Source organism: Aestuariivita sp. (assembly GCF_021404545.1).
GTDB lineage: Bacteria > Pseudomonadota > Alphaproteobacteria > Rhodobacterales > Rhodobacteraceae > Aestuariivita.
Genome location: NZ_JAAWWD010000045.1, coordinates 1 through 54,647 on the forward strand (window position 1 = coordinate 1; position 54,647 = coordinate 54,647).

The following is a 54,647-nucleotide window of genomic DNA, read 5'->3' on the forward strand; positions in this document are numbered from 1 at the left end:
TCGTACTACGTCTCCGTGTGCTTCGCTCCTCTATTTTGTCGGCAGCTGCCGGGTTTTATTAGGACCATGCGTTCTGCTTTGTTAGACCTGTGAACCGCGCCGGGTTTGCCGGAGGCTGATTGATCTTAGTTACGCGGCCATGTTTGCTCTTTCCAGGGCCGCGTAGACGTTTGCCTCGGCTTTTGCTGGCGGGATGTTTCCGATGGGTTCCAGCAGTCGGCGGTTGTTGAACCAGTCGACCCATTCCAATGTGGCGCCTTCCAGGGCGTCAAAGCTGCGCCATGGTCCATGACGATGAATGACCTCTGCCTTGAACAGTCCGTTGATCGTCTCGGCCAGAGCGGTGTCGTAACCGTCCCCCACGCTGCCAACGGACGGTTCGATCCCTGCTTTGGCCAGGCGCTCGGTGTAGCGAATGGACAGATAGTGCGATCCGCGGTCGGACTGGTGGGTCAGGCCGGAACCGGGTCGGCGTTGATGCACGGCCTGTTCCAGAGCGTCGAGGACAAACCCGGCGGCTGACGCGCCAGCCAACGATGCGGCGCGCAAAGACATCGATGACGGAGGCCACATACACAAAACCCTGCCAGGTTGTGACATATGTGAAATCGCTGACCCAAAGTATGTTTGGTACAGGCGCGTGGAATTGGCGGTTCATCTTGTCCAGCGGGCATGGCCGGGACTTGTCCGGGATCGTTGTCTTTGGCTTTTTGCCGCGCACAACCATGGCCCGGCAGGCGATTTGCAAGGCAAATCTGCCGAGAGGGGCCTTCAAGGCCCAAATCCTTCATCATCCGTGCGACAGTGCATCTGGCCACATCGAAACCTGCCCGCCGCATCTGGTGCCAAACCTTGCGAACGCCATAGACGCTGAGGTTCTGCTCAAAGACACGCTCGATCTCGGGCTTCAGTTCTTCGTCACGCTTGGCGCGATCCGAGAGGCGCGAAGGGTCAGCGCGCTTTGCCAAATGACCATAGAACGTGCCCTCTCGGCAGAATTGCTGCGCAATTCGCCTGCCGGGTAATAGATGGGGCAATCGGCAAAACACCCTTCTCGTGCATTGCTGCGCAATACCCTGTCAGGCAGTGGGACAGATTGGCTCGCCCCCATGATCACCCCGGTGATCTTCCCCTCTCATCGAAACTGCGTTTCGACTGCCGGGCAGTGTATGAACCGGATCATCGTTTGAAGCGGCCGTCGAGCTCCGTCCCGCTGCGCGGCAGTCGCCGCTTGCGGCGATGAGAGCGGGGTCAAAATATGCGGACGCTTTGCGCAGGATCTCATTGGCCTGCTTCAACTCGCGCACTTCGCGTGCCAGGGCCTTCAGCTTCTCGGCTTGTTCGGTGGTGATGCCGCCGCGCTCACGCCGATCCACTTCGACCTTCTTGACCCCTTCCTTTAGCGTCTGCGCCGCGCAGACAATATTCGATGAAATCGATACAATCGCCCCTCTCGGCAGATTGCTTCGCAATCGCCTGCCGGGCAGTGGACCAACGGCTCTCATGCGGCCCCACGCCATCCAATACCATCCGCACAGCACGTTCGGGCACTTCTGGTGAATACTTGTTCGTTGTCTGTGTCATGATGCTCCATCTTGCTCATGAGTTGGAGCCACCGGCAAACAAGGGGCGGTTCCGTCATGACAACGCCGTCGCACAGAGCGTCTTCAACCTGCTTAAACGTGAACCCATTCGCCGCCTCACCTACAAAACCCATGAGCAAGCCAGGCAGGACATCTTCGACCACATCGAAATGGTCTATAATCCGAAACGCAAACATGTCAGAAACGCTATGCTGTCGCCTGCCGACTTCGAGCACAGGCAGCGTAATCTGAACCAAGAAGGTATCTAGGAAACTAGGGATAATTCAGAGCGCCCGCTCCAGCCCTACCGGTGCCCTTGGTTGCTATCTGCTCAATAGATGTAACGGATTTGGTCGGTCCAGTAACGCTCCACCCGCTTCAGCGCGCTTGTGATGTCTTCGATACCAGCGATGTCCAACACACCTTTATCCTCCAGACCCGTGGCATGTCGGGAAAAAAGGGTCTCGACCACTTCGCGGATTTCCCGACCCTTTTCGGTCAGGCGGACCCGAACCGACCGGCGGTCAATCTCGCAGCGCTGGTGGTGCATATAGCCCATTTCGACCAGCTTCTTCAGGTTGTAGCTGACATTGCTGCCTTGATAATAGCCGCGGCTCTTCAACTCGCCCGCGGTGACCTCGTTATCCCCGATATTGAACAACAACAGTGCCTGTACCGCGTTGATCTCCAAAACACCGACACGTTCAAACTCGTCCTTGATCACGTCCAGCAACAGCCTGTGCAATCGCTCAACCAACGCCAGGGACTCCAGATAACTCGCCATGAAATCGCGTTGAATAGCCAATCCGGGCTGCGCGCTCATTTTCATTAGGCTCTCCGACTTTTTCTGCTCCCCGGGCAGAATGATCAAAAAAACCGAATATAAGGTTAAGCGGATTTATTTTTATTTTTGAAAGGTTTGCGCGATATCAGCGACCAAATGGCCATATTCCTCGGGCACATCTGCCTGCCCTGTCACCCATTGATAAAGATCCTGGTCGTTTTCCTGCAAAAGCCGGTCGTAAAGGGCAAGCTCCGCCTCATCCATCCCATCAAGCATGCGTTCGGCATAAGCCGACAGAATAAGGTCCATCTCTTTGATCCCGCGACGCATCGAGCGCATCTTCAGGCGTTTGATCTGCGCCTCTGGCGTCTCACTCATTCCGCAACGTCTCCGGCAAGCTTGGCCAGACGCGCCTCCAACGCACCCGCCCGGCTCTCGGCCGCGGCCAGTTCGGCCCGCAGATTGCGCAGATCGGACAGCACTCCCTTGAGGTCGGGGACACCCGCCGCATCGCCAGGCGGCGCCACATCGCCCTCGCCCTCTCCGGTCAGGAGCCAGATGATCGAGACATTCAAGACCCCCGCCATCATCGACAGCTTGTTGGCACGTGGTTCGGATCGATCCTCCTCCCAGGACACCACCGTGTCCTTTCGCACCCCCAGCTTGCGGGCGAGTTCTGGCTGGCTGATCCTGGCGGCCTCCCGTGCCCCGGCCACGCGATCCCCAAAGGTGGCTGTATCGGGTCCATACCAATCGGTTGCGCTGTCGGGCATCGGATGTCTCTCCAGGGAATGGTGATGTCGCTTGAACGGGTGTGATGGGCACCCTATGACATGTGCTGGGAACATACAAATCCGGGGACGACATGACCTTTCTCTCTGCGACACTGGATCGGGTGAAGCCGTCACCGACAATCGCCGTCACCAACAAGGCGCGCGAGCTCAAGGCCCAAGGGCGCGACGTGATCGGCCTGGGCGCCGGAGAGCCGGATTTCGACACGCCCCAGAACATAAAGGATGCGGCCGTCGCAGCGATCGCGGCAGGCCGGACGAAATACACTGCCGTCGATGGCATCCCAGAGCTGAAAGAGGCGATCTGCGCCAAGTTCAAGCGCGATAACGGCCTGGATTATGTCCCATCTCAGGTGAGCGTCGGTACGGGCGGCAAACAAATCCTCTACAATGCGTTGATGGCAACGCTGAACCCTGGCGACGAGGTGGTGATCCCCGCACCCTATTGGGTCAGCTATCCCGATATGGTCAAACTGGCCGGAGGGGAGCCGGTGATCGCCGAGGCATCATTGGAGAACGCCTTCAAACTCACGCCAACCGAACTCGAAGCGGCAATCACTCCGCGCACCAAATGGCTGATTTTCAACTCACCCTCCAATCCCACCGGCGCCGGATACTCCCGCGATACGCTCAAAGAACTGACAGATGTTCTGATGCGCCACCCCCATGTCTGGGTGATGACAGATGACATGTATGAACATCTGGCCTATGATGGGTTCACATTCTGCACCCCGGTCGAGGTCGAGCCTGCGCTCTATGGCCGCACGCTGACAGTCAACGGCGTCTCCAAGGCCTATGCGATGACCGGCTGGCGGATCGGCTATGCGGCAGGCCCCGAGGGTCTGATCGCCGCCATGCGCAAGATACAGTCGCAATCGACATCCAACCCCTGTTCGATCAGCCAATGGGCAGCGGTCGAGGCGCTGAACGGGCCACAGGAATTTCTGGCCGCCAATAACGAGGTCTTCAAAAGGCGCCGCGATCTGGTGATCGACGCGCTTTCCCAGATCGACGGGGTCACATGCCCGGTGCCGGAAGGGGCCTTCTACGTCTACCCCTCGATCAAAGGGCTACTCGGCAAGACGACGCCCGCAGGCACGGTGATTGACAATGACGAGGTCTTTGCGACCGCTCTCCTGGAAGAGGCGGAAGTCGCAGTGGTCTTCGGCGCGGCCTTTGGCCTGTCGCCCAATTTCCGGATCAGCTATGCAACCTCGGATGCGGCCTTGACCGAGGCCTGCCGCAGGATCCAGAATTTCTGCGCGGCACTGAGTTAGAAGATGTCAGGCGATCTCCCAGACTATTTCTTTCGGGTCCGCGAAAACGGCGCGATGGTGTTCCGTGTCGATAACGGAAACCGTCAGCGGCGCATAGAGATGGACCAAATCGCAGTCGTCAATATCCGCAATGGCGAGATTAGGCCGCATGGCGACCGCACGCTTTCAGATCGGGATCTAGATAGGATCAAGGCCTGGATGCAAGAGCGGATCGAGCTTCTGGCCCATCGCGATATCGATGATATCCTGCGGGCGATCGATTACATGAACCAAACCGCGCAGTGGGTACAATCCAGGGCAACAGACGAGCAGCTTGATGCTGTCACAGACGATCTTCTGCTGGCCATGCACGATCTGCGATCGGTCCTGGTCCGCAAGAAAGCCGATCGGCTGATGAAGGCCAAGGGGGCCGATTGACCCGCTCACATTCCGATTGCGTTTTGCGAGGCTCTGCCTCGCGCTCCGGGAATATTTAGAGCCAGAAGAAGCAAAAGGTGCTGTTCTGGGCTTCTTCTGGCTCTAAATATTCTCGGGGGAGCGCGCAGCGCGGGGGCAGAGCCCCATAAGCCTTACGCCAGCTGACCCGCGTCAAGGGTTGAGATGGATGTCCCCCAAAACCGGATCATCAGCAGGACACCCGCGCAGGCAAGTCCCAGGACCAGACCCAACCAGATCCCGATGCCCTCCAGCCCCATTGGAAATCCCAGGATGTAACTGGCCGGGATACCCACGACCCAATAACTCAGCGCTGCGATCACCATCGGTTTGCCGGTATCCTGCATCCCGCGCAACAGACCCAGCGCGATGACCTGCGCGCCATCGACCAGTTGAAAGAGCGCCGCCATCGCCAGCAGACCGACACCAATGGCGATGATCTCGGCCCGAGCCGGGTCATCGGGTTCCACAAAGACCGAGATGAGCGGCTCGGGCAGGCTCAGAAACACCGTCACCGTCAGCAACGCCGCCACCAGCGACAGCCCGATCACCGAGAGCGCGCCGCGCGACATGTGCAACCGGTCGCGCAGTGCATAGGCTTGGCTGGCGCGGATCGTGGCTGCGTTGGCGAGGCCCAGATGCAGCATGAACGTCGCACTGGCCAGTTGCACCGCGACCCCGTGTGCTGCGAGTTCAATCGTGCCCAGCCAGCCCATCATCAACGCCGAGGCGGCAAAGAGGCTCACCTCGCTCAGTAGCGTCAGCCCGATGGGCAGACCCAGCCAGAACACCTTGCGGAACATCTCCCAATCCGGCCGCCAGAGCCGCTGGAAGAGCGCATGTTGCGGCAGCACCAGCACCGCGTAGATCATCATGCCGCCCATCGCCACGATCTGGGTGATGACCGATGCAATGGCGGCCCCGCCCAGCCCCAGCTCGGGCGCACCCCAATTGCCAAAGATCAGCGCGTAGTTGAAGATGCCATTCACGATAGCCGCCAGAACGGTCATCCAGAGCACCGCCTGGGTCTTGGCCAGCGCGGCGAGATAGGATTTCAGAACCATCATCACGAGGGCCGGAAAAATACCCCAGCCCGCAATGCGCAAGTACTCTGCGGCATCTGACGCGACCGAGGTCTGCTGACCCAGCATCAGAAGAATCGGTTCGGACCACCACAAGAGGGGGATCGTTACCGCTGCAAAAAGCACCGACAGCCACAGACCCATCCGCGTGGCGCGGCGCAGGTTCGTTTGATCGCCTTCCGCCTCGAACGCGGCGACCATCGGCATCACTGCCCAGGCAAAGCCCGATCCCATCAGGAAGAGGACAAAGAAATAGGTTCCCGCAAGTGTCACGGCGGCCAGTGCCTCCACCCCGTACCAGCCCAACATGACGGTGTCGGTAAGCCCGATCGCAAACTGTGCCAAATGCCCGCCAACCAGCGGCAGGCCCAGCATCAGAACGGCGCGCATATGCGCAGTATATGTCATCGACGCGGCACTCATGGCCCCAGCCGTAGGCCGATTGCCGTTTCCCCGCAAGAGGTCAGATGAGCGAGACCGTCAGTTGCAAAGCCACCATGGCGATCACGAGACCCGCCATCACTTCGAGCACCGCCGTTGCGCGCAGCGCGCCGGTTCCCTGCCAGCGCGCCAAGGCGCCCTCGCGCAGCGTCACGGCCGCCAGCGCAACACCTATCGTCACGCAGGCCGTGCCCAGCGCCATCGCAAACGCGCCCAATATACCCGCCACCGGGATACCCATCTGCCAGGTCAGGATCAGAACGAAAATCGCCCCTGTACATGGCCGAACCGCAACGGCGCCGATCACAACCAGCGCGTCACGCAACGAGCGGACAGAGGCCGCCTCCTCGACCGTGGGGCCATGCTTGTGCCCGCAGCCTTCGCAGGTACCATCGGGGCCCTGCACATGGACATGATCGGTGGTCTGGCGGGCACGCCAAAACCGGCGCGCTCCGCGCATTGCAAGCCACGCGCCAACTGCCGCGATCAGGGCAAAGGAGAGCGGGGCCAACACCTCTTCGGCGGCACCCACCAGTTGCTCACGCCCCCAGTCCAGAAGACCGAGCGCGGCATAGACCAGCGCCACCGCCGTGACCGCTTGCGCAAGCGACGAGGCAAGCGCCAATACCGACAGGCGCAGAACCGGAACACGCCGCGCCACGCCGTACCCGCCAATCACCAGCTTGCCATGACCAGGCCCCGCCGCGTGAAAGAGGCCATAGGCAAAGCACAAGCCAAGAAGGCTCGCAATTGCGCCCGGCTCGCCCCCCCGCAGCGCACGCAGGGCCGCGGCCATTGCAGATTGCGCGTCTCGCTGGCCTGCAGCGGCCATCCGGGCGACCTGATCTGATCCGCCAAAGCCCCAAAGCCAAACCGCCAGGCCGACAATGCCCGCCGACGCGGTCCAGATCAGCCATCGCATCGGATCACCACCGTGTCAGCGAATGCCGCGCCCACTTCGGGGAAGCTTTCCTCGGCGTCCGCCGCGGGCATGGCATAGAGCATCTCTTCGACCAGGGTGTAGGCGGCGTCGAGATCGGCAGGGGTGACTTCGGCCCGGCACCCCTCTCCTGCGGTGACGCCACGCGTCAGATCATAAGCGGTATAGAAAGTCGGATCATAGGCGCGCAGGATCAGCCCATCGGCCTCGGTGGGGTTCACCAACGGGCGGTAATGGGTCGAGACGATCCGCGCGTCCTCGACTGTTACGCCGCGCCCTTCCGGGGCGCCCAGCGCAATCGGAACGCCAGCGGCTTCGAGATGAAGATCCCCTTCAAAGCCTTCGACCCAGTTCAAATCAAACCCATTGAGAAAGCCCAGCTCGGCCGAGTTCAGCCGGCCGTCATAGTCGTTATCGAGACCCATATCCTCGAATGTGAGCATCGAATAGAGCGCGTCATAGGCCCAGCTGACCTCGACGCCGGCCAGTTGGCCCTGGTCATCCAATACCAGCTTGATCCCGGTATCGACAAAGACATGAGGGTGGGCCGCACCCGCCACCGGCCACAGCATCAGACAGGTCAGACCCGCCATTGATCCGGTTCGCGCACGCCCCCACATGCCCCGAATGTAGAAACCTCGCCGCCCCGCGACAAGAGCGTCGGCCTATCGCCGCCGATCCTGCTGAACTCCAGTGCCGATCCATAGGGCGCCGCCGCATCTGGGGCGGGTCTGGCATCGGCTCGACCTTGGCACACCATAAACATCGTGCGAGCGATACCGACCCTCTAGGAGCGCAACGATGACATCAGGACCGGGTGAGCGTTGTCGATCACATGATGGGCCTGGCCCACAATCAGCGGGTCGGGCTCTCCTACCACGCCGGTGTCTTTGTCTGGATAAGGCAGCGACGCCAGAAAATGGCGCATCGAGTTCAGGCGCGCGCGCTTCTTGTCATTGGATTTCACCACCGTCCAGGGCGCATCGGCAGTGTCGGTGTAAAAGAACATCGCCTCCTTGGCCTCGGTGTATTCCTCCCATTTATCCAGGCTGGCCATATCGATCGGCGACAGTTTCCATCGCTTGAGCGGGTCCGTTTCGCGAGCGGCGAAGCGGCGTTTCTGTTCAGCCTGCGTGACCGAGAACCAGTATTTGTAAAGCCGGATGCCCGACCGGGTGAGCATGCGTTCAAAGTCCGGCGTCTGGCGCATGAACTCCAGATATTCCGTCGGCGCGCAAAAGGACATCACACGCTCGACCCCGGCACGATTGTACCAACTGCGATCATAGAGAACCATCTCGCCGGATGTCGGCAGATGCTCGACATAGCGCTGGAAGTACCACTGGCCGCGCTCCTCATCCGTGGGCTTGTTCAGCGCCACAACCCGCGCGGTTCGGGGGTTGAGATGTTCGGTAAACCGTTTGATCGTGCCGCCCTTGCCGGCCGCATCGCGCCCTTCAAAAAGCAGAACGAATTTCTGCCCTGTCTCCTGCGCCCAAAGCTGCACTTTCAGCAACTCGGCCTGAAGCTTGGCCTTTTCCGCCTCATACTGGCGGCGCCCCATTTTGCGACGATAGGGGTATCGACCGCTTTCAAAAGCGCGCCGTACCTGCTCAGGTGTCGGTGCTGTGCCGTTGGGGGATGGCTTGGCGGCGGTGGTTTGTGGTCCGCTACTCATCTGGCTCTCCTTGCTGGGTGAGTGTCGCCTGACAGATTTATGTTAAATAGTCCTTGATCCGTATCAAACCGTCCGCAGGGAGTCGGCTTGCAAACCGACGTGCGGCAGGCCACGGTCCCGCCATGCGCGAGATTTGGCACAATACCTCTCATGGTCCCGTCTTTGCCCGTCACTGGGGCGCGGCGGATGCACCCGTATTACTGATGTTGCACGGCTTTCCCGAGTTTGGCGGCGCGTGGGAGGCGCTGGCCCTTCGGCTTGCCGACCGATTTCACTGCATCGCCCCCGATCAACGCGGCTATGGGCGCACGGGTGGGCCGGATGATGTGCGGGCCTACACTGCGTCGGCCCTGACCCGGGACATGGCCGAACTGGTGACCGGGCTGGGCAGTGGCCCCGTCACCGTTCTGGGCCATGACTGGGGGGCGGCGGTGGCTTATGGGCTGGCCATGTGGCACGCGCCGCTGGTGGCACGGCTGATCATCGCCAACGGAGTGCATCCCGTGCCTTTTCAACGCGCCCTGGCGGCGGGCGGCGCGCAAGCAGAGGCCTCGCAATACATCCTCTGGCTGCGCCAGGACGGGTCGGAGGACGCCCTGGCGGAAAACGATTTTGCCAAGCTGAAACAGCTATTTTCGGCACATATGGATATGAGCTGGCTCACCGGAGACACGTTGGAGGCGTATCACACCGAATGGGCGCGCCCGGGCCGGATGAAGACGATGGTGCATTGGTATCGCGCCTCACCGCTGATTGTGGCCGAACCGGGTGTGCCGCACACCGACCTGCCCGACTTCCCGCTAGACCGGTTGCAGGTCAGGCAGCCACATCTGCTGATCTGGGGTGAGAACGACACTGCCCTTTTGCCGGAGGCGACCGACGGGCTTGAGGATTTTGCGCCGGATCTGACACGCGTGACATTGGCCGGCGCCGATCATTGGCTGGCGCATCAGAAACCGGATCGCCTGGCGCAGATCATTGCGGAATGGTGTGCTGACCGTAGGGTGGGGAATACCTGACTATCGCCAGAGCGGCGACAGGTCGAGACTGAGGGCATTTAGGAAAGGGATTTCCAATGCCCCGTTTTGCAATTGCCATTTGTACGCTGGCCATCGCACTGGCCATATTTGCCGCGGTCTGAGCCGCTGTTGCGAGCGATAGCCCGCTTACGGCCACACCCTGGCGCTCCAGTGTCGCGGGTACGACCGTAGGCGGGTCGACCCTCTTGAAACGCAAATTCTCCAGGACCGCGTCGGCGTGACAGTGAGGCCTGAGGGGCGGTCTTCCTGGATGCTTTGCCCGCAGCACTCGGCAAGTCTCTCGCGCGGCCACAGGCCCGTCTGATTCGTCACGGCATCAGCCGGACCCGTCCCCCCACCAAGAAAGGGAGCGGATCACGCGTATTCGGTCACCTCGCCCGCCACATTGTCGATCACCATGAACATGTCGAAATAGCGGATCCGCGGCTCCACGCCGGTCCGCTCCCGAAAGCGCGCCACCCAGGCCGCGTCATGGGCCACCTCTGCCGCTGCGCGGCTGGGCCAGACATAGACGCCCATCACCGTTGGCCCATCGGTAATGAAATGCTTGCGGATCAGGTCAGGGTTCGCCCGCCAGTGATCCACCGTGCCGCGCGCATCGTCCAATAGATCGGCATCCGTGAACCCGTTGGGCCGGTCGAATTCCACAAGTTCCATGATCATTGGTGCGCTCCTATTCCTTGATCACCACGCGGGTGTCCTCTTTGCCGACTTCCAGCAGCCGCTCAAACAGCACTTCGGCGTTCTCTGGCGCGAGACGGATGCACCCCGCAGAGGCCGGTTCGCCCAGCCGATCCACCTGTGTTGTGCCATGGATAGCGTAATTGCCGGAAAAGAAGATCGAATGCGGCATCGGCGCCCCGTCATAGAGGGTCGAGAAATGGCGCCGTTTCAGCAGATACGGAGTATAGACCCCGACCGGCGTGCATTTGCCCGATCGCGCGGTCGACACGGGCCACTTAAAAAGCGGACCTTGCGTGTCGCGCACGATCATCTGTTGCTCCGACAAATCGACCTCGATCCACAGCGATTGCGCCGCCGCTGTCGCGGCCCATACCGTCAAAGCTATGCTCACAACCCATCTCACGCCGGTCCCGCCTCCGCTTACACCAGACACAGTCTAGCGCCCAATCCGGCACGCAGGAAAGGGGATGTCGGCCATTGCCCATGGCCCGACCCTGCGCCTAACCTGTGCGCATGACGTTTGTCGCAGAAAACCAGCTCTTGTTACTGATGGCCTTCTTTTTCGGAGGATGCATCGGCACCGCGTTCATCTATCGCCACCCTGCGGGCAGTCGCGCGTGGAAACTCGCCGATCTGTTGTGGGTCGTGCTGGGCGGGTTCGGTGCGATTGCCGCGGTCGTCGCCGGAGTCTACACGTCCGACAGCTCACGCCTGAACCGGCAGATCGATGTCGCCTATGCCGCAACGGCCGCCTTTGACCGCGACGCGGCCCGGTTCCGCCTGCGGTATTGCGAGAACGGCACCGGCCCCGCAACCGCCACGTTGTGCGACCGTGCCGAGTTCCTGTCCGCCTCGACCGCCAGCAATGCCGAGTTGCCGCTCTTTATCTCGATAACCGAGGCAGCGGCCCCGCTCAAGGGCCTGAACTTTGTCCTTGGCCCGCGTGAGACCGGCCTGGATCTGGCCAAGATGCGCGATGAGGCCGACGCCTTTGACCCAGGACAGTTCCTGGCCTTCACCGCGCTGGACGACGTAACACAGGCTGCAATCGAGACCCTGCGCCGGACACGGCCCGATGTCGCTGCGGACTATCAAGTGCTGGCCACCTCTTATGAGGCGCTGATCGGCCAGGTCGCGCGGATCAAGGATGAATGGGAGTTTCTTCAGTCCAATGCCGGGATCTTGCTGTTGCAGATCGCGGCCCTGTGCATGGTGGCCTTTGCCGCCCCCTTTCGTCTGGGCAAGTCACTGGCCGATATGCGCGAACGCTTGCCAGCAGGCCGTCGCTGAGGCAGGCTCGGGCCATGACACCACAAGACATTCAAACGCTGCTCGATGAGAATTTCGCCCCTTGGATCAAGGCGTTGAAAATCGAGGTTCTCGAAACGACACCCGATGCCACCACCTTCCGCATGCCGCTGGGCGATCATATCGCGCGGGTGGGCGGGATTGTTTGCGGCCAGGCGCTGGCCTCGCTCGCCGATACCGCGATGGTGCTGGCGGCCATCGCCAAAGCCGGTGAGCTGAAGCTCTATGCCACCACCAATCTCGATACCCAGTTCCTGCGCCCCGGCGCAGGCGACGCTGTGCTGTGCCGCGCGACGGTGGTGCGGGCGGGCAAGGCACTGGTCTTTACCCACGCGGAGATGACCGAGCAGGAGAGCGGCAAGCCTATCGCCACGGCGACCGCGACGCTTTATGCACCCTGATCCGCCGCGTTATGCGACTAGGGACAACGAAGTCTTGCTTTTGCGGCCCACCCCGGGCCCAATCGGACCATGAGAGCACGCGGACCCCTTCTGATACCCCTGATCTTGATCGTGGCCCTGATCGCAGGCTGTGGGCGGCCTTTAACCACGACCGAACGGGCATTCGCCCAAAAAATCCACGGACCCGCAGTCGATCTGGACAGGGTGCGTCTGGTCAGGGGCGCGCTGGTCGGGTCGGTGAGTTTTCGCAGGCCAGCTCGCCCGCGCGTGACCTGCCGCGAACGAATCCTGCCGCCGCCACGCACCGAGATCATCACCACTCGGCCAGCGGCGGTCGTGCTGTTCAACCGGATCCATTTCACCAATGACTGGTATCTGGATGATTACATGCCGCGGTATCCTGATCGGCTCCACCTGATCGAAGCGATGCTGCTGGCCCATGAAATGACCCATGTCTGGCAATGGCAAAACCGCGCGGTCACCGGCTATCATCCGCTGCGCGCCGCCGCCGAGCATCGCACAAGCGCCGATCCCTATCTGTTCGACCCTTCGGTCGAGCATGCGTTTCTCAGTTACGGGTTCGAGCAACAGGGCGCGATCGTTGAGGAATATGTCTGTTGCCGCGCCCTGGCCCCGGACGCCGCGCGCACCGAACGGTTGCACAAGATGCTGAGCGCGGCCTTTCCGGTCAGCCGTTTGCCGCAAAGCCGCGCTCATGACGTGGTGCTGCCCTGGAAAGACGCGGAACTGGAGGGGATCTGCAACTGAGGCAGGGGCAGATCCACGCACCGTCTGCCGGATGTCCCCGACGCGCCCCGTGATCCCGCAGCGCACCCTCAGACCGCGTCGCTCAGGTCTGTACATCTTCCAGATAGGCCAAGAGCGCGGCCAGGGGGCGGGGTGTCGGTGTCAGTGTGCCCTCGATATCGACCGGCACCGTCTCGCCCGTCAACACCGCACCGAACTCAGGCATGACCCGACCCACATGGGTGCCTTTGGCATAGCCGTCGATTTGCGACAAAACCTCCGCACGCGGAAACGTGCCGTCGTTACGCGATGCCAGCATGGTCAGGTCCGGCGCAATCTGGCCGCCGATCAGCGGTTCGTCGCCCATCGCCCGGTGTCCATGGCAAGCCGCGCAGTTATTTGCGTAAAGCTTGGCCCCTTCGGAGGGTTGTGGCATCTCAGCCTGCATCGCGCAGGCCCCCAGCCCCAGTACACCGGCCAAAAGCCCAAGGGCCAGAGTGGGCGCCGACAAGGCAGAGCCAGTCATTGCGCCTGCACCTGCTTGAGATAGGCGACCAGATCGGCAATCGGCTCACTGGTCAGAATCGGCTGCCCGGTTCCGGCCTTCAATGCCACATCGGGCCCCTGTTGGAAAAACGGGCCATAAACCGGCATCGGGCTGCCATGGCTGACCAGCGGATCGCGCCCATCGATGCGCATGACCACCCGTACCGTGGGAAAGGCGCCGTCATTGCGCGCGCTGAGAACCGTCAGATCTGGCGGCGGCACCAGGAGAACACCGGCCATCGGGCCGACGCCATCGGCTTCGGCCCCGTGACAGGCGGCGCAGTGGTGGCGGAAATACTCCTCGCCGCGCAAGATATCTCCCCCAAATGCGGGGCTGATCCCAGCGACAAGAATGGCCGCGGCCAATCCGATTGATGATTTCTTTTTTACCATGTTCTCCTCGTCCTCCACATTTCAACCGATTTGACCGCCAGACTATTACGATGCTTGCAAGGTCTCAACATACCGCGCAAGCGAAAGCAGCGCCTGTGGCGTTGGTATCGTGCTTCCATCCGGAGCCTGCCACAGGATTGTCGGACCTGTGAGGACCGCCTCGAATCCAGGCATCAGCCGCTGGGTGTCCTGACCGTGATATCCGTGGATGGTGGCCATAACATGAACCCAGGGAAATTCCCCACCATTGCGCGCCGAAAGCCCCGTAAGATCTGCGGCGGCCACCGGCAAATCGGCGGCCAAAGGCCCAGCGCCGGTGCCGCTCAGACCATGGCAGGCGACGCAATTGTCACGGTAGAGCTTGGCGCCGGAGGCGGGTTGATCCGGTGCGCAGGCCGTCAGACCCACCAGCGCCACCCAGGGAATATGCATGCCAAACCTGCGCATGGTCCGACCCTTTCTATTTTCGCTCATGTCGGTTCAACGCTTGCCGAGGGGGCCGCCTCTGACCATGATCCACATCAAGCGCGTGGCATAGAAAAAGGGATAACCGATGGCTCATTACGCACTGATCATGTTGGTTGCCGGGATGGGCATCCCCGTTCTTGCCGCCCTGAACGCCGCACTGGGGCAGTTTCTGGGCTCGCCCTCGTCCGCGGCGGCGATCCTTTTTCTGGTCGCTTTCGTAATCGGGCTGACGGCGATGCTGATCACCGGGCCTGCGCCGGTCCTGTTGGCGGGATCCGCGCCCAAACACCTTTTTCTTGGCGGGTGCCTGGTGGCGTTTTACGTGCTGTCGATCACCTATATTGCACCGCATTTCGGGGTCGGGAACGCGGTGTTTTTCGTGCTGGTCGGCCAGTTGATCAGTGCTGCTATCATCGACCATTTCGGGCTGTTCGGCGCCCATAGCACGCCGCTGTCGTTGACGCGGGGCGCGGGGTTGGGCCTGATGGCGCTGGGTGTCTGGGTGACCCAGCAGGCCTGAGCGGGTCAGATTATGAAATAATCTGGTCCAGAAAATGTGTCATTTTCTGCGCCGCTGACTGGCGGTCTGGCCATCAATATATGCCGCACTAGATTTGTATCGTGACACCAGCCAGAAGGATCCGCCAGATGTCAGATGCCCCAATCATCGCACAAAAAGCCCCCTATCCGGTCGATGTGACCGAAGGAAAAAACTATTTCTGGTGCGCCTGCGGGAAATCCGCGAACCAGCCGTTTTGCGATGGCAGCCATTCGGATACCGGCATCACTCCGGTCAAGTACACCGCCACGGATGATCGCACCGTCTACTTCTGTGGCTGCAAGGCAACGGACAATTCCCCGCTGTGTGACGGATCCCACACCGCGCTTTAGGGTCGGCCTGGACCATCGCTCCGACAAACGCCATGAGCCACAGATCGCCAGTCTGACGAATGGGCGCTCTCGGTGCGCCTCATTCCATGGATCGAAGCCGCGAAAGCGACCTGGATCGACCCCACATGTTCGACATCCGTAAAGGACGGTCAGGACCGCAACAGGATCCAGCGCTTGGCATGATGGAACCTGTTCCTCCGGCGCGCCAATACCCCTCCGGTCCATCGGATAAAGTCGCCTGGTGACCGTTCTGCGGCCCAGCTCTCGGTCTCGGGTCAGTGTCCTGAGGGGCAAAAACGCGTGTCTGCTTCCGGATCGGGAACGCTTTTCAAGACACCCTGCCCTCAGCGCCAGCACCAAGGACCGCGCGCAGCCCGCAGTCAGTCCGACAAGACCGGCTGGGAATCGTGCCGCCCTGTGCAGAGGTCCGCGAACTGCACAAGCCCCGCCCCATAGGTCTCATCGGGCCCCGCATCGCCCAGATCCAGCGCGCGGGCACGCAAAGCGGCCTTGATCTCAGCAACCGTAAGGTCGGGCTCTGCCGTGATAAGCAGCGCGGCGGCAGCGGTCGCGAACGGGGTTGCAAAGGACGTGCCGGTCTTGCTGCGAACGCCTCGGATCGAGGCGGCGGTCCAGACGTCCACCCCGGGTGCGGCAAGGTCGATATGGGGGCCGCGCCCGGCCCGCCGATAAGCCCGGCCCAAGCCGTCCACAGCCGTGACGGTCAGGACCGGTGTGTATCCGCCTGGAAAGACCGGATCGGCGCGTGGGCCGTCGTTTCCCGCCGCCGACACGATCAGGATCCGTTCGTCGCGCAAGGCGAGGACCATGCGCTCAAGCAGAACGTTGGGCGGACCCGCGAGGCTCATATTGATCACGGCGACATCTTCGGCGGCGAGCAGATCCATCGCCTGCACCAACCTGAACACGTCGCTGCGTTCATCCCGGCCCGCGCGATAGAACGCGTCGATCGCAATAAGTTCCGCGTCCGGCAAAAGACCTTGGGCCCGCCCGGCCCGGGACCCGATCAGAATGGCCGCAACCGCAGTGCCGTGCTGCCTGCCGGATGTCTCGCGCGCACCCGGTCCCAACGGCAACATTGACAGCCGACCATCGGCAAAAGCCTCGTGATCCGGGTTTATGCCAGTATCAATCAAGCCGATCCGCGCTGATGGCCGACCGCACAGGGTCGCCGGAACCGCGGATGGGTTCCAATCGACCAGTTCAAACGCGGCGCAGTGCAGCCCTTCACAAGCGGCAGGCTCCCCCTGCCCCGCTCGGTAGTAATGGTTGAAATCGGCCGACTGGCCGCTTGGCAGCGCCTGGATCTCGGCAAGCGCATCAACCAGCGATGTGCCTGATGGAACCTCCAGCCGTTCCACCCGACTGCCGGTCAGAGAGATCGGCGCGCTCTCAACCACGGTATAGCCGCGCACAACCAACGTGGCGAGATCCTCCTGTGAAAGATTGAGAACAACGATCTCGTTCGTGGCCCTGTCAGGCAAGGTCTGGGCGACAGGGCGCGGTCTGATCGGTTGTGGCTGCGGTTGCGGAGCGGGACGGAACAGACGGTTCAGGAAGCCCTCCCCCCCGCCGATGCCGGGCGCGGCCCGTCCACCATCCGATCTGCCGTCGTCATCGCCATCGCTGCTGTCGCCATCGCCATCGCTGCTGTCGCCATCACTGTCGCTGTCACCATCGTCCCCATCGCCATCACCGTCGCCACCATCCCCGTCGCCATCCCCATCATCGGCCCATGCGGCGCCGATAAATCGCCCATCCGGTGTGACCGCTGGCAGAACTGTCGCCAGGCAGGCAACCAGCAGAAGGCGCAAGAGGGGTTTGGCAGTCTGGTACGGCATTTCGGTCCTCCGGATCGGCTTAAGTCTGGTTTGGCCCCGCTGGGCCGTGACGGCATGTTGCACTCCTGAATGGCGGTGCATTAATAACAACGGTGTGACGCGGGAATTATTCCATCCCCGGCGAAACGAGGAAAGGGTAACGATGTCAGACCCGTTTGCAGATGACATCATCGCGTTTCTGCCAAATCTGAGGCGTTTTGCCCTGTCCTTGTGCCGATCTGCCGATATCGCTGACGATCTGGTGCAGATCACCGTCGAGCGCGCCTTTGCATCGCGCGCGCAGTTCGATCCGGACACGCGCCTGGATGCATGGCTGCTCCGGATACTGCGCAATGCCTGGATCGACATGACCCGGCGCGACAAGACACGCGGCACTCAAATCAATATCGACGATGTTCCCGAAGCCAGCGTCGTGGACGGCTCGCGGGTTGCCGAGACTGCGATCATGCTCAAGGCTGCGCAATCGGCGATCGCAACGCTGCCCGAAAATCAACGGGACGTCATCTTGCTGATCTGTGTCGAAGAGCTGAGCTATAAGGAAGCGGCAGAGGTTCTGGGGACCCCCATCGGGACTGTCATGAGCCGCCTTGCGCGCGCGCGCATCGCGCTTGCAGAAAAACTGGGAATAAACCGCGAGGCAGCGCGTTCTTCTGACAGTCGAGGAGGCATCTGACATGCAAACCCCCGAATTCACGGATGAAGAGCTGATGGCCTATGCGGATGGAGAGCTGGACCAGGCGCGCGCCAACGCATTGGATCTTGCGCTGGTCGACGATGCCGGTCTGGCGGACCGTTTGGCGGTGTTTGTCGACACACGCGCGATCTCGAGAGAGGCCTTAGAGCCCGCCCTGCACCAGCCCGTGCCCGCGCATCTGGTACAGCGGGTGCGCGATTTGGCGGCAGCGGATCCAACCGAGAGTGAAACCGATGACGAAACCGTGGTCGCGTTTGCACCCCGCCGCCGCGCAGAGGCGCAAGCACCGATCTGGCGGTTGCCACTGGCGGCCGGGCTCGCTCTGGCCGCGGGCGTCACGGCAGGCCTCTATCTGGCGCCGCAGAGCGGCGGCGGGTCCGGCAGCATCGAAATTGCGACCCTTGTCGATCCTGCGCTGATTGATGCGCTCAACACCCTGCCGTCCGGGGAGGCCACCATGCTGGGCACAGGCGCACGGATCGAACCGGTCGCGACTTTTCTGGACGGGGCGCAAACGCTCTGCCGGGAGTTCGAATTCGACAGGACGGACGGGATCACCGTGATCTCGGTTGCCTGCCAGAATGCAGGCCAATGGGATGTTCAACTGGCAATCGCGGCCAGTTCGCCAGATGGCGCGGGTTACGTGCCCGCATCATCGCTGGAGGCGCTGAACGCCTATCTGACCGCCAGTGACGCCGGGCTGCCCTTGAGCCTGGAGGCCGAAGCACAGGCGCTTGAACAACTGCGCTGAACTTGCTCAAATACTGCCGCTCAAACCAGCATCCCATCTGATAGAGACGGGATTTTTACACTTTAAAGCAAAGCCTTGCGCCGTTCATGAACTGTTCATTCGACATTGCGCGGCCGTTCATTCCCAAGACAGGTTACTGACAGCACATGCCTCTAGATTGATCCTCAGACACACGAACCCAAGAGGATAACCGACATGACCTTTCACACCTTTGACTTTGATCTGACACTGATGCGGCTGAACGCAAAATGGGCCTTTACCACGCGCCGCGTCGATCACGATGACGTGGCCGGTCTGGACCCGGCTGTCGCTCAGGCCGTGCCCGGGGACCTGGTGCTGTGCGAAATCACACAGATCGGGCAGCACAAGAAGATCCAACTGGCCAGCGGCCGTGCCTCCACCAGCTATTTGGGGGATCGGGTCGTGCTGTGCGTCGGTGACCGCTATGCTCCCGATCAGTTTGAGGGCGCCGCGCGGATCACCGCGCAGGGCGCAGATCTGTTGGCGGGCGGCGGTGTTGTTGGCACGATGGAACACGCCCATGATCGCATGATCGAACCGACGCAACTGCGCCCCATCGGGCTGTTGATCGATACCGACGGTGCTGTCATCAACATCGCGCGCTATGGGCTGCCTGCGGCCGACATCCCCGACGATGTCACGGTGATCGGGGTGTTCGGTGCCTCGATGAATGCGGGCAAGACCACGGCGGCGGTCAGCCTGGCGCATGGCCTATCACGTGCTGGGTTCAGCGTTGCGGGCATCAAGGCGACCGGCACCGGCGCGTTCGGCGACTTCAATGCCTTTGAGGATGCAGGTGTCTGTGCCATGGATTTCACCGATGCAGGCATGCCGACCACATACCGCATGCCGATGGACCGGATCGAGCGGGGATTCGAGACGCTGGTGGGGACAGCCGCCGCAAACGGGGCCGACATCGTCGTTGTCGAGATCGCCGACGGTGTGTTTCAGACCGAAACCCGCGAGATCCTGAAAGCCTCCACCATTCGGGAGCGTCTGGACGCCATTCTCTTTGCAACGCCCGACGCACTGGGCGCGGTTGGCGGCGCACGTGTGCTGGGCGACTATGGGCTCAAACCCTTTGCAATGTCGGGTCGGTTGACCCAATCTCCGCTGGCGGCGGCCGAGGCGAAACAGGCAACGGGCATCCCTCAGCTTTCGCGCGAAGAGCTGTGCACACCCTCGGCTGTGCTGGCCGTCACACAAGGTCTCTTACGGGAAAACCGCACGCGCCCTGTCGCAGAAACACACTTGGTTGGGCAAATGACGGCGGCATGAGCCACGCCTGCCCCTCCCCAAAAAGGGCTGCTGTTGATGCGGCCCTTTACCTACGCCTGGGATCACCTGTGCGGATGTCAGAACCGGGTTTCCCCCGACCCAGCCATTGGAGATGAAACGATGAGAATCGCCAATCTACTGCGCAGTCTGGCCATCATCATGTTGCTGATTGCGCTCAGCGGGACCGCTTTGGCCTTTTGGACCGCACAACGCGCGGCCTTCTTTAACGAGCGGATCAACCTGGCGCACAAGTCCTATGAGATGCATCTGCAACTGAGCAGCAACACCTATCAGCTGTTCAAGCAATATGGCGACGCGATGCTGATCGGCGACCGCGATCAGGGGATGGGCGAGGCAGAACTGATCCGGCTGATCCGTCAGAATATTCAGGACGCCCGCATCTTGATCGGCCGCGAGATTGACCTGGTCGGAGATCACGAATTCGCGGAGTTGGAACTGTTGTCCCGGATCGAAATCAAGATCGAGGATCTGATCGCGCGCTTTGAGCTGGTCCGCGCGGACACGGCGGTCGAACAGTTCGGGCGCAACTGGACGGGCCTGTCGGTCATGCTGGACGATGATATCGACCGTGATTTCCATTCCATGATCCAGGCCGCCCTGGCCGGCGAGCTGGCCGAAGTGGAACAAACCCGCGCGGCGGCGAGCGAACATCTCAGACTGGCCAATCGAAGTGCATTTGTTCTGGTCCTTCTGGCGTTTGGCGCCACGGCGTTTGCCATGTGGATTTACCGCCGGGATATCGCTTGGCCGATCGACCGGCTGATGCGTGGGGTTAACGCATTGGCCGATGGCCGGTTTGAGGAGCGTATGGCCTTTGAGGGTCGCAACGAGATCGCCGAGATCGGCGGCGTGATGGACAGCATGGCGGCAATGGTCGAGGCGCGTACCAAATCCCTGACCACCCAGAACACGGAGTTGGAGGAGGCGGTTCAGGCCCGAACGGCCGAATTGGAAAGCCTGCTTGAAAAATCCCGCCTGGCCGAGGATGCGCGCCGTCAGATGCTGGCCGATGTCAGCCACGAATTGCGCACGCCGCTGACCATCATCCAAGGCGAAAGCGACGTGGCGCTGCGCGGCGCGGACAAGACACCCGAAGAATATCGCGAAGCGCTGCGACGCACGCGCGAGACCGCCAAACACACCAACCTGCTGGTGAATGATCTGCTCTTCATTTCCCGCCAGGAATCCGGCCAGACCCGGCTCAAGCTGGAGCGTACCGACCTGACCCAATTGCTGCGCGACACAATCGCCGTCTTCGATCCCGACATTCCGATCCTCAGCGACCTGGACGCAGGGGAGCTTTCCCTCGATGTGGCGCGGATCCGGCAATGCATTGCTGCGATGATCCAGAATGCGCGTCGCTATGGCGGGCCGGAGATTTCCGTGCGGCTCATCCGCACGACCACCGGTGTACGGATCAGCGTGGAAGATAACGGCCCCGGCCTGCCCGATGACGAGAAGGAAAAAGCATTCGATCGGTATTTTCGCGGATCCAACGCATCCGACAGGTATCAGGATGGTGCGGGGCTTGGCCTGCCGGTGGTGCGTTCGATTGCGCGCGCGCATGGCGGCGATGCGGTCTTGCAGGATCGCGAAGGTGGCGGGCTGGTAAGTATCATGGAGCTGCCTGTTTCACCCCCGTTGCGTTTGGTCGCTCAGACCTGAAGAGACGGTCCATAAATCCCGGTTTCCTGATATAACATTGGAATAATCAACGTCTTGCGCCGTTTGCCTTAGTGAAGGGCGCAGGTTGCGCCCACTGAGCAACGAAGAGGCGCAAGGGTTATGAATATCCTCTTGATCGAAGACGAATTGCGGGTTGCAGATTTCGTGCGGCGCGGCCTCAAAGCCGAAGGCTGGGTCGTAGAACATGCCGACGACGGCGAGACCGGGCTTGAGATCATGCAGGATCGCGGATTTGACGTCGTGATCCTGGACCTGATGCTGCCAGGTCTCAGCGGCCAGCATGTATGCCAGAAAATGCGCGCGCGCTCAAACCCAACACCGGTTCTGATGCTCACCGCGCTCGACAGCACGGATGAGCGGGTCGCAGGGTTGCGGCTGGGCGCGGATGATTACCTGCCCAAGCCCTTTGACTTTGACGAGTTGATTGCCCGGGTTCAGGCGCTGCATCGCCGCAGCACCGGATATGCCTGTTGCCAAAGCGATGGCAAGCTGCGGCATCAGGGTCTGATCTATGACAGTGCCGCGATGGTTCTGACCGTGGATGGCCGTATCGTCGAGCTGTCCGCCAAGGAACGCGAGTTGATCGCACTCTTGATGGCGAGCGAGAACAAGGCGCTGAGCCGCGAGCGGATCCTGAATTCGGTCTGGGGCACACATGAAGACCCGATGACCAATGTCGTGGATGTCTATATCGGGCGACTGCGCAAGAAACTGGGACCTTATGGCAAGCGGATCACGACCGTGCGCGGTGCCGGCTATCGCTTTGGCTAGGGTCGAGGCGCTTCTCATCGGAGTGCCGAGGCGCCAAACCACAGACTTCAATCACAGGAGTGGTGTATGCGCGGCGTGGAGGTTGCACATCCTGCACGTGTCGAACCGTTGAGAGGGTGGGGATTTGACATCCTTTGGAGGCAGCGGGTTTTCCGGCTGACCCGCAGCGCGCAGTGCATCGCACCGCTGCATTGTTCCGACAAGGATCTCCGAAAACATGAAATAGCGAAGCCATTCCAATGGCACCGTTCGGTGTCGGACAACGTGCCGCCCAATCCGGTGGCGCCAGATTATACGGCCTCAACCTGAGCGGCGAGGTGCGTCGAAACCCGCTCAAACGTCACCTGGCGGTTTCCAGCCCCACCAGCAAACTGTCGGGCGTGCCTGTTTGCGTGATGCGCCCATCCTGGACCAGCCACAACCGGTCCATCATCATGGCGATCCGCATGTTATGGGTGATCAACAAGGTTGTGGCCTCGCACCCCGTCACCAACGCCCGGACCAATTCCGGCCCATCCTGATCCAGCGCATCATCGGGCTCGTCCAGCAACAGCAAGCGCGGCTTGGAGAGTGCCGCCCGCGTCAGCAGAACGCGGCGTATTTCTCCCGCCGAGAGGTTGCGCCCTCCTTCTGCGACGCGCCCGTCCAGCCCGCCCAGACGATCGATCACGCGGTCCAGACCAAAGGCCGTGGCCCGGGCAAGGATGGCGGCGTCTTCTGGCGGCGATTGCACCCCCATGATCAGCGCGCGGCGCAGCGACCCTTTGAGAATCGGCGACCGGGTGCCGATCAGCGCGATTGTCTCGCGCCGCTCACGCGTGGTCAGACCGGTGGGCGCGATATCACCCAGCAGTACCCGGCCTTTCTCGGGCCGCTCCAACCCGGCGGCGAGGCTCAATAGTGTGGACTTGCCCGCACCGTTCGGTCCGATGATACCGATCTTCTGACCAGGAAGCGCGGCCACATCGATTTCGTTCAGCGTCCCGGCAAAGACAGTCGAGAATGCAAGCGCAGGCGGGGCGTCCAGCACTGCGGCATCGGTGGGGCGCGCATTGTCGAGCTTGGGCACCTCCAGCAATTTGGCGCATTTCTCCCGGGCGGTGCGCCAGGCGCGATGACGATCCCAGACACCCGCAAGATTGCGCATCGGCTGGATCATCAACCCAACGGCAGCCAGGGCGCCCGCTGCCTCTGCTGCGGGCAATCCGTTGTGCAGCGCGACCCAGAAAACAGCTGCCGCCGCTATGCCCGAAACACCTTCGGGGATTGCACGCAAAAGCGCAGCCCCCCGCGCCCGCTCCAGTGCTGCATCAATCAGCTTGTCGGTCTTTTCGCGCAGCTTGCGCGTCTCTGTCTGGATCCGACCCAACAGACGCAGTTCGGGCGCATGCGGGATGCGTTCACTCATATCCGCCGCCAGTTGGGCCCGGCAGGACCGCAGGCGCCGATGCACCGGCCCAAGGCGCGGGCCGAGCAGCGCCAAAAGTCCCAGACCCAGCGCAATCGGAACACTCGCCGCCCAGCCAATCGCCGGGTTCATGAAGAAAAGAACGCAGGTTGCGACCGGCAGGACGATCAGGGCCGAGATCATGCGGGCCACGCCCATGCTGACCCATCCGCGCACCGCCGTCAGATCGCCGACAAAGCGCAGCGCAAGCGAGCCGTTGCGACGCGACGACAGATCGCGGGCCGAGACGCGCGCCATATGTTTGAAAAGCCGGATGCGCAGTGAGGCCGCATAGTGCTGGCCCACCTTTTCGGCCACGATCCGCTCGAAAAACTGAAAGATCCCGATGGCCAGACCGGCCCCGGCAACCAGCGTCAGCGCGATCAGCGGTAACGCGGCGGAGGCATCCCGAAAGGCCGCGAACACATCGCGCGTCGCAAAGGCCGCGACACCGGCCGCACTCGCCTGCCCCAAGGCCAGGGCCACCAGCAGCGACAGGGTCCGCAGTCGCCCTTCGCCTGTGATTCTGGGTAACGTACTCATGATGACACATCCATTTCGTGTGGAATCCGCCAGGCCCGCGCCACGCGGCAGGCCTGCTTTTGCTGCGCGGAGCACGTATCCCGGCAGATCGGTGCGTGCGCCATGCGAGGCAAGTCCGGGATAACGATTCGGTCCAGCCCGCCGCTGAGAACGCAGTTTTCAAAATCGTGACCGCAGTCCTTGAGCACATGTAGCCGTACGTCTGACACGACCCCCATCGCTGCGGCAGCCGCGCGCAGCGCAGCGCTCCATCGCCGCGCCCGGTCAAGACGGTGCAGACCCTGCTGCGCGTTGATCTCAAGGCCGCTGCGGGTGTTCTTGTCGACCACGCAATCGCGCTCGCCCACGCAGACATTGATCGAAAGCGCCAGAAACCGGCTCAGATTGGCGATCAGCCGCTCGGCCCAGATATCCACATGCCCCGGGCGCGGAGACAGCCCGTAGGGATATGGCGCCCCATCAAGAAATGTGTACCAACCCGGAGACGCAATGGTCAGATCCTCCACCCGGTCCGGATGCAGCATCGCAAAGCGGTGGGCAAACTGCGCGCCGCCCGAGAAGCCGAAGAGGTCAAAGGTTTGAGACCGCACCACCCCCTCACCGTGCAGGACCGACACCAGATCGAGCAGCGCCAGATCGGCACGGCCCCGCACACACGCCTGTTGATATCCGGCCCAACCGGTCTCGTCGAAAATCGGGGCGATGACGGGCCGCCCTAAGGCCGCCGCCCGTCTGGCGAAAAGGCGGGCCTGAAGGGTGGCCCCGCGCCGTATCCCATGCACCGCGACCAACGGCGCCGCGCCGGGCGCGATATGTTCGGGGAGCGCCAGCCAGCACGCCAACCCACATGGTCCCTTGGCGGGCCGATGGACAAGATCGAAGGCCCGCCGACGCGGGCGAGTGATCTCTGAACGGACGCACATGGGGACGCTCCCTTTGGTCTGGTGGATCAGGCGGCTTGGGTGGTGCCGAGGATGCCCTCGGCCATGTGGCCGGGCAGCATGTCAAAGATCATGTGGATCCGGTCCTGATCGCCATCGTTATTGGCTTCGTGCAGCTGATTGTTGTCGAACCACCAAAGCTCGCCCTGTTGCATGCGGACCTCTTCGTCACCGGCCTTCATCCACGAGCCATGGGTCGAGGTCAGCACAAAGTGATAGCGGTCGCGCACTTTATAGTATTCGCCGCGGTCGATATGCGGATAGACGCGCTTGCCCGCAGGCAGACAGACGATCTTGGCGCGGCCCAGGACGCTGCCTTGCTCGCGGGCGAACGCTTCCAGAAACGCACAGGCCAACGGATAGTTCTGCGATCCGGTGGTCCAGCGGCTTTCATGCACATCACGCCGTGCGCGCCCGTTGATTGCCGATTTGCGCAAGCCGCGCAATGGAATGGCCTTGGCCTCGCGCTGGACCGGGATCTTGTCCTGACGGCCCGTAGAGCCGTCCCAGGCATTCTTGACACTTGCGATTTCGGTCAGGAACGGTGTCGGATCACAATCCGCTTTCAGACGCTTGAAGTACTTCATGGCTTTCTCCTCTCTGGACAGTGCAAACAATGTTCAATGCATCCAGGCGGGTATCCGATTTGACGGATCCGTGACGCATCGGCTATGTCATCCAAGAGAGGGCATCTGCGCCTCTTCTTCAACCAAAGTATTGATTTTTAACGATAGTTTCAGGCGCCCTTAACGGCGCGTTCATGCGATATTCATCTGGTCGTCAGGACATCGGTTGACGCCATGCATCGCCCATGGATCGACCCGCGACTGCGACCTGCCGCAACCCGGAGCACAAGGGGCCGCGCCGCCGACCGGCGTGTGACACGCAGGCAGCTGGAGGGCCACAAGATGCCTTGGCTTGTCCACATTGCCCGCGTGGGTCACGCCGCCAAACGACCTGTCCACCCTGGTGGCACACCGCTTCTGCATATGGGGGTAAAGGTGCTGCCCTGAAAGCTGCGTCAGATCATCAATGGCATCGACTGGATAGAAACCCGTTGAACGATGTCAGACAAAGCAATCCATGGCCAGGTTCTGACGGCGCAGAGTGTCACGCAGCCGCTCAAGGCCCCGTTCCCGCAACTGGCGCACGCGTTCCTTCGAGACACCGAATCGATCACCCAACACGTCCAGCGTCGAGGGTGGATCGGAGAGCTGTGTTGCCACAACGATTTCCCGTTCCCGGTCAGGCAGATCCCGCAAGGCATCCAGCAACACCTTGCGCAGCTTTCCCGTGTCCAGCGCCGAGACGCCCTCGTCTTCTCCGACGCTGGCGGGATCGGCCAAAAGCGACATGCGCTCTTCGCCCTCCTCGCCCAGAATCGACACGTTGAGCGAGCTGTCCGCATTCGCACCTGCCACCTGCATGCGCAGCTCGCGGAGCCGCTCTTTGCTGATCGACAGCGCTTGGGCGATATGGTCGTCTGCCTCGGATCTGGTAAGGTTGTGGCGCGTCGCCACCTCGGCCTCGATCCGTGCCAGGTTGTTGGCAACCTTGCGAAACTCCGCCGTCCTCGGGCGCCGGACAACAGACAGGTTGGCGAATTTGAAATCCTGGATCTCGGCGCGCACCCACCAGACGGCATAGGTCGAAAACCGGAACCCGCGGTCAGGATCAAAGCGATCCGCCGCTTTCATCAAGCCGATATTCGCTTGCTGTACCAGATCCGGATCGGGTTCGCGCTGTCCCGGTGCGGCGCGTTTGGCCATGGAGGCTGCCATCGGGGCAAAGGCCGCGACCAGGTTGTCACGTGCATGTTGGTCGCCGTGCTGCTGCCAAGCCAACACCAGCGCCAATTCCTCGGCTGCGTTCAGCATCACGTGGCTTGGGGTGCGGGTTTGGTGGGTTCCCCAGTTCCGGATCGGCTTGTTCATATCGACACGACTCTTTTTAGTTTCGTTTCAAAACTAAACCGACGGACCCACCCTTGTCAAAGTAATTTCGATTCGATACTTTCTGCCCATGATCGCTTTACCTATCCCCGCCGACCGTATCGCTGAATTGCTGATCCATGTGGGCCGTGCGTCCCGAACCGATGACGCACGAACCAACCTGACTGCGGCGCAATGGACCTGCCTGCGGTTCTTTTCGCGGTCCAATAGCAGCACGCGCACCCCGTCGGCCTTTGCCAGCTTTCATGCGACGACGCGGGGAACGGCATCGCAGATCATCAAGACGCTCGAGCAACGCGGCATGATCGCACGGCGTAAGTCGCCCACCGATGGACGCAGCGTCTATCTTGATCTGACCGATGCGGGGCGGGCCACGTTGGAGCAAGACCCCCTCAGCGATCTGATCGCCGTGCTCGACGCGCTGGGAGCTGCCGAACAGGACGCGTTCCTGTCCACATTGTCGCGGCTCGCATCATCGCTTGCCGACCGGCGCGGGGCTCCGACCTTTGGCAGTTGCCGCGACTGCACACATTTCACTTCGGTAGGCCAGAACAGCTACTGCGCCTGTATGGCGGCCGAGCTGGAACCCGATGAGATTGACAAACTGTGCGCCAGCCACAATAGCCCGAGCAAGGCAGCGGAATAGCGCAACCAAGAAGGAGACGGCAATGACACAGCAGGACGCGCAGGCGGGCGCTGACACCCCCCGCATGATCGCAGTCAGCAGCGGGAAAGGCGGCGTGGGCAAATCCACGGTGACCGCGAATGTCGCCGTTGCCCTTGCGCAAACTGGTTTGCGTGTCGGCATTGTCGATGCAGATATCTATGGCCCTTCGATCCCGGGTATGTTGGGCATCGCCTCGGATGGCCCCCCTCCGGTTTCGCCCGATGGCAAGGTGATCCCGTCCGAAGCGTTCGGCGTCAAAGTGATTTCCATGGCGATGCTGTCGAACGACGACAAGCCCGCGATCCTGCGGGGACCGATGGTCACGAAATACCTTCAGATGTTCGTCCGGCAGGTCGATTGGGGGCAACTCGATCTGTTGCTGCTGGATCTGCCCCCCGGAACCGGTGACATTCAGCTGACACTCGCGCAGGCCTTTCCACTAAGCGGGGCAGTCGTCGTCAGCACGCCACAGGATGTCAGCCTGAAGATCGCGCGCCGGGGGTTGCGGATGATGGAACAGGTGAACGTTCCCATCCTCGGGGTTATCGAAAACATGAGCGGGTTCACTTGCCCGTCCTGCAACACCGTCACCCACATTTTTCACCAGGGTGGCGGAGAACGGATTGCAGAGGAACTGGGCATTGCCTTTCTGGGCCGCGTTCCGCTGGATCCGGCGGTGGTCGATACCGGTGACGCGGGCACTCCGCTGGTGGCCGCGGCGCCCGACAGTCAGGCGGCAGCGGCGTACCGCGATGTCGCCGCATCGCTGATCCGGGATGCCGCACAGGTCGGTGGCATTGGGATCCCCTTTGCCTGGACGCTGACCGAAGGAACAGGAAAACCCGCCCCCGCCGCAGCGCAGCCCGGCGGCGCACCGGATCGCCTGGTTGCCCTTGATTACGGCGACACGGGCCTGTTGCTGAACTGGTCCGACGGTCTTGAGCAACGGCTGGGCCCGCGTGACCTGCGCCTGGCCTGCCCCTGTGCGCAGTGCCGCGAAGAAATGACCGGCAAAGCGTTGTTGATCCCCGATACCGTGCCGCTGGATATTGGCATCACACGTATCTGGAGCGTTGGGAACTACGCCTTGGGCCTGGCTTTCACCGACGGCCACGCGAGCGGGATTTTTACCTTTGAGTCGCTGCGCGAGATGACCGGCGCAGAGCTTGAAGATGTCTGACCCCGCGCCGCGCCGCATCCGGGCGCAGTCATCGCCGAGCGATGAAAACGTGTTGGGCTTTGTGCTCGATACCCCGCTACAGGTTGGGGCGGTCACAAAGTTCGACGCGCCTGACGGGGGAGCGCCCCTGACCAGCGCCCTGTTTGCGATCGACGGTGTGACCCGGATCGAAATCGCGGGCGCAACGATCTGGGTGCGCAAGACCGCCCAGAGCGATTGGGCCAGGCTCAAACCCGCCATTGCGGCCACGATCCGGCAAGTTCTGGATGCAACCGACAAACCGCTCGGAGCAACCGAGCCCGGATTTGACACTTCCCCTGACGCCAAACTCCTGCGCGCTGTCGAGGCCTTGCTTGAGCAACAGGTGAACCCGTCCGTTGCGGCCCATGGTGGGCATATTGCGGCTGAGCGTGTCACCGACGGCGCCGTCTATCTGCGCATGTCGGGCGGCTGTCAGGGCTGTGCCGCCTCCTCAGCGACGCTGCGCGAGGGGGTGGAGCGGATGCTGCGCGCCGCGCTTCCCGAAATCCGCGAGATTGTCGATGTCACCGATCATGAGGCCGGCAGCAATCCGTTCTATGCGCGCGCTGGCGGCGCCTCGCCCACGCTGGAGCGCCCGGTGCCTGCGGGTGTGATTGATTGGCAGGATGGGCAGATCATCGTCGATCCGGGCTATCTTGCGCCCCGGCTGGGGTTGACGGCGGATGTCCTGCGCGCGGGATTGCGCAACGGCGATGTGGTGGGTGTTACCGAAGCCGGGACCGGCGAGGATAACGGCAAGATGCGCATTGTTTTGCGCAGCCCCACGCGCGCCTGGGCCGCCGAACTGCACGCTGACGGCACTGCGCGAGAGATCCCGCCGCCCCGGCAAACCGAAACGGCCACCAAACAGGAAAGGGCGCTGGCAGACAGGGTGCGTGCGCATCTTCAGGCGCTGGACCCGGACGCCCCGCCCGTGACGTATGGCGCACTGGCGCGCGCGCTGGGTCTTTGGGCACCCGGTTCGGTTCGCAAAATCACCCGTGCGCTCGAAACCACGATGCAGCAAGACGCGCGCGCGAACCGGCCTTTCATCGCCGTGCGCGCCATCAGCCGATCGGGAACCGGTCTGCCGGGGGACGGGTTCTTCGAGCTTGCCCGCGCCCTGTCGCGCGGCCCACAGGAAGGTGAGAGCGATCGGATGTTTTTTGACAGGGAGACCCTACGCCTCGCCCAGCCCTCTCCGGAGGTTGGTGCAGACATGCCGAACCCTTCGATCGTCGCGGCAGAGGAGCTCCGCTGATCCAGCAAACCGGCTTTCCGGCCGACGTGCGCTGCCTGGAGCGGCCTCGGATCTCGACGCCCGCAGGGAGGGCCCTGTCTAGGGAATTCCGATCGTCTTTTGATCAGCTGAAGATATCGGCGCCGCCGCCGCGCACCAGGCATAGGCACAAACATGCCCGGCGGGACGCGTCGCGCCGCCCATCCCGAATCCGCTTCGGCCAACCGGGTCTGGGCCGTGGGTCTCGACCCGCCCCTTCATCGCGCTGGCCTCGCGCCCGCGACCCAGCCAGTGATGCGGGCCGTCCGTGCCATCCCATCCAATTCCGGCACAGGGTATTGTCGCTTTGCCGAGCTCTTGAGGACACCACCGAGCGCTGAGGGTCTTCGAGATGCGTCGCCCGATGCGGATCGTCATACTCACAGTGCAGCATCGGACATCGCAGCCGTCATCAAAGCACGGGTTGGGACAGAGTTGGAACCGGATGGACACGCCAATGATGCCGCCGGATCTGCGGGACAAGGCAGCAAGAAACGACAAACCGGTGGCTCAGCGCCTCGGGCTGTTTGCGGCTGACGCCGGTCTAACGCGCCGCTCGCTGCAAGAAATCGACCAGGGCCTGACGGTCCGATGCGCTGGGGATCCGCTGTTCGGGCATGCGGCTTCCGGGGGTATAGGCCGTTGGGCCAAACTCAAAAAGCTCTGCGACAGTCTCGGGCGTCCACACGATGTCCATCCCGCGCAGCGCGTCGGAGTAATCAAACCCTTCGGCCGTGCCGATCTTTCGCCCGAACACGCGGTAGAGCGTTGGCCCCGCGCGTTGTTCATCGTCTGGCGTGAGGGAATGACACACGGCACAGGCGCGGAACACCTCGGCTCCGCGCGGGTTGTTGAGGGTCGGGTGTGGCAGACCAGCGCCGCTGCCCAGTGCCGTACCATCGACCGTCCAGCGCCGGATCCATCCGTCATTTCCGCCTGTGAGAACTTCGTCCCCGCTCAGAACCAAGGCCCAGACCGCGCCCTGACCAGTGCTGAAATTCGCGCGTATCTCAAGCGTTTCTGGATCCAGCAGCCAGATCTGACCGGTCAGATCAGACACCGCAATAAGGTCATGATCCGCCGCGATGCCGAGAAGCGGCCGCGTCGTCAGCTCGACCTCTGTTGTCGGTGCCCCCGGCACGACGCGGCGCAAGAACCCATCCGCCCCCGCGATGAAAAGGGCCTGGCCATTCGTGGCCAGATCCGCAGGCGGGGCCGCAAGATCGACGACTGGGCCGGGCGTGCCATCCGCCCGCCACAGGCGCAGGCGCAGGTCCGCACCGACACTGGCCAGACCATCGCCAAAGGCCACCAGCCCGGTGATCTGCCCGTCATGACCGTCGAGATATCGACGCTCCGATGTTCCGTCCCAGAGGGCAATCTGCCCATCCCACGAGGCCGAGGCCAGCCCCCCGCGCCATGGCGCGAAATCGGCCACCGGCAGGTCATGCCATTTCTCAAAACTGAGCGGATTGACACCCGCACCCCAGATCGCCACATGGCCATCCTGCCCGCCGGATGCAAAACGGCCATCCGGAAGCGGCAAAACGGCTGTCACCGCCCCTGCATGCGCGCGGGTGACCTGTCGGGCCACGGTGCCCTCCCAGACGATCGCGCGAGTATCAAACGACCCGGAATAGATCGTCACGCCCTGCATTGCCAACGCGCGCACAGGCCCGCCATGGCCGCGCAGATCCTGCGCCACGGCTGTGGCGGCAATCAAAGCAACCGTGACGGACAGGGCAAGCCCCCGGATCATCGCGCTCATCGCGCGTAACGCCGAAGCGCCGGATCAGTAGTTGATCAGATTGTCGCCCGGTTTGTCGACACGTGCGCCTTCGGTGGTAAAGGCGGTATGCGCATCGGTCTGGAAGTTTCCGTTCAGCACGAAACCGGCCCCGATCGCGATAACGATCCCGATGGCCAGCGATGCGACGAATGCTTTCATGGGTTAGACTCCTAGTTGCGTTTTCTGTATATGATCCGGTTCTGCCCGAAGCGCGGACCAAAGCGCGCGGGCCATTCCGGTGTAGATCGTGCCAAGCCGACCCTCGGGGTCGCGCGCGACAATCGGCTGGCCGCTGTCGGAGGCGGCCCGCAGCTCCATCGTCAGCGGAATGGCCCCCAGATAGGGAACGCCCAGTCGCTGCGCCTCGGCCGCCGCACCTCCACTACCGAAGATCTCATGCTGTGCGCCGCAATCGGGGCAAATGAAATGGGCCATGTTCTCGATCACGCCAAGGATGGGTACGTCCACCTTGCGGAACATTGCAATACCGCGCCGCGCATCGATCAAAGCCAGGTCCTGGGGTGTCGATACGATGACAGCGCCAGACAGATCTGTGCCCTGCGCGATGGCGAGCTGCGCGTCCCCGGTTCCGGGCGGCATGTCGATGATCAGCACGTCGAGCGTGCCCCAGTCCACCTCGGCCAGCATCTGCGTAATGGCCGACATCACCATCGGACCACGCCAGACCATTGCCGTTTCGGCATCGACCATCAGCCCCATCGACATCGCAAAAAGACCGTGCGACTGCATCGGTTTCAGGCGCCTGTCTGATCCCACGCGCGGGCGACCATGCAGCCCCAGCAATGTCGGCAGCGAGGGCCCGTGAATATCGGCATCGAGAATGCCGACCTTCAGACCGAGCGCGCGCAGGCCCAACGCCAGATTGACCGATGTGGTGGATTTTCCAACCCCGCCCTTGCCGGATGCGACGGCTACCACATGAGTGACCCCGGCCAGCACAGGCGGTGGCGCGGGTTTTTTGTCCTGGATTTTCAGGTTCGGAGGCGAGGTCGAGGATTTTTCGGCAGTCAGGACGACAATCGCCCCGTCACATCCCGGAACGGCGCGCAGCGCGGCCTCCGCAGCGGCTCGGGTTTCAGCATAGGCTGCCGCTTCGTCCGGGGTAATGGAAATCGCCAGACTGATGCGGCCTCCGGCCTCAATCGGTCCGGACACGCGTGCCGACCCCAGCACCGGCGTGCCGTCGGGCAAGACCAGCCCGTCGAGCGCAGCGCGTGCCGCTGAAAGCCGGTCAGTGTCGTCCATCGGTCACGGATCTCAAATCTTGTGTTGCAGGTGCCGGATGCCCGGTCACCGGGGTAAGTATGGCCAGCACGGGTCTCCCCGGCCGGCCACGCTTGGGGTTTTCCGGCTCACTCTGCCGGGTGCGCTTTGGCGGATCCAGCCGATTTACCACCGGAGGATTGTACCTCATCGACCCAGAGTGAGTGGTGTTCCTTGGCCCAGTTCAGGTCAACCTCACCCGAGCCCATCGCATCGAATGCACCTTCCATACCGACCGAACCGATATAGATATGCGCCACGACGATGGCGGTCAGTATCGCGGCGACGACGCCATGGATCACCTGATACAGCTGCCAGCCCGCTTCGCCCCCGGCCAATCCGGGAAAGAGCAGCATCACACCGGTAAAGGACAGCGCCGCGCCCCCGCCGATAACGGACCAGAAGATCACCTTCTGCCCGGCATTGAACTTCTTCGCGGGAGGATGGACATCCTTAGAGAACAGACCGCCGCCCTGCTTGATCCAGACAAGGTCAAGCTTGTTGGGGATATTGTGCGCCACCCAAGAGACAAAGGCCAGAACCAGGCCCAGCATGAAGGCAAAGCCCATATAGTTATGCGCCAGCTTGCCCCAGGCCGACAGCGTGCCAAACACGTTCTCGCCAAAAAGCGGCAGGATGATCGAACGCCCGAAAATCAGGTTCAGACCGGTCAGCGCCAGTACGATAAAGGACCCGGCCATCAACCAGTGGGCAAACCGTTCAAAGGAGTTGAACCGGAGGATCCGCTGTGTTGACGGACCTGCATCAATGCGGATCTTGCCGCGCACCATGTAAAACAGCAGCAACACGGCAACGATCCCGACGACCGACAGGATGGTGACGATACGGACGGGACCGCCCAGGGTTGCGGCCCAATCCTTGTTACCCGGTTTGATCACCCCGGTCGACAGGCCGTCTGGGATGGTCACGCGGCCTTGGACCTGGGCGTCGCCGCTCAGCGCCTGCATCAGCGACTCTTCGGTCACCGATTCCGCCGTCGGGTTGATCTGCTGGGCCTCGGCGATCTGCGGCAGCGCAAAGGCCGCGAAGAGGCCAAGGCACAGCACCGCGAGGGCCCGTGATGTTATGGATGTCAGTGTCATCTTCATTTCCTTCCCCGTCAGACGTTGACGGTTTCGCCGTAGGCGCTGCGCCAGCCCCAGGCACCCGAGCCATAGCCCCGGGTCACCACGCGCTCGCGATAGATGTCGGCAATGATATCGCCATCACCGGCCAGCAAGGCTTTGGTCGAACACATCTCGGCACAAAGCGGCAGCTTGCCCTCGGCCAGACGGTTGGATCCGTATTTGACATACTCCGCTTCGGTCATGTCAGCCTCAGGACCACCGGCGCAGTAGGTGCATTTGTCCATCTTGCCACGGGTGCCGAAATTGCCGACCTTGGGATATTGCGGCGCGCCGAACGGGCACGCGTAAAAGCAATAGCCGCAGCCGATGCAGGTGTCCTTGGAGTGCAGCACGACCGCGTCGTCGGTCGTATAAAAGCAATCCACCGGGCACACCGCCGCGCAGGGCGCGTCGGTGCAGTGCATGCAAGCCATCGACACCGACCGCTCTCCGGGCAGACCGTCATTGATGGTCACCACCCGGCGGCGGTTGATGCCCCAGGGCACTTCGTGCTCGTTCTTGCACGCCGTGACACAGGCGTTGCATTCGATGCAGCGATCCGCGTCGCAAAGAAATTTCATTCTCGCCATTGTTGATTTTCCTCTCTTACGCCGCGGAAATCTGGCAAAGGGTCACTTTGCCTTCATGCATGCCGGTCACCGGATCATAGCCGTAGGTGGTCACCGTGTTGACGCTTTCACCCAACACGATCGGGTCTGTCCCTTCGGGATAGTTGCCCCGCTGGTCCTCGCCTTGGTACCAGCCTGCAAAGTGGAAGGGCATAAAGGCCACACCCGATGCGACACGCTCGGTCACCAGAGCCTTGACGCGGGCCTTGCTGTCCATTTCCGGACCGCGCACCCAAACCCAGCCGCCATCGGCGATGCCGCGCGCCTCGGCATCCGCCGGGTTGATCTCGACGAACATGTCCTGCTGAAGCTCGGCAAGCCACGGGTTCGACCGCGTCTCTTCGCCGCCGCCCTCGTATTCCACAAGACGCCCGGATGTGAGCACGATGGGGAAGTCGGACGCGATGTTCCGATCCACAGCAGAGGCCTGCATCGTGTGACCGATATTGGGCACACGGAACTGACGACCGTCTTCGCGGGTCGGATAGTCGGCGACCAGATCGGGACGCGGGCTGTAGATCGGCTCGCGGTGTACCGGGATCGGGTCGGGCAGGTTCCAGGCAACCGCCCGGGCCTTACCGTTGCCGAAGGGCACACAACCATGCGAGATCGCGACCCGCTGGATGCCACCCGAGAGATCAAGCGACCAGCTCACCTTGGCCATGGCTTCTGGATCGTTGTTACCGATCCGCTGAATGGTGGCCAATTCCTCTGCCGTCAGTTCGCTGTCCCAGCCCAGGCTTTGCAGCACGCCATAGGTGAACTGCGGATAGCCGTCGCGGATGTCGGAATCCACCGGGAAGCTGCCCTCGGCCAGAAGCGTCTGGCCCTCCCGCTCCAGTCCAAAGCGGGGGCGGAACGCGCTGCCGCCGTCTTTGACCGGGATGTTGGGATTATAGAGGATATGGGTGCCCGGGTGGCGCAGTTCGGGCGTGCCCCAGCAGGGCCATGGCAGACCGTAATAGTCGCCTTCGATCTCCTCGGGCGCGCCATCAAGCGTGCGCAGCGTCACCAGGTCGAACTTGTCCTGATGCTTCATATGCGCTTTCAGGCGCTCCGGAGACTGACCGGTATAGCCGGTGGACCAGCCGCCCCGGTTGATCTCTTCCAGGATCGATTCCGCCGTCGGCTCCATGCCGAACTTGCCCTCGACCATGTCGTAATTCTTGAACATCTCCTCGGCAAAACCCAAACGCTCGGCCAGGCGATAGATCACGGCATAGTCGTTGTCGCTCTCGAAGATCGGCTCGACGACCTTCTCGCCCCACTGAACCGACCGGTTCGAGGCTGTCCGGCTGCCATCGCATTCGAACTGGGTCGAGATCGGCAACAGATAGGTGTTGTCTGTCCGGTCATGCAGCGCGGCAAAGGTGGTGGGATGAGGGTCCGCGACAACCAACAGATCCAGCGCGTTCATACCCTCAAGCGCGCCGCCCATCCGAGGTACGGTGTTCCCGCCGTGACCAAAGACGATCATTGCCTTGATGTTGTCGATCTGGTCGACATCCTCTGCATCCAGCGTGGCCGCATCGAACCAGCGGGTCGACGGGATGCCCGGAACGCTCATGTTCTCCTTGGCGGTCCGCGCATCACGGCCACCTTTGGCAGGCACCGCGTCAAACCGCGCCTGGAGCGACTCGTAGGGCACCTCCCACACACGCGACCAGTGACGCCAGCCACCTTCGGACAGGCCGTAATAGCAAGGCAGAGATCCGATATCGAGGCCGAAATCCGTAGCACCCTGCACGTTGCAGTGGCCGCGGAAGATGTTCGCGCCGTTGCCGATATCGCCCACGTTGCCCGTGGCCAACAGCAGGTTGCAATAGGTCCGCACATTGGCCGTACCGACCGTGTGCTGTGTGCCGCCCATGCACCAGATAAAGGTCGACGGCTTCTGCGTGGCAAAGGTTTGCGCCACGCGCTTGAGCGTCTCGCCCGGAATACCGCTGATCCGCTCCACCTCTTCTGGGGGATAGGCTTTGACGGCTTCACGGATCTGATCCATGCCCCAGACGCGCTGGTCGATGAAATCGGCATCTTCCCAGCCGTTTTCAAAGATGTGCCACATGATGCCCCAGATCACCGCGATATCGGTGCCCGGACGCATGCGGATGTAATCGGTGGCGTGCGCCGCTGTCCGCGTAAAGCGCGGGTCGAGCACGATGACATTGGCGCGGTTGGTTTCCTTGCCGGTCAGAATATGCTGAAGCGACACCGGATGCGCCTCGGCCGCGTTCGAGCCCATGAAGACAATGGTCTTGGAATTGCGGATGTCATTATAGGAGTTCGTCATCGCGCCATAGCCCCAGGTGTTGGCAACACCTGCAACCGTGGTGGAGTGACAGATTCGCGCCTGGTGGTCGACGTTATTGGTGCCCCAGAAGGCCGCAAACTTGCGGAAGAGATACGCACCCTCGTTCGAGAACTTGGCCGAACCCAGAAGGTAAGCCGCGTCCGCGCCGCTTTTCTCGCGCACGTCCAGCATCTTGGCGCCGACCTCGTCGATCGCCTGCTCCCACGAGATACGAACCCACTGGCCGTTCTCTTTCTTCATCGGGTATTTCAGGCGACGGTCGCCATGCACCAGCTCCCGCACGGATGCGCCCTTGGCGCAATGGGTGCCGCGGTTGATCGGGCTATCCCATGCGGGTTCCTGACCGACCCAGACACCGTCCTGGACCTCGGCCTTGACCGTACAGCCGACCGAACAGTGGGTGCATATGTTAGTTTTGACCTCGATGGGCTTGCTGTGATCGGTGGGGCCAGCCTCGGCGCGGCGCATGGTGCCTGCACCAAGCGTGCCAACGGCGGCCAGGCCACCAACGGCCAGGCCCGAAGTGCGGAGAAACGACCGCCGGTCAACGGGGCGGGCCGCAACATTCTGAGCCAAGGCCTGAAGGCCGCCACGTGCGGCTGTGGAAGATCTGCGTTTGACAAGCATGGATCAGTCCTTCTTGTAGTAGCGGTTGGTACGATAGAACGCGAGGACATGCTCGGTTTCCTGATACCGCACCTTGGTGCGCTCATCCCCGACTTCCTCGGCAAAGGCCGGACGCGCGGACCCTGCCGCAACTGCGCCCACCGACGCGCCCGCCAGCGCACCGAAAAAGCCGCGGCGGCCTATCCCATTGGGTTTGTTTGCTTTGTCGCTCATCGCTTCCTCCTTGTTCGGTTTGGTGCCAGGGCGAATGGGCACCAAGATCTTTGGTTCTCAGGCTGGGCCAGCCGGGGCGACAGCCCCGCCGACCTCTTTGCGCGCCAACTCGAAGGCGCGGGTTTCGATATCGGTGAATGTGCGGCCGATCTCGGCCACCGCACGATAGAAATTCGCACTGGGTGAGACGGCGAGGTCGTCGAAGAACTGCGTCACCCAAGGCTGGAGGTGACGGGCGTAAAAGCCCGCCTCTCCCGCGGCGCCACATCCCAGCGGGGCGGCATCGAAGGTTCCTTGGGCAAGACCTGCCATGATCTCCGAAAAGCTGGCGATGTGGTCTTCCGGCTCATACCGTCCGGCTTCACGCTCTACGCCCATCAGGGCCAAATCGCGGCGCAGATCGGCCAGCGGTCGCTCGTTTAAAAATCCGGTGAGATAGAAGGAAGCGTACGGCAAGAGTTCGCCCCGGCCCACGCCGACGAAAAGCTCGAAAAACTCTTGCTCGACATCCTTTGCGTCGCTGTCGCGGGCGGTTCGGGCCAACACCTCATAGGCTTGGCCAAGGGCGGTTTCATCACCTTCAAGCTGCCCGAGGGCGTCGAGCATCTGCGCATCAGGCGCATGAGACAGAACCCGCGCAAGAAAGCTCCACTGCTGGGCCCTCAATGCGTTTTGTTCGTCTATCGCTGGCTCAGTCGCAACCGTGCTGGCGCTCTTCAAAGGACCTTACCTCCCCGTAGGTCAACTCTTACCGCAAATCGGATGGCGATCACAATCAGACAATCCGGAACTGCGACAATTCTTTAAGTATCCAAAATGCACATGTTTTAATCTGAACGCGAGGGTTAAATGCATTCTGGATACACTTTTTTAATCAGGTAGCGCTCCTCCATGCCGCTTTGACGGCAAAACCGGATCATCCTGAATACGCGCCTGGGCGCGCGCCTCTCTGGATTCGTCATCCTGTCGCGCGGAGGCGCCCGTGACCTCACCCGTGATCTCAACACTGCGGCGGGTCGGTGAGGGTGCCGGGGGCGGATCGTCTGGCACCGCATCCGCATCGGCAATGACACCGTCTTGCTGCGCATTGGTTCGCTCGGCAGAGGCGTCTGGATCGGGATCAGGGGGCTCGCCATCATCAGCCAACACCGCGTCGGCGCTCTCTGTATCGGGGCGTTTTTTGTTGGTCAGGTTGTCGACCATCTTGGAAACGTTGTCGCGGTTCACGATCTCCCCGGCCCCGGGCACGCCTTCGGGCGCATTCCAGTCCCAGGCATAGTCCACGGCCGGGTCATCGTGATCCCGGATCAAGCTGTTGGACAGCCACATCTTGCGCATCGCGGCATTGCGCAACCCTTCGGGCACGCCACGTTTCATGTATGCCTGGAGATCCGTCTTGTCGGTGATCTCATCCACGGGCGGCAGGGCGGCGACATAAGCCTCGTCAACCTCAGGCTCCAGAGCGGCAAGCGCCTCGGCCTCCTGCGCGGCCCGCTCCGCAGCCTCGGCTTCGGCGGCCTTTGCCTCGGCCTCTTCGCGCAGGGATGCGCGCTTGCGCCGGGACCACGCGCTGAAGAACCCTTCGCCGTCGCCGCGCTGCCCGTTACCGGCCATGCTAACCCCGCCCGCCGGGTCCGCGCCCGGAGCGGCCGCGGGTGTTTACCCATTTCTCGTCCGCCTGCAAAATCCGCGGCGCGCGCGGGTCCTCGGCTGATGTGGCCGGAACCCGCTTGCGTTTGTGAAACACCTGTTCGACGTGATGCGCGGTGATGAAGGCCTCCATCCGGGCCGCAAGCTGAGGCGGCAAAGGCACCGCCTCGACAATGCGCTCGGGGTCGCTGGCCAGCGCTTCGCCCTCATAGGGATCGACGGTGATCACCCGCACCACCCCGTCATCCACCGCCACCCAGATCGACGGTTGGCGGGCCTGAAGATTGTCGATGTAATGCCCGGTTTCGTTGGAGTGCAGCACGAGCGCGTGATCGCCCATATAGACCGTCTCGATCCCGTCGCGCTCCGACATCGGGGTGCCTTGAGCAATCTGCGGCAGGTCGGCCATCGCAGCAACAGGCCGCAACACGCGCGCGGCCCAGCGGTTTGTCGGCGGATAAGACGACCCCACCACGCCCAGCCGCACTACTTCCTTGGGCATCAGTGCCTCCCCACCGGTTCCGCCACGGGCAAGGCGGTGCCCGGGTGTGTCAACGGCAGTCCCATCACAAGGTTCTGCGGCTTGCATCGAATCACGTTGTCGTCGCCCATCCCCAGCAACAGATACACCGGGTGGCCCTGCGCACCAGGCTCCACCCCCTCGTCGCTGGCAAACTCCAGCGCGAAAATCCCCACAAGGCTGCCCTTTGGAACCGCCCCGTTCCAGAGCGCATTGCCAATCTCGGTGCCCACCGGGTCTAGGCCCACGAACCAGCGCAGATCGACATCGGGCGCTTCGGTCATCGCCGTCAGGGTCACCTTGCGACCCAGCAGATGGGCGATGAAGGCTTCGATCACCTGCCCCAGCGCTGCGCGCGCCTTTGGATCCCCGCCAAAGGGCAGCACCATCGAATGGGCATCCGACCGGCTCCAATAGGTCCAGCCATTGCTGTCGCCCAGCACATCGAGCGCCTCAACCCCGCCGCCCAGCATCGCCGCAAGGGGGGATGCGTCCTTTTCCGCCTCGATCTCGGCCACCAGCTCTTCATCGGCCAGCATCATGCTGCCATCGTTGAGATAGGCACGTTGGGTCCGGAAAAACAGCTCGGCCGCACGCAGGACACGGGTATCCTCGCACCCGTCCAGAGCGTTGCGCAGGATAAGCTGCACAAGCTGATTGTAAAACAGAACCGGCAGGACCGCGCCCTCACGCACCAACGCGAGATAGCCCGCCTCGATACTGCCTTCAGCCAGTAGCGTGTCGCGCAGACGCATGAGAAATCCCCAGTTTTCGCGCGCGTCGGCATCTTCCATGGCCGCAACCTCGGCCTCCGAAACCGTGGTCTGCGGCGCAGCCAACAGCTTTTCATGCAGCGCGCGTTCCGCCGCGCAGGCCTCGGGCGGCGGAACGATTTCGGGGCGGGCCAGCCAGGCCAGGATCAATTCATCCGTTGCCTGCATCCTGCCGCGATCATCCAACCGCGTCAGATGATGGCCGGACGCAACCCAGAACTCCCTCATGGCGTCTCCTCCCGCTGGCCCAATGCGGCCAGGTCAATCTCCATCCCACCCTCGTCCTCGTCGGTTTCGACGAAATGGAACGCCTTGTCATGGCCTTGCAGATAGCCTGCGGACAAGGCCGTCTCGTCGCGCGGTTTGAGCGTGCGGAACTGTTCGCGCATCCCGTCCTCGTCCATCTTCCGATGAAGCGCGATCAGCGTGCCTTCGTCATGACCCCGGCACAGCTCCTCGGTCAGCGCGATCTCTTCCTCGGCCGCGGGCAATGCCAGATCCAGGCTGGGCGCGCCCAGATGGGTCACAAGCTGGTGGGCCAGCGCCATCACCGCCTGGTCACGGTCGGAGCCGCGCGCCTCGGTCACCACCACAAGGGTCGACCATCCGAAACTGGCGATGCCCAGAAACCCGGATCGAAACGCGATCTGTTCCTTGCGGGCCATCGTATCCAGCGGCCGTCCGGCAAAGACGAATGTACCGGGCACCGACCATTCGCCGGGTTCTGCGGCAGGTGCAAAAATAACCCCGTCGGATTGATCCAGCCGGATGGTGCGCAAAAGCCGCGTCACAGACGCGGACCCTCAGCATCGCGCCAGTCGGCGTTTTCCAGACCTTGGGCAATAGGCTCGCTCTGCCCTCCCCGGATCAGTTCCCCCGCCTCGCCAATCGCACCGTCGTCGTTCAAGCGCCCGGCATACATGGCCGCAACGGAGGCAAAACCGCCATGGGTCCAGCGGTCGAAATTCAGCATCAGATGCGCCGCAAAGCTTTCCAGAATGGCCGCCGGATCCTCGAAATCCTCTTCGGCCAGCGAAACAGAGCCGGGATAGGCGCCCGACTGATCCAGATGGTTGCGGTCGGCAATCAGCTCGACCCCAAGCACCATCCACGCAGGCTCCTCCGCCTCGCCGGTCTGGGGGGCCACGGCCAGCCGCATGCCGCCAAGGCGGCCCGCATCCAGCACCAGCTCGGTCGGCCAGCCAAAGCGCACATCGCGTTCGGGCGGGCAATGCGCAGCAACCGCATCGGCCAGGGCGACCATCCCGATCAGCACGGCTTTGCGCGCCTCGGCCAGTGGCATGCCGGGCTCAAGCACCACGGCAAAATCGAACCGGCCCGGCGCCTCCCCGGAGCTGCTGTGATGCCAAACCAGCGTGCCGGCACCGTCCTCTGGCGCGCGTTTTCGTGCCTCGGCAAAAGCATCGCCCTTAGGCAGCCAATGCGCCGTATAGGGCGGTGGGAGAACAAGTCTACGGGGTGGTGGAGTGTTGTCCAACACGATAAGGGTCCTTGCATAGGCGGGTGATCTGAGGGAGTTTTACCGGATCTTTCCGGGACCTCAAGTCCCGTCCCCCAAAAGCCATCCAAAGGGAGTGACCAAGTTTCATGGCCAATAGCGACCGCAACCGGACCGTCCTGACCTGCACCTGCGAGGGGACCATGGCCCTGGACGAGGCCGCCCTGGACCGGGCCGGATGCGGCGGCGACCCATCGGCGCAACAACTGTGCCGGGCCAACCTGGACCGGTTCCGCACCGCCCTGTCCGACGGCCTGCCAGTCACCGTTACCTGCACGCAAGAAGCGCCGCTTTTCCGTGAGATCGGCGAGGCCGAAGCTCCGGACGTGCCTTTGACATTCGCCAATATCCGCGAAACCGCCGGGTGGACGGTCGAAGGGCAGGACAGCGCGCCCAAGATGGCCGCCCTGATCGCGGCGGCAGAGGTCGCTCCCGGGGGATTTTCCTATACCACGATGGAAAGTCAGGGCATCGCGCTGGTTATGGGCCGGGACGAGGTCGCGCTGAGCGCTGCCGCCGATCTGGCGGAAAGCCTGGACATTACCGTTCTGCTGACCCCGGGGGCCGAGGTCATGCCGCCACGCCAGACGGTGTATCCTGTGCTGCAAGGCCAGATCCGCAAGGCCGAAGGACATCTGGGCGCCTTCAGCCTGACCGTGGACAGCTATGCCGCGCCCGCACCGTCCTCGCGCCAGATGTTGCAGTTCGACGGCGCCCGCGACGGGGCGGTGTCCAAGGCCGATCTGGTGATCGACCTGACCGGCGGCACACCGCTGTTTTCCGCCGATACGCTGCGTCCGGGCTATTTCCGCGCCGATCCACGCGATCCGGTTGCCGTTGCCCGGCTGATCACCAAGGCTTCGCAGATGGTGGGCACCTTCGACAAGCCGATCTTCATCGACTTCACCGCCGATATCTGTGCCCATTCCCGCAATGCGATCACCGGCTGCACGCGCTGCCTGCCTCTGTGCCCGACCGGAGCGATCAAACCGAATGGCGACAGTGTGGTGATCGACCCCAACATCTGCGCAGGCTGTGGTCAATGCGCCGCCATCTGCCCGACCGGTGCGGCCTCGTACGCGCTGCCGGATGTGGCCACACTGGCCCACCAGCTGCGCGCGGGGCTGCGAGCCTGGCACGACGCGGGCGCGACCTTGGCGCCGGTGGTTCTGTTCCACGATGGTGATCACGGAGAGCCGCTGATAGATGCCTCCGCCCGGTTCGGCACAGGCCTGCCAGCGCATGTCATCCCCTTTGCCGTCAACGAGCTCTCACAGGTCGGACCAGAGGCAATGGCCGCCGCCCTGGCCTATGGCGCGGGGGCCGTGGCCCTTTTGGGGCGCAGCCGTCCCTTGCACGATCTGTCGGGGCTTGAAGGCAGCCTCACCCTTGTCAACGAGGTGGCCTCCGCCAGCGGCCACGGCCCCGCAACACTGATCGAAGCGGACGATCCCGATGCGCTGGAGGCAGCGCTGGCCAACCTGCCGCGCGGTCCGCGCCGCGCCAGCCCCGCGACATTCCTGCCACCGGATGACAAACGTGGCCTTCTGGTCATGGCCTTTGCCGAAATGAACCGCGCCGCTCCGCAACCGGCCCGGAGGATCCCGCTGACCGCGGGTGCGCCCTTCGGCGCGGTGGTTCTGGATACAGATGCCTGCACGCTCTGCATGGCCTGCACCGGCGCCTGCCCGGCGAACGCGCTGCTCGACAACCCCGAGGCGCCGATGCTGCGTTTTACCGAAACCGCCTGCGTACAATGCGGATTGTGCGAAGCGACCTGCCCCGAAGACGCGATCACACTCACCCCCCAGATCGACTTTGACGCCTGGGACACGCCACGGCGCATCCTGAACGAGGAAGAGCCCTTCTGCTGTACCGCCTGCGGCAAACCCTTTGCCACGGCCACAGGGATCGAGCGTATCCAGAAACGGCTTGCCGATCACTGGATGTTCGTTGGCGAGGATGGAGAGAAGCGGCTGAAAGTGCTGGAAATGTGCGAGGATTGCCGTGTCGAAGCGGTCGTCAACGAGGGCTTTGATCCGCACGCCGAAAACACCCGGCGCGTGCGCACCATCGAAGATCACATAGCCGCCGAAGATCGCGGCAAACTCAACTGACCCCGTCAAAGCGCAGGCGCATCGAGAGCGATCCGCGCCTCTGCCGAGCTTTGTGAACTCGCGCGGAGCAGACCGTCGGAAAACCCGGTCAATGGCGGTTGGATTGATCCAAGTGCCGGTGTTCAGAGGCCCCCCTTTCCCAGGCCGCCACCGGTCTGGCGATCGGAACTGACCGTGACAAGCAGCTCAGGTGACCCCAAAAATGACACGTCAAAGATGGGCTCCGGGCCAAATCAAGGACGCGACCGAATGGGTTTCACAACCATATGACCCCCTGCCCGACGGCATCTTGGGTCCTCTGGCGGATCGGCGCGATTGCAGCGGCCCGCGCGCCTTGAAACACCCCTCTGCACCCCTCCTGCCAGGATGTCGGACCAAAGCCATTCAGCCAGCGCGGGGACCGGTTATCGCGTCAATGTGAGCGAGGTCTGACACTGAGGCCATTGTTTGCAGGCTCGCGCGCTTTACACATCGCCACTCAAGGATCATTCAGAAACCACTCAGGAAGGTTGGCCATGCGGATCACCAAGCAACAGGGCGACAACGGGCTCAGACCCCCTGCCTCGCTTTCGACCCCAAACCGAACGCTGGCGATTGCAGACGCACCTGCCATGCGGGTTGATCAACCCGGCATTGGGGATCTGACATGATCGCCGTAATCTTTGAGGTCGAACCGGCAGAGGGGCGCAAGGCGGAGTATCTCGACATTGCGGCAGAGATGCGCCCGATGCTGGATCAGGTGGAGGGGTTTATCTCGGTCGAGCGGTTTCAGAGCCTGACGGATCCCAAAAAGATCCTGTCACTGTCGTTTTTCGAGGACGAGGACGCGATCGCACGGTGGCGAAACCTTGCGGCGCATCGCGGAGCACAGGCTCAGGGCCGGGATGGAGTTTTCGCAGGCTACAGGTTGCGTATCGCAGGCGTCATCCGCGATTATGGCATGTTCGACCGCGTACAAGCGCCTTCGGACAGCCGAGAGGCGCATAAGTGATCTCTGCGACAGATCATCACTGTCCCCGAGCTGCGCGCACAGCGCCCTGACGGCAATCCTGATCTGATCATGTTGCGGTGGCGGCGCGTCCTTGCGGCGCGATGCGTCACCGAGGTGGTCCGGACCGCGCCAATGCCCTCTTGAACCCGGCCTTTGGGATCGCTACCCCTGCCCTATGCGGATCATCCGGGATTATCAGTTCACCAAAGCCCAGGATCGCGGCGCCAGCGCCGCGATTGGCAATTTCGACGGTGTGCATCTGGGCCATCAGTCCGTCATTGATCTGGCGCGCAGAGCCGCACCGGATGCGCCCCTGGGCGTGCTGACATTCGAGCCGCATCCGCGTGAGTACTTCGCACCTGACAGTTCCCCTTTCCGCCTGATGAGCCCGGATGCGCGCGCCTCGCGACTGGCCAAAATGGGCGTCAAGCGCCTCTATGAGCTGAATTTCAACGCCGCGCTGGCCTCGCTCAGCCCCGAGGAGTTCGTGCGCAACGTGATCTGCGACGGGCTCGGTTTGGCCCATGTGGTTGTCGGCGCGGATTTCTGTTTCGGAAAGGGCCGGGCGGGCACAGCGAATGATCTGGTGCACTTTGGTGCCGAGTTGGGGTTTGGCGTGACCATCGCCACACTGTTGGAACGGGCCGAAGCAACCGTCTCCTCCACAGCGATCCGCACCGCGCTCAGCGAGGCACGGCCGCGCGATGCCGCGGCGATGCTGGGCCACTGGCATCGGATCGAAGGCCAGGTGATCGGAGGAGAGCAACGCGGCCGCGAATTGGGATATCCCACCGCCAACATGTCGATCGACGGGCTGCACCCACCTGCGTTCGGCGTTTATGCCGTACTGGTCGATGTGCTGGACGGGCCCCATGCGGGCAGCTATCACGGGGCCGCCTCCATGGGCGTGCGGCCAATGTTCGGAGAGAACAGGCCCAATCTGGAGACGTTTCTCTTCGATTTCTCCGGCGATCTTTATGGGGCCACCCTGTCAGTTGGTCTGGTCGATTTCCTGAGACCGGAGGAACGCTTTGACAGCCTCGATGCGCTGATCGCGCAGATGGATGCCGATTGCACGCGCGCGCGCGTGATTTTGGGCGCGCTATGACCGACCCGATCGAGCGCGACGGGCTGGCCCCCCGGTTCTGGGAGCGCAAGCCCTTTGATAAGATGACCCCGCGCGAGTGGGAGGCGCTCTGTGACGGATGCGGCAAATGCTGCCTCAACAAGCTTGAGGACGAGGACAGCGGTGAGGTGGCGTTGACAAACGTGGCCTGCCGCCTCTTTGACGACACGACCTGCCGCTGCGCCCAATATCCGATCCGCCATCAGTTCGTGCCCGACTGCATTGTGCTGCGCCCGGGCAAAATCGCCGAGAACCTCTATTGGATGCCCGAAACCTGCGCCTATCGACTGGTGTATGAAGGCAAGCGGCTGTTCGACTGGCATCCGCTGATCTCTGGCACAGCCGAGAGCGTGCACAGCGCCGGCGTATCGATGCGCAACGCGACAGTGCCAGAGTTCGACGTGCCTGAAGACGACTGGGAAGACCATATAATCGAGGAGCCCATCTGAGATGTTCTTCGCGTCCGACAATTCCGGCCCGACCCACCCGGAGGTTCTGGCAGGCCTGGCCGAAGCCAACAAAGGCTATGCAATGGCCTATGGCGCGGATGCGCTGATGGAGGAGGTTCGCACAAGAATTCGCGGAGTTTTCGAGGCCCCTGATGCGGCTGTCTTTCTGGTCGCCACCGGCACTGCCGCGAACTCCCTGGCGCTGGCGACGCTGTCCCGGCCCTTCCAGACCATTTTCTGTTCTCCCGTGGCTCATATCCACGAGGACGAGTGCAACGCCCCGGAATTCTACACCGGCGGCGCCAAGCTGACGCTGGTCGCCGACGGTGACAAGATGACGCCTGCGGCGCTTGAGGCCACCATCGCGGGCGAACAGACCCGCGGCGTGCATGGCCCGCAACGCGGCCCGGTCTCGATCACCCAGGTCACCGAGCGCGGATCGGTCTATTCCTTGCCCGAGCTCAAGGCGCTTTGCGATGTGGCCAAGAGCTTCGATCTTCCGGTCCATCTGGACGGAGCGCGGTTTGCCAATGCGATGGTCGCGCTAGAGTGCACCGCAGCCGAGATGACCTGGAAACAGGGCGTGGACGCGGTCAGCTTTGGCGGCACCAAGAACGGGCTGATGGGAGTGGAGGCCGTGATCTTCTTCGACCCTGCCCACGCGTGGGAGTTCGAGCTGCGGCGCAAACGTGGCGCGCATCTTTTCTCCAAGCACCGCTATCTCTCGGCCCAGATGGCGGCCTATCTGCGCGACGATCTCTGGCTGCGCGCGGCCCGGGCGGCAAATGCCAATGCGGCGCGGCTTGCAGAAGGGTTGCGCGCCAAGGGTGCCGACTTTCTCCATGAACCGCAGGCCAACATGATCTTTGCCGCCTTTCCCCGGGCAAAACACCGAGACCTCTTTGAGAAGGGCGCCGCGTATCATCTGTGGGGAGGGACCATTGAGGGAGATCCGGACGAAATGCTGGCCTGCCGATTGGTCTGCGACTGGTCGATCACGGCCGATCAAATCGACCAGTTCCTGGACCTCATCTGATCTGCCGTCCCGGAATGGATCCGCTCGCCCGTGCTGATGGCGGTTGCGCGTCTGAGCGAAGCTGAGCGGACCGCCGTCACCCATTTATTGCAGCAGCCCACTGATCGCAGGGCAACCCTGACGCATTGAGGTTTCAAGCAGACAGGGGAATCGGGGCCACCATTTCCGCTCAGATCGGCGCCATGGCAAAGCACCCGCGCAACAGCGGGGTCATCTGCGCCGGATGCGTGATCGGCAGCATATGCCCTGCGCCCTCGACCACATGGCTTTCGCCGCGCGGCAAGCGGCGCGCCAACCCGTCATTGATTACGCCGATCACCGGATGCGTCTTGGACCCGCGCACAAGCCGCGCGGGTGCGGTGATCGCATCCAACCCGCCAGGCAGCAAGAGCCCTGCCCGATCCTGATAAATCGCCGATCTGCACGCAGGAACCACATGAATGGCACGGGTCATTGCCGCCCGGGTCGTCTCGGGCAGATCCGGCCAGCGTGGCCCATCGCTCCACATCCTGTTGAAAAGCCGCGCGGCCAAGGCGAAATCGCCGCTTTCATACGCGTCGGAAAACGGTTTGGCGTCGGCATCGTGGGCCGTCACGGCGTCGGGATCGTCCTGTTTCGCGACCGCGAAGAATACCGGTTCAATCAGCGTCAATGAGCGCACCAGGTCCGGCCGTTCGGCGGCCAGGCGCAAGGCAACGGTTGCGCCAAAGGAATGGCCCAGAAGATCCATCGGCCTGTCAAGAAGACGATGCGCCGCCGCCGCGCAGAGATCCTGATAATCGCCCGCATCGGGCGCCCAATCCGCGCTCCGGCCATGGCTGGGCATGTCAAAGGCGTGGAGCGTAACCTCCTGCGCCATCTCGCGCGCAATGCCCCGCCAGGCACCGGAATGGGCAAGCGTACAGTGAACCGCCAAGACATCGCGCGGCCCTGCCCCCAGATGTGTGTAATGGATATGGCAAGAGGTCAGATCTTTCACCCAGAATCAGCCTTTCATGTTCGTAAGATGCGCGTCGAGGTCGTCAAGCCGGTCCTGGCCCCAAAAACGCTGATCGTCCTCGGTGATATAGAACGGCGCGCCGAAAACACCACGCTCAACCGCCTCTTCGAGGTTTGCGGCATAAGTCTCGGCACCCTGCAACAGTCCGCTATCGGCCAGCGCGGGATCAAACCCGTTGGCCGACAGGCACGCCCGGATGACCTCGTCCTGGGCGATATCCTGTTCTTCGGCCCAGCAGGCACGGGTCAGCGCGGCCACCAGCGCCCCCAGATCCCCGCCGCCCGCGTTCTGTGCGGCGATGAACGCATAAGACGACGGCGCGGGGTTGGTCGGCCAATGCGCGGGGGTGAGATTGAGCGGCATTCCGAGCTTGGCAGATTGGCGCATCAACTCCTGGGCGCGGTACGCCTGACGTGCGGGATGGCGATCCTTGGGTGGCGTACCCCCGGTACGCGCAAAGAGCGCCAGAACATCCAGAGGCTTGTATCGGATTGTGGCCCCGTGGCGCGCCGCGATCTCTTCCAGGCGGGTCCCCGCGAGATAGGTGTAGGGCGAGACTGTCGCAAAAAAGTAATCGATTTGGGTCATCGTGAGGCCTCTTCTGGGCAGGAACTTTGCGCGACGGTACTGCCGTGTTAAGCGGTGTCAACGTTACGAATCTGTCACATGGCTCCGCCGCCACCTGGGAACTCACCACATGCCACAACTGAATGAACCCAAGCTGATCGCTGGGAATGCAAACCGTCCATTGTCCGAAGCGATCGCACGCCGCATGAGCATGCATCGCGGTGTGAACGTAGGTCTGGTGGACGCGCGGGTCGAGCGGTTCAACGATGGCGAGATCTTTGTCGAAGTGTTCGAGAATGTGCGCGGCGAGGATATGTTCATCATCCAGCCCACGTCCAACCCGGCCAATGACAACCTGATGGAGCTGGTGATCATGTGTGACGCGCTGCGTCGGTCATCGGCCTCGCGCATCACTGCTGTGATCCCCTATTTCGGCTATGCACGGCAGGATCGCCGGACCAAGGCGCGCACGCCCATCACGGCAAAGCTTGTGGCCAACATGATGGTCAGCGCGGGGGTCGAGCGGGTGCTGACGATGGATCTGCATGCCGCACAGATCCAGGGGTTTTTCGATATTCCGGTGGACAACCTCTATGCGTCACCGGTCTTTGCACTGGATGTAGCCAACATGTTCCGCGACCGGATGAACCAACTCATGGTCGTTTCCCCGGATGTGGGGGGCGTGGCACGGGCACGTGAGCTGGCCAAACGGATCAATGCGCCGCTGTCGATCGTGGACAAGCGCCGCGAAAAGCCCGGTGAAGTGGCCGAAATGACGGTGATCGGCGAAGTGAAGGACAAGATCTGCCTGATCGTCGATGACATGTGCGACACGGCTGGCACGCTCTGCAAGGCGGCCGAGGTCCTGTTGGAGAATGGCGCGACCGAGGTGCATTCCTATATCAGCCATGGGGTCATGAGCGGCCCGGCGGTCGAGCGGGTGACCAATTCGGTGATGAAATCACTGGTGATCACGGACACGATCCAGCCGACCGAGGCTATTTTGGCCGCTCCAAATATTCGTGTGGTCCCCACCGCTCCGATTTTTGCACAGGCGATTCTGAACATCTGGCATGGCACGAGCGTCTCGTCGCTCTTTGAAGCCGAAACGCTCACACCGATCTACGAAAACCTTTACATCCCGAACTGATGGCGCGGATGGGCAGGCCAACCGCCCTGGCACGCATCGCGCGCAGTATGGGGATGTCGCAGGCGGTCTGGCGGCGCCATGCCAACCCCTGGTCGGTCTGGACACGGTTCACCTGCCTGCCGCTTCTGGTTCTGGCAATCTGGTCGCGCGATCTGCTGGGCTGGGCCGCGTTGATCCCGGTCGTCCTTTCCCTCCTTTGGATCTGGGCCAATCCGCGCGTCTTTCCCGAACCGGCGTCGCTGGACAGCTGGGGCGCGCGCGCCGTTTTGGGTGAACGCATCCATATCTACCGCCCAGACGATGTCGCTCCGCATCACATTTTGGCGCTCAAATGGCTGACCTGGGCGCCGCTCATCGGGGTGATCCCGCTCATTTGGGGGGTTTGGACGCTGGACCCCTTCGCCACGATCACCGGCGTGGTCCTGACCGCCCTGCCCAAGATGTGGTTCTGTGACCGCATGGTCTGGATCGCGCAGGACTGGCAAGCAGCGGGCCATCACTGGGCAGAGCTCGACGATACCGGCTAAGAGCCTCTCGGGCCGCGCGGATAGGAACGGCGGCGGCGCAGCCGCCCCTTTCCACGTCAGCAGAGCTCCCAGTCCTCGTCATCGGGCAGCTCCCCGATCGCCATCCAGGCCACGCGGATACGGGCGACCTGGCTGTCCTCCCAGGTGCGGAACAGGATCTCAAACCCGCCCTCGGTGATCTTACGGGTGCTGACATCGGCCCGGATTGACGGACCCGTGGCGATATCGAGAAGCGACATCGCCGCGTGGACCACAGGGGGCTTGCGGTATCTTTGGGAAAACTGTACCGGAACCAGCCGCTGGCGCGCACCGCGACCGGTCCACATTGCGCCGCCGTTCTCATAATCCGAAAACAGGACCAGATCCCCCTGATCCACCCCAATCAAATGACTGGCCACACGTTTCATAATCTGCTCATTCTGCCTTTTTTCAAAGCTATGGCATGTAACTTGGGCAAAATTCGGGGCAGAGGAAAGCCGATATGTGGTTTTCTTCTCAGGTGAGCGCGTTAGGCAGGGCCTGCGGTCCCTCCTCCTCCGCGCGCAGGGGCCAAGCACTGATCAAGGAGGCGGCGATGTGCGCAATGCAGTACCACCCGGCCCAGCAGGGCGATGCCCCCAGGTTGGCCGAACTGCGGGTTGCCGCGATGCGGCCCAGCCTGGAGGCCATCGGCCGGTTCGATGCCCATCGCGCAAGGCAACGCTTTCTGGACGGGTTTGATCCGTCAGAGACCTTTTTGATCATGCAGGATGACAACCTGGCGGGCTTTTTCGTGCTGCGGCTCAGGTGCGATCACCTGCGGTTGGAGCACCTCTATCTTGACCGCACATATCAAGGTCTGGGGCTCGGACGCGCCGTGATACGGCAGGCGCAATCCCAGGCAACTGATGCAGGATTGCCGTTACGCGTGACCGCGTTGCGTGACAGCCCGGCAAATGCCTTTTACCTCTCCTGCGGTTTCGCTGTAACGCTCCAAGAGACGTTCGATATTCACTATCACTGGCTCGTCCAAACGACAGACGGCCCCGTCTAGCGGGGCCGTCTGTATACACATATCCGGTCGGTGGATCACAGGGACATATGAGTCCCCAACGCCTCCATATCGGCCAGAAGCTTGACCGCATCATCAACAAGCCCGTGCGGCTGATCAGAGGATTTGGCCGCCTCAACCGCATCTCGGGCCTCGGTCACCATCGCGTCCAGATCGGCGCGGGTCATCTCACCCACGGGCACGGCCTTTTCGGCAAGGACGGAAATGCTGTCGGTGCCAATCTCGGCAAAGCCGCCAAAGACCACATACTCGCTTGTGGCGCCAGGGGCTTCGACCTTCAAAAGGCCCGGCCTCAGCGTGGTGATCAACGGGGCATGATCGGGCATCGCCGTCATGTCGCCGTCCGCACCCGGGATCTGGACCGCTGTCACCGCGAGCGAAGCGAGTCTCCGCTCGGGGCTGACAAGGTCGAACTGGATTGTATCTGCCATTAGGCTTGCTCCTTAGGCCGCGTCGGCGGCCATCCGTTCGGCTTTGGCGATCACCTCGTCGATGCCGCCAACCATATAGAAAGCGCCTTCGGGCAGGTGGTCGTATTCACCGGCCACAACCGCCTTGAACGATTTGATCGTCTCTTCGAGCGGAACCTGTACACCGTCCACGCCGGTAAACACCTTGGCCACGTCGAAGGGTTGGCTGAGGAAGCGTTGGATTTTCCGGGCCCGGGCCACGGTCAGCTTGTCCTCTTCGCTCAGCTCGTCCATGCCAAGAATGGCGATGATGTCCTGAAGCGACTTGTAGCGTTGCAGGATCCCCTGAACGTCACGCGCCACCTGGTAGTGTTCCTCGCCCAGAACCTGCGGATCCATCATCCGCGATGTGGAATCGAGCGGGTCCACCGCCGGATAGATCCCCAGCTCCGAAATCGCGCGGCTGAGAACGGTTGTCGCATCGAGGTGCGCAAACGAGGTCGCAGGCGCGGGGTCGGTCAAGTCATCCGCAGGCACGTAAACCGCCTGCACCGAGGTGATGGACCCGGCCTTGGTCGAGGTGATGCGTTCCTGCATCTGGCCCATATCGGTGGCCAGCGTCGGCTGATAGCCCACGGCAGACGGGATCCGTCCCAAAAGGGCGGACACTTCGGAACCGGCCTGGGTAAAGCGGAAGATGTTGTCCACAAAGAACAGAACATCGGTCCCGGACTGATCGCGGAACTGCTCGGCCAGGGTCAGACCGGTCAGCGCAACCCGCATCCGCGCCCCGGGAGGTTCGTTCATCTGGCCGTAAACCAGCGCCACTTTGGATTCTTCGAGGTTCTCGGGGTTGATCACGCCGCCTTCGATCATCTCGTAATACAGGTCGTTGCCTTCGCGGGTCCGCTCACCCACACCGGCGAACACCGAAAAGCCCGAATGCACCTTGGCGATGTTGTTGATCAGTTCCTGAATAAGAACCGTCTTACCCACACCGGCACCGCCGAACAGGCCGATTTTACCGCCCTTGGCATAAGGTGCGAGCAGGTCCACAACCTTGATACCGGTCACCAGCACTTCAGACGTTGTGGCCTGTTCGGCGAATTCAGGCGCGTCCTGGTGGATCGCACGAGTGCCCTCGGCGGCCACGGGACCTTTTTCGTCGATGGGCT

At 62.4% G+C, this 54,647-nt stretch carries 60 protein-coding genes and 2 pseudogenes (1 of these 62 running past the window's edge); 25 read left to right on the forward strand and 37 right to left on the reverse strand.

Features of this window, described 5'->3' with window-relative positions; genetic code table 11:
• Positions 1–129: 129 nt before the first annotated feature.
• Positions 130–980: pseudogene (locus HEP69_RS15725) on the reverse strand (IS3 family transposase); the annotation flags it as partial.
• Positions 981–1,079: 99 nt separating this feature from the next.
• Entirely contained in the window at positions 1,080–1,505 is a 426-nt protein-coding gene (locus HEP69_RS15730; protein ID WP_290559476.1) for a hypothetical protein, read from the reverse strand.
• Between the two features lie 134 nt (positions 1,506–1,639).
• Here HEP69_RS15730 and HEP69_RS15735 point away from each other — a divergent pair.
• Positions 1,640–1,852, forward strand: a pseudogene (locus tag HEP69_RS15735) (IS3 family transposase); the annotation flags it as partial.
• Positions 1,853–1,914: 62 nt separating this feature from the next.
• On the opposite strand, the gene HEP69_RS15740 reads toward HEP69_RS15735, so the two are convergent.
• The 3 genes from HEP69_RS15740 to HEP69_RS15750 all read right to left on the reverse strand — a co-directional run bounded on the left by HEP69_RS15740 (position 1,915) and on the right by HEP69_RS15750 (position 3,140).
• On the reverse strand, positions 1,915–2,412 hold the full coding sequence (locus HEP69_RS15740) for a winged helix DNA-binding protein (protein ID WP_290559477.1): 498 nt from the start codon (positions 2,410–2,412) through the stop codon (positions 1,915–1,917).
• A 75-nt stretch (positions 2,413–2,487) separates the two neighbouring features.
• Positions 2,488–2,745 carry a succinate dehydrogenase assembly factor 2 gene (locus HEP69_RS15745; protein ID WP_290559478.1) on the reverse strand — a complete coding sequence of 86 codons (258 nt, stop codon included), beginning with the start codon at positions 2,743–2,745 and terminating at the stop codon, positions 2,488–2,490.
• Complete coding sequence (locus HEP69_RS15750; RefSeq protein ID WP_290559479.1) at positions 2,742–3,140, reverse strand: helix-turn-helix transcriptional regulator; 399 nt, start codon at positions 3,138–3,140, stop codon at positions 2,742–2,744. Before HEP69_RS15750 ends, HEP69_RS15745 begins: the two co-directional genes overlap by 4 nt.
• Before the next feature lie 92 nt (positions 3,141–3,232).
• On the opposite strand from HEP69_RS15750, the gene HEP69_RS15755 reads away from it, so the two are divergent.
• Positions 3,233–4,435, forward strand: a complete 1,203-nt coding sequence (locus HEP69_RS15755; RefSeq protein WP_290559480.1) for a pyridoxal phosphate-dependent aminotransferase — start codon at positions 3,233–3,235, stop codon at positions 4,433–4,435.
• A gap of 3 nt (positions 4,436–4,438) precedes the next feature.
• Positions 4,439–4,852, forward strand: a complete 414-nt coding sequence (locus HEP69_RS15760; RefSeq protein WP_290559481.1) for a hypothetical protein — start codon at positions 4,439–4,441, stop codon at positions 4,850–4,852.
• Positions 4,853–5,004: 152 nt separating this feature from the next.
• On the opposite strand, the gene HEP69_RS15765 is transcribed toward HEP69_RS15760, so the two are convergent.
• The 4 genes from HEP69_RS15765 to ppk2 form a co-directional block, all read right to left on the reverse strand.
• Positions 5,005–6,360, reverse strand: a complete 1,356-nt coding sequence (locus HEP69_RS15765) for an MATE family efflux transporter (RefSeq protein ID WP_290559482.1) — start codon at positions 6,358–6,360, stop codon at positions 5,005–5,007.
• Between the two features lie 55 nt (positions 6,361–6,415).
• On the reverse strand, positions 6,416–7,315 hold the full coding sequence (locus HEP69_RS15770) for a hypothetical protein (RefSeq protein ID WP_290559483.1): 900 nt from the start codon (positions 7,313–7,315) through the stop codon (positions 6,416–6,418).
• Entirely contained in the window at positions 7,303–7,926 is a 624-nt protein-coding gene (locus HEP69_RS15775) for a DUF1007 family protein (RefSeq protein WP_290559484.1), read from the reverse strand. Before HEP69_RS15775 ends, HEP69_RS15770 begins: the two co-directional genes overlap by 13 nt.
• Positions 7,927–8,120: 194 nt before the next feature.
• On the reverse strand, positions 8,121–9,011 hold the full coding sequence (gene ppk2 / locus HEP69_RS15780; RefSeq protein ID WP_290559485.1) for a polyphosphate kinase 2: 891 nt from the start codon (positions 9,009–9,011) through the stop codon (positions 8,121–8,123).
• 122 nt (positions 9,012–9,133) lie between these two features.
• On the opposite strand from ppk2, the gene HEP69_RS15785 reads away from it, so the two are divergent.
• Positions 9,134–10,030: an alpha/beta hydrolase gene (locus HEP69_RS15785; RefSeq protein WP_290559486.1), complete on the forward strand. Its 897-nt coding sequence runs from the start codon at positions 9,134–9,136 to the stop codon at positions 10,028–10,030.
• A gap of 375 nt (positions 10,031–10,405) precedes the next feature.
• Here HEP69_RS15785 and HEP69_RS15790 read toward each other — a convergent pair whose 3' ends face one another.
• Complete coding sequence (locus tag HEP69_RS15790; protein WP_290559487.1) at positions 10,406–10,714, reverse strand: hypothetical protein; 309 nt, start codon at positions 10,712–10,714, stop codon at positions 10,406–10,408.
• Positions 10,715–10,724: 10 nt separating this feature from the next.
• Positions 10,725–11,126 carry a L,D-transpeptidase gene (locus tag HEP69_RS15795; RefSeq protein ID WP_290559488.1) on the reverse strand — a complete coding sequence of 134 codons (402 nt, stop codon included), beginning with the start codon at positions 11,124–11,126 and terminating at the stop codon, positions 10,725–10,727.
• Positions 11,127–11,248: 122 nt separating this feature from the next.
• Between HEP69_RS15795 and HEP69_RS15800 the strand changes: the two genes are divergently transcribed.
• The 3 genes from HEP69_RS15800 to HEP69_RS15810 all read left to right on the forward strand — a co-directional run bounded on the left by HEP69_RS15800 (position 11,249) and on the right by HEP69_RS15810 (position 13,212).
• Positions 11,249–12,025, forward strand: a complete 777-nt coding sequence (locus HEP69_RS15800) for a hypothetical protein (RefSeq protein ID WP_290559489.1) — start codon at positions 11,249–11,251, stop codon at positions 12,023–12,025.
• A 14-nt stretch (positions 12,026–12,039) separates the two neighbouring features.
• Positions 12,040–12,444 (forward strand): PaaI family thioesterase, encoded by a 405-nt coding sequence (locus HEP69_RS15805; RefSeq protein ID WP_290559490.1) that lies wholly within the window; start codon positions 12,040–12,042, stop codon positions 12,442–12,444.
• A 69-nt stretch (positions 12,445–12,513) separates the two neighbouring features.
• A complete protein-coding gene (locus HEP69_RS15810) occupies positions 12,514–13,212 on the forward strand; it encodes a hypothetical protein (protein WP_290559491.1) in 699 nt (232 codons plus the stop codon).
• A gap of 82 nt (positions 13,213–13,294) precedes the next feature.
• Here HEP69_RS15810 and HEP69_RS15815 read toward each other — a convergent pair whose 3' ends face one another.
• From HEP69_RS15815 to HEP69_RS15825, 3 genes are read right to left on the reverse strand one after another with little or no spacing between them, the layout of a single operon-like run.
• Positions 13,295–13,717 carry a c-type cytochrome gene (locus HEP69_RS15815; RefSeq protein WP_290559492.1) on the reverse strand — a complete coding sequence of 141 codons (423 nt, stop codon included), beginning with the start codon at positions 13,715–13,717 and terminating at the stop codon, positions 13,295–13,297.
• Positions 13,714–14,130 (reverse strand): cytochrome c, encoded by a 417-nt coding sequence (locus tag HEP69_RS15820; protein ID WP_290559493.1) that lies wholly within the window; start codon positions 14,128–14,130, stop codon positions 13,714–13,716. The genes HEP69_RS15815 and HEP69_RS15820 overlap by 4 nt, the downstream gene beginning before the upstream one ends.
• A gap of 45 nt (positions 14,131–14,175) precedes the next feature.
• The gene (locus HEP69_RS15825; RefSeq protein WP_290559494.1) at positions 14,176–14,577 is read right to left on the reverse strand and encodes a cytochrome c; all 402 of its coding nucleotides are present in this window, start codon (positions 14,575–14,577) and stop codon (positions 14,176–14,178) included.
• Between the two features lie 106 nt (positions 14,578–14,683).
• Between HEP69_RS15825 and HEP69_RS15830 the strand changes: the two genes are divergently transcribed.
• Together HEP69_RS15830 and HEP69_RS15835 are read left to right on the forward strand one after the other, a co-directional pair.
• Entirely contained in the window at positions 14,684–15,118 is a 435-nt protein-coding gene (locus tag HEP69_RS15830) for a DMT family transporter (RefSeq protein ID WP_290559495.1), read from the forward strand.
• A 128-nt stretch (positions 15,119–15,246) separates the two neighbouring features.
• Positions 15,247–15,489, forward strand: coding sequence for a CDGSH iron-sulfur domain-containing protein (locus tag HEP69_RS15835; protein WP_290559496.1), 243 nt, complete (start codon positions 15,247–15,249; stop codon positions 15,487–15,489).
• 380 nt (positions 15,490–15,869) lie between these two features.
• Here HEP69_RS15835 and HEP69_RS15840 read toward each other — a convergent pair whose 3' ends face one another.
• Entirely contained in the window at positions 15,870–17,351 is a 1,482-nt protein-coding gene (locus HEP69_RS15840; protein ID WP_290559497.1) for a S8 family serine peptidase, read from the reverse strand.
• Between the two features lie 142 nt (positions 17,352–17,493).
• On the opposite strand from HEP69_RS15840, the gene HEP69_RS15845 reads away from it, so the two are divergent.
• The 5 genes from HEP69_RS15845 to HEP69_RS15865 all read left to right on the forward strand — a co-directional run bounded on the left by HEP69_RS15845 (position 17,494) and on the right by HEP69_RS15865 (position 22,573).
• Positions 17,494–18,024: an RNA polymerase sigma factor gene (locus HEP69_RS15845; RefSeq protein WP_290559498.1), complete on the forward strand. Its 531-nt coding sequence runs from the start codon at positions 17,494–17,496 to the stop codon at positions 18,022–18,024.
• Position 18,025: 1 nt separating this feature from the next.
• Positions 18,026–18,796, forward strand: coding sequence for a hypothetical protein (locus HEP69_RS15850; protein WP_290559499.1), 771 nt, complete (start codon positions 18,026–18,028; stop codon positions 18,794–18,796).
• A 195-nt stretch (positions 18,797–18,991) separates the two neighbouring features.
• Positions 18,992–20,095, forward strand: a complete 1,104-nt coding sequence (locus HEP69_RS15855; protein WP_290559500.1) for a hypothetical protein — start codon at positions 18,992–18,994, stop codon at positions 20,093–20,095.
• Between the two features lie 120 nt (positions 20,096–20,215).
• Positions 20,216–21,781: a HAMP domain-containing sensor histidine kinase gene (locus HEP69_RS15860; protein WP_290559501.1), complete on the forward strand. Its 1,566-nt coding sequence runs from the start codon at positions 20,216–20,218 to the stop codon at positions 21,779–21,781.
• A gap of 120 nt (positions 21,782–21,901) precedes the next feature.
• On the forward strand, positions 21,902–22,573 hold the full coding sequence (locus HEP69_RS15865) for a response regulator transcription factor (RefSeq protein WP_290559502.1): 672 nt from the start codon (positions 21,902–21,904) through the stop codon (positions 22,571–22,573).
• A 340-nt stretch (positions 22,574–22,913) separates the two neighbouring features.
• Here HEP69_RS15865 and HEP69_RS15870 read toward each other — a convergent pair whose 3' ends face one another.
• The 4 genes from HEP69_RS15870 to HEP69_RS15885 all read right to left on the reverse strand — a co-directional run bounded on the left by HEP69_RS15870 (position 22,914) and on the right by HEP69_RS15885 (position 27,438).
• The gene (locus HEP69_RS15870) at positions 22,914–24,563 is read right to left on the reverse strand and encodes an ABC transporter ATP-binding protein (RefSeq protein WP_290559503.1); all 1,650 of its coding nucleotides are present in this window, start codon (positions 24,561–24,563) and stop codon (positions 22,914–22,916) included.
• On the reverse strand, positions 24,560–25,486 hold the full coding sequence (locus tag HEP69_RS15875; RefSeq protein WP_290559504.1) for an alpha/beta hydrolase: 927 nt from the start codon (positions 25,484–25,486) through the stop codon (positions 24,560–24,562). The genes HEP69_RS15870 and HEP69_RS15875 overlap by 4 nt, the downstream gene beginning before the upstream one ends.
• Positions 25,487–25,512: 26 nt before the next feature.
• Entirely contained in the window at positions 25,513–26,091 is a 579-nt protein-coding gene (locus HEP69_RS15880) for an aspartyl/asparaginyl beta-hydroxylase domain-containing protein (protein ID WP_290559505.1), read from the reverse strand.
• Between the two features lie 480 nt (positions 26,092–26,571).
• Complete coding sequence (locus HEP69_RS15885; protein ID WP_290559506.1) at positions 26,572–27,438, reverse strand: sigma-70 family RNA polymerase sigma factor; 867 nt, start codon at positions 27,436–27,438, stop codon at positions 26,572–26,574.
• An 88-nt stretch (positions 27,439–27,526) separates the two neighbouring features.
• Here HEP69_RS15885 and HEP69_RS15890 point away from each other — a divergent pair, with 88 nt between their 5' ends.
• From HEP69_RS15890 to HEP69_RS15900, 3 genes are read left to right on the forward strand one after another with little or no spacing between them, the layout of a single operon-like run.
• The gene (locus HEP69_RS15890) at positions 27,527–28,102 is read left to right on the forward strand and encodes a MarR family transcriptional regulator (protein WP_290559507.1); all 576 of its coding nucleotides are present in this window, start codon (positions 27,527–27,529) and stop codon (positions 28,100–28,102) included.
• 22 nt (positions 28,103–28,124) lie between these two features.
• Positions 28,125–29,303, forward strand: coding sequence for a P-loop NTPase (locus tag HEP69_RS15895; protein ID WP_290559508.1), 1,179 nt, complete (start codon positions 28,125–28,127; stop codon positions 29,301–29,303).
• A complete protein-coding gene (locus HEP69_RS15900) occupies positions 29,296–30,585 on the forward strand; it encodes a DUF6522 family protein (protein ID WP_290559509.1) in 1,290 nt (429 codons plus the stop codon). Before HEP69_RS15895 ends, HEP69_RS15900 begins: the two co-directional genes overlap by 8 nt.
• A gap of 562 nt (positions 30,586–31,147) precedes the next feature.
• On the opposite strand, the gene HEP69_RS15905 is transcribed toward HEP69_RS15900, so the two are convergent.
• The 13 genes from HEP69_RS15905 to HEP69_RS15965 all read right to left on the reverse strand — a co-directional run bounded on the left by HEP69_RS15905 (position 31,148) and on the right by HEP69_RS15965 (position 43,030).
• On the reverse strand, positions 31,148–32,371 hold the full coding sequence (locus tag HEP69_RS15905) for a c-type cytochrome (protein ID WP_290559510.1): 1,224 nt from the start codon (positions 32,369–32,371) through the stop codon (positions 31,148–31,150).
• Positions 32,372–32,395: 24 nt separating this feature from the next.
• The gene (locus HEP69_RS15910; RefSeq protein WP_290559511.1) at positions 32,396–32,551 is read right to left on the reverse strand and encodes a hypothetical protein; all 156 of its coding nucleotides are present in this window, start codon (positions 32,549–32,551) and stop codon (positions 32,396–32,398) included.
• A gap of 3 nt (positions 32,552–32,554) precedes the next feature.
• Positions 32,555–33,658, reverse strand: coding sequence for an Mrp/NBP35 family ATP-binding protein (locus tag HEP69_RS15915; RefSeq protein WP_290559512.1), 1,104 nt, complete (start codon positions 33,656–33,658; stop codon positions 32,555–32,557).
• Positions 33,659–33,765: 107 nt separating this feature from the next.
• Entirely contained in the window at positions 33,766–34,779 is a 1,014-nt protein-coding gene (locus HEP69_RS15920; protein ID WP_290559513.1) for a formate dehydrogenase subunit gamma, read from the reverse strand.
• Positions 34,780–34,796: 17 nt separating this feature from the next.
• Positions 34,797–35,393, reverse strand: coding sequence for a formate dehydrogenase FDH3 subunit beta (fdh3B, locus tag HEP69_RS15925; protein ID WP_290559514.1), 597 nt, complete (start codon positions 35,391–35,393; stop codon positions 34,797–34,799).
• 16 nt (positions 35,394–35,409) lie between these two features.
• Complete coding sequence (locus tag HEP69_RS15930) at positions 35,410–38,373, reverse strand: formate dehydrogenase subunit alpha (protein ID WP_290559515.1); 2,964 nt, start codon at positions 38,371–38,373, stop codon at positions 35,410–35,412.
• Positions 38,374–38,376: 3 nt separating this feature from the next.
• On the reverse strand, positions 38,377–38,586 hold the full coding sequence (locus HEP69_RS15935; protein WP_290559516.1) for a hypothetical protein: 210 nt from the start codon (positions 38,584–38,586) through the stop codon (positions 38,377–38,379).
• Positions 38,587–38,643: 57 nt separating this feature from the next.
• The gene (locus HEP69_RS15940) at positions 38,644–39,192 is read right to left on the reverse strand and encodes a molecular chaperone TorD family protein (RefSeq protein WP_290559517.1); all 549 of its coding nucleotides are present in this window, start codon (positions 39,190–39,192) and stop codon (positions 38,644–38,646) included.
• Positions 39,193–39,456: 264 nt separating this feature from the next.
• On the reverse strand, positions 39,457–40,200 hold the full coding sequence (locus HEP69_RS15945) for a DUF3306 domain-containing protein (RefSeq protein ID WP_290559518.1): 744 nt from the start codon (positions 40,198–40,200) through the stop codon (positions 39,457–39,459).
• A 1-nt stretch (position 40,201) separates the two neighbouring features.
• Positions 40,202–40,738, reverse strand: coding sequence for a DUF3305 domain-containing protein (locus HEP69_RS15950; protein ID WP_290559519.1), 537 nt, complete (start codon positions 40,736–40,738; stop codon positions 40,202–40,204).
• Positions 40,738–41,757 carry a DUF6352 family protein gene (locus tag HEP69_RS15955; protein ID WP_290559520.1) on the reverse strand — a complete coding sequence of 340 codons (1,020 nt, stop codon included), beginning with the start codon at positions 41,755–41,757 and terminating at the stop codon, positions 40,738–40,740. The genes HEP69_RS15950 and HEP69_RS15955 overlap by 1 nt, the downstream gene beginning before the upstream one ends.
• Positions 41,754–42,320 carry a DUF6505 family protein gene (locus tag HEP69_RS15960; protein ID WP_290559521.1) on the reverse strand — a complete coding sequence of 189 codons (567 nt, stop codon included), beginning with the start codon at positions 42,318–42,320 and terminating at the stop codon, positions 41,754–41,756. Before HEP69_RS15960 ends, HEP69_RS15955 begins: the two co-directional genes overlap by 4 nt.
• Positions 42,317–43,030 carry a biotin/lipoate--protein ligase family protein gene (locus HEP69_RS15965; RefSeq protein ID WP_290559522.1) on the reverse strand — a complete coding sequence of 238 codons (714 nt, stop codon included), beginning with the start codon at positions 43,028–43,030 and terminating at the stop codon, positions 42,317–42,319. Before HEP69_RS15965 ends, HEP69_RS15960 begins: the two co-directional genes overlap by 4 nt.
• A 107-nt stretch (positions 43,031–43,137) precedes the next feature.
• Between HEP69_RS15965 and HEP69_RS15970 the strand changes: the two genes are divergently transcribed.
• The 5 genes from HEP69_RS15970 to HEP69_RS15990 all read left to right on the forward strand — a co-directional run bounded on the left by HEP69_RS15970 (position 43,138) and on the right by HEP69_RS15990 (position 48,767).
• Positions 43,138–45,165, forward strand: a complete 2,028-nt coding sequence (locus tag HEP69_RS15970; RefSeq protein WP_290559523.1) for a 4Fe-4S binding protein — start codon at positions 43,138–43,140, stop codon at positions 45,163–45,165.
• Positions 45,166–45,811: 646 nt separating this feature from the next.
• The gene (locus HEP69_RS15975; RefSeq protein WP_290559524.1) at positions 45,812–46,156 is read left to right on the forward strand and encodes an antibiotic biosynthesis monooxygenase; all 345 of its coding nucleotides are present in this window, start codon (positions 45,812–45,814) and stop codon (positions 46,154–46,156) included.
• Between the two features lie 175 nt (positions 46,157–46,331).
• Positions 46,332–47,264: a bifunctional riboflavin kinase/FAD synthetase gene (locus tag HEP69_RS15980; RefSeq protein ID WP_290559525.1), complete on the forward strand. Its 933-nt coding sequence runs from the start codon at positions 46,332–46,334 to the stop codon at positions 47,262–47,264.
• On the forward strand, positions 47,261–47,731 hold the full coding sequence (locus HEP69_RS15985) for a YcgN family cysteine cluster protein (RefSeq protein WP_290559526.1): 471 nt from the start codon (positions 47,261–47,263) through the stop codon (positions 47,729–47,731). The genes HEP69_RS15980 and HEP69_RS15985 overlap by 4 nt, the downstream gene beginning before the upstream one ends.
• Before the next feature lies 1 nt (position 47,732).
• Entirely contained in the window at positions 47,733–48,767 is a 1,035-nt protein-coding gene (locus HEP69_RS15990) for a beta-eliminating lyase-related protein (RefSeq protein ID WP_290559527.1), read from the forward strand.
• A 169-nt stretch (positions 48,768–48,936) separates the two neighbouring features.
• On the opposite strand, the gene HEP69_RS15995 is transcribed toward HEP69_RS15990, so the two are convergent.
• Both HEP69_RS15995 and HEP69_RS16000 read right to left on the reverse strand, forming a co-directional pair.
• Entirely contained in the window at positions 48,937–49,746 is an 810-nt protein-coding gene (locus tag HEP69_RS15995) for an alpha/beta hydrolase (protein ID WP_290559528.1), read from the reverse strand.
• 6 nt (positions 49,747–49,752) lie between these two features.
• On the reverse strand, positions 49,753–50,355 hold the full coding sequence (locus HEP69_RS16000) for a 2-hydroxychromene-2-carboxylate isomerase (protein WP_290559529.1): 603 nt from the start codon (positions 50,353–50,355) through the stop codon (positions 49,753–49,755).
• Positions 50,356–50,464: 109 nt separating this feature from the next.
• On the opposite strand from HEP69_RS16000, the gene HEP69_RS16005 reads away from it, so the two are divergent.
• Together HEP69_RS16005 and HEP69_RS16010 are read left to right on the forward strand one after the other, a co-directional pair.
• Positions 50,465–51,484, forward strand: coding sequence for a ribose-phosphate pyrophosphokinase (locus HEP69_RS16005; protein ID WP_290559530.1), 1,020 nt, complete (start codon positions 50,465–50,467; stop codon positions 51,482–51,484).
• Between the two features lie 8 nt (positions 51,485–51,492).
• Entirely contained in the window at positions 51,493–52,011 is a 519-nt protein-coding gene (locus HEP69_RS16010) for a DUF6653 family protein (protein WP_290559531.1), read from the forward strand.
• Positions 52,012–52,067: 56 nt separating this feature from the next.
• Here the strand turns inward: HEP69_RS16010 and HEP69_RS16015 are convergent, their stop codons facing one another.
• Positions 52,068–52,418: an H-type lectin domain-containing protein gene (locus HEP69_RS16015; RefSeq protein ID WP_290559532.1), complete on the reverse strand. Its 351-nt coding sequence runs from the start codon at positions 52,416–52,418 to the stop codon at positions 52,068–52,070.
• Positions 52,419–52,585: 167 nt separating this feature from the next.
• On the opposite strand from HEP69_RS16015, the gene HEP69_RS16020 reads away from it, so the two are divergent.
• Positions 52,586–53,044, forward strand: a complete 459-nt coding sequence (locus HEP69_RS16020) for a GNAT family N-acetyltransferase (RefSeq protein ID WP_290559533.1) — start codon at positions 52,586–52,588, stop codon at positions 53,042–53,044.
• 35 nt (positions 53,045–53,079) lie between these two features.
• Here the strand turns inward: HEP69_RS16020 and HEP69_RS16025 are convergent, their stop codons facing one another.
• On the reverse strand, positions 53,080–53,493 hold the full coding sequence (locus HEP69_RS16025; protein WP_290559534.1) for a F0F1 ATP synthase subunit epsilon: 414 nt from the start codon (positions 53,491–53,493) through the stop codon (positions 53,080–53,082).
• Between the two features lie 12 nt (positions 53,494–53,505).
• Positions 53,506–54,647, reverse strand: partial view of a F0F1 ATP synthase subunit beta gene (atpD, locus tag HEP69_RS16030; RefSeq protein ID WP_290559535.1) — the 3' portion only. The gene runs 283 nt beyond the window's last position; the window shows 1,142 of its 1,425 coding nt (coding positions 284–1,425); its start codon lies beyond the right edge, outside the window — the gene reads right to left on this strand; it ends in the stop codon at positions 53,506–53,508.

Coding starts and splice junctions, on each gene's coding strand:
- HEP69_RS16015 (WP_290559532.1), bottom strand. CDS start 52,418: ATGAAACGTGTGGCCAGTCATTTGATTGGGGTGGATCAGGGGGATCTG.
- HEP69_RS15815 (WP_290559492.1), bottom strand. CDS start 13,717: ATGACTGGCTCTGCCTTGTCGGCGCCCACTCTGGCCCTTGGGCTTTTG.
- HEP69_RS15730 (WP_290559476.1), bottom strand. CDS start 1,505: ATGAGAGCCGTTGGTCCACTGCCCGGCAGGCGATTGCGAAGCAATCTG.
- HEP69_RS15785 (WP_290559486.1), top strand. CDS start 9,134: ATGCGCGAGATTTGGCACAATACCTCTCATGGTCCCGTCTTTGCCCGT.
- HEP69_RS15875 (WP_290559504.1), bottom strand. CDS start 25,486: ATGTGCGTCCGTTCAGAGATCACTCGCCCGCGTCGGCGGGCCTTCGAT.
- HEP69_RS15970 (WP_290559523.1), top strand. CDS start 43,138: ATGGCCAATAGCGACCGCAACCGGACCGTCCTGACCTGCACCTGCGAG.
- HEP69_RS16000 (WP_290559529.1), bottom strand. CDS start 50,355: ATGACCCAAATCGATTACTTTTTTGCGACAGTCTCGCCCTACACCTAT.
- HEP69_RS15840 (WP_290559497.1), bottom strand. CDS start 17,351: ATGCCGTACCAGACTGCCAAACCCCTCTTGCGCCTTCTGCTGGTTGCC.
- HEP69_RS15900 (WP_290559509.1), top strand. CDS start 29,296: ATGTCTGACCCCGCGCCGCGCCGCATCCGGGCGCAGTCATCGCCGAGC.
- HEP69_RS15775 (WP_290559484.1), bottom strand. CDS start 7,926: ATGGCGGGTCTGACCTGTCTGATGCTGTGGCCGGTGGCGGGTGCGGCC.
- HEP69_RS15920 (WP_290559513.1), bottom strand. CDS start 34,779: ATGACACTGACATCCATAACATCACGGGCCCTCGCGGTGCTGTGCCTT.
- HEP69_RS15915 (WP_290559512.1), bottom strand. CDS start 33,658: ATGGACGACACTGACCGGCTTTCAGCGGCACGCGCTGCGCTCGACGGG.
- HEP69_RS15820 (WP_290559493.1), bottom strand. CDS start 14,130: ATGGTAAAAAAGAAATCATCAATCGGATTGGCCGCGGCCATTCTTGTC.
- HEP69_RS15880 (WP_290559505.1), bottom strand. CDS start 26,091: ATGAAGTACTTCAAGCGTCTGAAAGCGGATTGTGATCCGACACCGTTC.
- HEP69_RS16005 (WP_290559530.1), top strand. CDS start 50,465: ATGCCACAACTGAATGAACCCAAGCTGATCGCTGGGAATGCAAACCGT.
- HEP69_RS15850 (WP_290559499.1), top strand. CDS start 18,026: ATGCAAACCCCCGAATTCACGGATGAAGAGCTGATGGCCTATGCGGAT.
- HEP69_RS15860 (WP_290559501.1), top strand. CDS start 20,216: ATGAGAATCGCCAATCTACTGCGCAGTCTGGCCATCATCATGTTGCTG.
- HEP69_RS16025 (WP_290559534.1), bottom strand. CDS start 53,493: ATGGCAGATACAATCCAGTTCGACCTTGTCAGCCCCGAGCGGAGACTC.
- HEP69_RS15810 (WP_290559491.1), top strand. CDS start 12,514: ATGAGAGCACGCGGACCCCTTCTGATACCCCTGATCTTGATCGTGGCC.
- fdh3B (WP_290559514.1), bottom strand. CDS start 35,393: ATGGCGAGAATGAAATTTCTTTGCGACGCGGATCGCTGCATCGAATGC.
- HEP69_RS15790 (WP_290559487.1), bottom strand. CDS start 10,714: ATGATCATGGAACTTGTGGAATTCGACCGGCCCAACGGGTTCACGGAT.
- HEP69_RS16020 (WP_290559533.1), top strand. CDS start 52,586: ATGTGCGCAATGCAGTACCACCCGGCCCAGCAGGGCGATGCCCCCAGG.
- HEP69_RS15885 (WP_290559506.1), bottom strand. CDS start 27,438: ATGAACAAGCCGATCCGGAACTGGGGAACCCACCAAACCCGCACCCCA.
- HEP69_RS15895 (WP_290559508.1), top strand. CDS start 28,125: ATGACACAGCAGGACGCGCAGGCGGGCGCTGACACCCCCCGCATGATC.
- HEP69_RS15825 (WP_290559494.1), bottom strand. CDS start 14,577: ATGCGCAGGTTTGGCATGCATATTCCCTGGGTGGCGCTGGTGGGTCTG.
- HEP69_RS15910 (WP_290559511.1), bottom strand. CDS start 32,551: ATGAAAGCATTCGTCGCATCGCTGGCCATCGGGATCGTTATCGCGATC.
- HEP69_RS15950 (WP_290559519.1), bottom strand. CDS start 40,738: ATGCCCAAGGAAGTAGTGCGGCTGGGCGTGGTGGGGTCGTCTTATCCG.
- HEP69_RS15975 (WP_290559524.1), top strand. CDS start 45,812: ATGATCGCCGTAATCTTTGAGGTCGAACCGGCAGAGGGGCGCAAGGCG.
- HEP69_RS15745 (WP_290559478.1), bottom strand. CDS start 2,745: ATGAGTGAGACGCCAGAGGCGCAGATCAAACGCCTGAAGATGCGCTCG.
- HEP69_RS15890 (WP_290559507.1), top strand. CDS start 27,527: ATGATCGCTTTACCTATCCCCGCCGACCGTATCGCTGAATTGCTGATC.
- HEP69_RS15830 (WP_290559495.1), top strand. CDS start 14,684: ATGGCTCATTACGCACTGATCATGTTGGTTGCCGGGATGGGCATCCCC.
- HEP69_RS15930 (WP_290559515.1), bottom strand. CDS start 38,373: ATGCTTGTCAAACGCAGATCTTCCACAGCCGCACGTGGCGGCCTTCAG.
- HEP69_RS15935 (WP_290559516.1), bottom strand. CDS start 38,586: ATGAGCGACAAAGCAAACAAACCCAATGGGATAGGCCGCCGCGGCTTT.
- HEP69_RS15870 (WP_290559503.1), bottom strand. CDS start 24,563: ATGAGTACGTTACCCAGAATCACAGGCGAAGGGCGACTGCGGACCCTG.
- HEP69_RS15750 (WP_290559479.1), bottom strand. CDS start 3,140: ATGCCCGACAGCGCAACCGATTGGTATGGACCCGATACAGCCACCTTT.
- HEP69_RS15985 (WP_290559526.1), top strand. CDS start 47,261: ATGACCGACCCGATCGAGCGCGACGGGCTGGCCCCCCGGTTCTGGGAG.
- HEP69_RS15855 (WP_290559500.1), top strand. CDS start 18,992: ATGACCTTTCACACCTTTGACTTTGATCTGACACTGATGCGGCTGAAC.
- HEP69_RS15980 (WP_290559525.1), top strand. CDS start 46,332: ATGCGGATCATCCGGGATTATCAGTTCACCAAAGCCCAGGATCGCGGC.
- HEP69_RS15755 (WP_290559480.1), top strand. CDS start 3,233: ATGACCTTTCTCTCTGCGACACTGGATCGGGTGAAGCCGTCACCGACA.
- HEP69_RS15740 (WP_290559477.1), bottom strand. CDS start 2,412: ATGAAAATGAGCGCGCAGCCCGGATTGGCTATTCAACGCGATTTCATG.
- HEP69_RS15770 (WP_290559483.1), bottom strand. CDS start 7,315: ATGCGATGGCTGATCTGGACCGCGTCGGCGGGCATTGTCGGCCTGGCG.
- HEP69_RS15955 (WP_290559520.1), bottom strand. CDS start 41,757: ATGAGGGAGTTCTGGGTTGCGTCCGGCCATCATCTGACGCGGTTGGAT.
- HEP69_RS15760 (WP_290559481.1), top strand. CDS start 4,439: ATGTCAGGCGATCTCCCAGACTATTTCTTTCGGGTCCGCGAAAACGGC.
- HEP69_RS15945 (WP_290559518.1), bottom strand. CDS start 40,200: ATGGCCGGTAACGGGCAGCGCGGCGACGGCGAAGGGTTCTTCAGCGCG.
- ppk2 (WP_290559485.1), bottom strand. CDS start 9,011: ATGAGTAGCGGACCACAAACCACCGCCGCCAAGCCATCCCCCAACGGC.
- HEP69_RS15805 (WP_290559490.1), top strand. CDS start 12,040: ATGACACCACAAGACATTCAAACGCTGCTCGATGAGAATTTCGCCCCT.
- HEP69_RS15800 (WP_290559489.1), top strand. CDS start 11,249: ATGACGTTTGTCGCAGAAAACCAGCTCTTGTTACTGATGGCCTTCTTT.
- HEP69_RS15990 (WP_290559527.1), top strand. CDS start 47,733: ATGTTCTTCGCGTCCGACAATTCCGGCCCGACCCACCCGGAGGTTCTG.
- HEP69_RS15835 (WP_290559496.1), top strand. CDS start 15,247: ATGTCAGATGCCCCAATCATCGCACAAAAAGCCCCCTATCCGGTCGAT.
- HEP69_RS16010 (WP_290559531.1), top strand. CDS start 51,493: ATGGGCAGGCCAACCGCCCTGGCACGCATCGCGCGCAGTATGGGGATG.
- HEP69_RS15940 (WP_290559517.1), bottom strand. CDS start 39,192: ATGCTCGACGCCCTCGGGCAGCTTGAAGGTGATGAAACCGCCCTTGGC.
- HEP69_RS15865 (WP_290559502.1), top strand. CDS start 21,902: ATGAATATCCTCTTGATCGAAGACGAATTGCGGGTTGCAGATTTCGTG.
- HEP69_RS15905 (WP_290559510.1), bottom strand. CDS start 32,371: ATGAGCGCGATGATCCGGGGGCTTGCCCTGTCCGTCACGGTTGCTTTG.
- HEP69_RS15765 (WP_290559482.1), bottom strand. CDS start 6,360: ATGACATATACTGCGCATATGCGCGCCGTTCTGATGCTGGGCCTGCCG.
- HEP69_RS15845 (WP_290559498.1), top strand. CDS start 17,494: ATGTCAGACCCGTTTGCAGATGACATCATCGCGTTTCTGCCAAATCTG.